We start from the raw sequence: 57671 nt of genomic DNA on the forward strand, positions 1-57671 counted from the left end.
GGGCTGACCCTGTGGGTCCACCATGTGCTGCTGCCCGTCTACGGCAGGGAGGTCACCTCCTCCTCCCCCTGGTGCTCCCGCTGGTGGGCACATCCGGAGGCCGTCGCCCAGCTGCACGGACTCTGGCTCGCCTGGGGCGAGTTGACCGGACCCGGCTCCTCGGTGACGGGGCCGGCCGAGTGGCACCGGGACCATCTCCCGTCGGTCATGGACGCCCTGCGCGATCCGCAGGGCCCCTTCGCGGGGTGCAAGCCCGGCATGCACCGCGCGAAGGAGGCGCCTGTCGTGGACGCCGTCGACCCGTTCGCGCCTCCGCCGCCACCCCCGCCCGTCTGACCGCGTGAGGCGGTCGTTGAACCGGCGGACCCGGACGGGCCGTTGTAGTCGCCGAGCGGAGGAGCTGTCCGGCATACCGGGCCGTATCCGGCGACTCCGCACGTCGCGCGGGGCGTCGGACCACGGCTCCGCGGGACGGCGACCACATGGAAGGAAGCGTGAAATGCCAGGATCGGACATCTCCGACGGGAGCGGCCACTCCAACGCCAGCTCCTACACCTCCGTCAGGCTCTCCGACGGCGGAAGGCAGATCGAGGACGGCCGCCGGGCCGTCCCGGAAGACGCGCCCGCGCTGTTCCCGGACGCCGGGCACGGTGTGTACGACGAGCGGCACAACACCTTCTACGCGGTGGACCCCGAGCGGCAGGCCGTCGCGCAGTACGACGCGAACCAGGGCACCTGGAACTGGGCGAGCGCCCGGCAGGCCGCCAGCAGCCTGATCCAGTGGGTGTCGGACAACAGGAGCCGCCTCATGCGGGCGGGCCGCGACCTCGGACCCAGCGCCCTCCAGGGCGTCTCCGCCTTCGTGCCCGGCACCGCCGGCACCGCCCTGAACGTCGGCGGCATGGTCGGCCAGGGCCTCGTGGCGGCCAACGAGTACCGCACCCAGTACAACCAGTACCGGGCGGGCGGCCATGTGGACCCCGTCGACGTGGCCGCCAGCACCGGACGCGTGCTGTCGGCGGCGGCGAACGCGGCCGGTGCGGCCCTCGGCTCGGACTCCACCGTCGGCACCCGGCTCACCGGGGTGGGCACCGCCCTGTCCACGGCGGCCACCACCGCCGACTTCGTCCACCACGCCCACCTGGAGGCGGCCCAGCGCCAGCCGGACCCGGCGAGCCAGATGTTCGGGCTGCGCCAGAACCCGAACCTCGGCACCGACGTGGGGCAGGTGCCCCCGGGATGGAACCCGCCGTCCTCGGCGCCCTCCTCCACGTCCACCACGTCCGTCACCCCGCAGCCCCCCGTCACCGCGCCCGCCGCGGCCCACCTGCCGTCGGGCGGTGAGTCGAGCCGGCACGGGGCGACCTCGGGCGAGGGCTCGTCGCGCCAATCGACGCACCATGAGCGGCACCGCCGGTCGACCCAGGAGAGCAAGAGCAAGACCAAGGGCAAGGAGGTCCGCAGGAAGTAGCGGAAACGGAGGAGCCCCGCCGTGTCCCGGTCGGGGTACGGCGGGGCCGATCGGCGAAGGGGTGCGATGTCAGGCGGGGTGGACGGGCGGTTCGGACGCGGCGGGTGTCTCCTCGGGCGCGGCCAGGCCGTCCAGGCGCTCGCGCATCCGGTCGGCGTCCGGGTGGCCGAAGTCGACGAAGACCGCGAGGGCCCGGGTCCAGCTGTCCCGGGCCGCCTCGGTCTCGCCCGCGTCGAGCCGCACGTCGCCGAGGTGGCCGAGGGTGGTGCCCTCGCCCCAGCGGTTGGCGATGTCCCGGTGGGCCTCCAGCGCCCGCTCGTAGTACGCGACGGCCTCCTCGTGGCGGTGGAGACGGTGGTGGATCGTGCCCAGGATGTCCAGGGCCACCCCCTCGACCCAGCGGTTGCCCGCCTCGCGCACGATGGTCAGGGCCTTCTCCAGACAGGCGGCGGCCTCGTCGTAGCGGCCCTGCCGCTGGTAGGCGTCGCCCAGGTTGCACAGCGCGATGCCCTCGCCCCACGCGGCGCCGATGGCCCGGTCCAGGACAAGGCCGCGACGGGTGTACTCGACGGCCTTGTCGAGCCGCCCCGCCTGGAGATAGGCGTCACCGAGATTGCCCACCGCCATCAACCGGCCCCGCAGATTGCCGAGTTCACGGTGCCTGCGCATCGCCTGGTGCAGATGCTCGATGGTCTCGTCGTACCGCCCCGCCACCCGCAGCGCGGCGGCCGTGTCGGTGAGGGCCTGTGCCTCGCCCGCGCGGTCGTGCGCGGCGCGGGCGGCGGCGAGGCCGGTGCGCGCGGTGTCGAGCCAGTCGTGCGTGTGACTGCGCAGATAGAAGAAGCCCCACAGCACGGCGGGCAGCCGCCAGGCGATGCCGGTCAGCCCGGCCTCGGCCGCCTGGTGCACCGCCGAGACCAGGTTCGCCCGCTCGGTCTCGCACCAGTCCAGGGCCTCGTCGTGCGAGCCGAACGCGGGCGCGGGGCCCGAGGCGGGCAGCTCGCCCAGGGGGACGCGCGGACGGTTCGGGGTGATGTGCGGATAGGCCGCGTCGGCCGCGCGCAGATACCAGGCGAGCAGCCGCTCGACCGCCCGCTCCCGCTCCAGCGGCGTCTCCTCGGCCTGGACGCGCTCGGCGGCGTACACGCGCAGCAGGTCGTGCAGGGTGTAGTGGCCGGGGAAGCGCTCGGTGAGCAGATGGGCGCGGGTCAGCTCGGCCAGCGGAGCGCGCGCGTCGCACGGGGCGAGCCCGGCGAGCCCGGCCGCGGCGGAGGCCGGGATGTGCGGTCCGGAGTGCAGGCCGAGCAGCCGGAAGAGCCGGGCGGCCGGGGCGGACAGCGCCCGGTAGGACCAGGAGAACACCGCGCGCACGTCGGTCGTGAGGTCGTCGCCCCCGGCGAACGCGTCCAGACCCCGTCCCGCGCGCAGCTCCCCGGCGACGGCACGCAGCGGGAAGCCCGGGTGCTCGGCGGCGTGCGCGGCGACGATGGCGAGCGCCAGCGGCAGCCGGGCGCACCGCTCCACGATCTCGTCCACCGCCTCCGGTTCCGCCGCGAGCCGGTCCGCGCCGAGCCTGCGGGCCAGCAGATCGCGCGACTCGGCGGCCGACAGCTGGTCCAGCGTCAGCGGATAGGCGCCCTCGCCCGCCACCAGCCCGGCCAGGCGGCTGCGGCTGGTGACGATCACCAGACAGCCGGAGGAACCGGGCAGCAGCGGACGCACCTGCTCGGTGTCACGGGCGTTGTCGAGCAGCACCAGCATCCGGCGCCGGGCGAGCAGACTGCGGTAGAGCGCCGTCTGCGCGTCGAGCCCGGCGGGAATGCGCAGCGGATGGACGCCGAGCGCGTCCAGGAAGATCCGGACGGCCTCCTCGGGCGGCACCACCTGGCCGACCGGGTCGAAGCCGCGCAGATTGACGTAGAGCTGCCCGTCCGGGAAGCGGTCGGCGGCCTCGTGGGCCCAGTGCACGGCCAGCGTGGTCTTGCCCATGCCCGCCATGCCGCCGATCGCGCTGATCACCACGGCGGGCGGGGCGCCCCCGTCGTCCGGCAACAGGGCCCGCAATCGGTCGAGTTCGGCACTGCGCCCGGCGAACGTCGCGAGCGCGGCGGGCAGTTGTGCGGGCCGGGGCGCCCGTACGGCGCTCTCGTCGGCGGGTTCGGCAGGCACCGTGGGCTCGGCGGACCGGGGCGCGGGCGGCGGGACCGGGTCCGGCAGTAGGGAGGCGTCGGCGGCGAGGATGCGTTCGTGGAGGTCCTGGAGGGCGGCACCGGGTTCGATGCCCAGCTCCTCCACCAGGGCGGTGCGTATCGCGCGGTAGGCGGCCAGCGCCTCCGCCTGCCGCCCGGACCGGTACAGCGCCAGCATCAGCAGCTCGGACAGCCGCTCCCGCAGCGGATGCGCGCTGGTCAGCGCCCGCAGCTCGGCGGTCACCTCGGTGTGCCGCCCGAGCGCGATGTCCAGGTCGAGCCGTGCCTCCAGGGCGTTCAGCCGCTCCTCGGTCAGCCAGGAACGGCGCGCCTCGGCCAGCGGACCCGGTACGCCGGTCAGCGGGGGACCGGACCAGGCCTCCAGCGCGGAGTGCAGCAGCCGGTGCGCGGCGGCGACCTCACCGGCGGCGCGCAACCGCCGCGCCTCCTCCGCCCGCTGCTGGAACACGGCCAGGTCCAGGGCGTCGTCGGCGACACGGGCGAGGTAGCCGTCCCCGACCGAGACGAGGACGCTCGGGGGCCGGGCGGGGGAGCGGTCCGGCTCCAGGGCCTTGCGGAGGCGGGAGACGTAGGTCCGCACCACGGACACGGCGGCCGGGGGCGGCTCGTCCCCCCAGACGGCACTCAACAGCTCGCCGAGCAGGACGGGGCGCCCCCTGCGTAAGAGGAGAGCGGCGAGGACCGCCCGCTGCTGCGGCGAACCGAGGTCCAGTTCGTCGGCACCGCGCCACGCCCGCACCGGCCCCAGCACGGCGAAACGCAGGGCATTCTCAAAGGCGTTCACGGCACGACCTTACTGAGCCGCGCCCGCCCGTCGGCACCCTGGACGGAACATGCGGTTCCGTCCCTATTGCGGCAGGTCACGCCCCTTCGGCCCGGACGATGTGAACCGTTGCGGCACCGCAGCCGTTGTGGTGCGCGGCAGCCGCCACGAGACAGGCACGAGGGAAGGGGCGCGGATGGGTACGAACGGGAGCGAAGCGGCGGACGCACCGGCGGGCGCATCGGTGGACGCACCGGCCGGGGACGGCGGTTCAGGGCCCCGCTTCACGGTGGTGATCTCCGACGACGGCTCCGCCGCGATCGATGGCGAGGCGGTCCTGCCACGGGAGGGCGAGAGCGTCGACGACGCCGTCCTCGACGCCCTGCACCGCCACGCACGCGAGAGCGGTGCCCCGGTGACGGCGGCCGTCCGCGACCCCTCGGCCGGATACGTGGCGCACGTGGAGGTCGCCCCGGACGGCTCCAGCAGGCTGCTGGGGCAGGAGGAGGAGCGGCTGGAGGGGAAGGGCGCCGAGACGCCGACGGGGGAGGGAAGCGCGGACGGCGCCGGACCAATGGAGGCGGGAGACGCCGGTGCCGCCCCGGCCGACAGCGCCGCCCCGCCCGGCACCGCCCCCGGACCCGGGTCCGCGGTCCGCGCCGAGAAACCCGACCCCGCCCCTGCCCCCGTCCCCGACGCCACCCCCGTCCCCCCACGCCCCCGCGCCCGCCAGTCCGACGACGAGTACGAGCCCCCCGGCTTCCTCGGCAGGCCCCTGGTCGTCGGCCCCGTGGCGCTCGGGGTGGCCGCTCTCGTGGTCGTCCCCCTGGTGATCATCGGCAGCGGCGGTTCGGACGACGGCCACCAGCGGGAGACCGCTCGCGCGAGCAACGTGAAGAGCGCGTCCCCGGGAGCCACCGGGGCACCTCCGACCGTCCCGGCCGCGCCCCGTACCGCCTCACCGTCGCCCGCCCCCACCACCTCAGGACCGAAGAAGCACGGGAAGCCGAAGAAGTCGAAGAAGCCGCAGGAGAAGGGCGGCGCCGGAGGCGGCGTCACGGTCACCGTCACCGCGCGCCCGCCACGGGCCACCGCCACCGTCACGGCGAAGCCCCCGGCGGAGACGGCCGGGACCGCCGTGAACCGGCTCGCCGCGAGCGACCCCGGGGGACGGCACATCTGCTACCGCGCGTACGTCGCGGGACAGGGCTGGCAGAAGCCCGTGTGCGACGGCACGATGGCCGGGACGACCGGACGGAACCGCGCCATCAAGGGCCTGGAGATCGCGGTGCGCGGTACGGGCGGCTCGGCCGCCAACGCCTTTGTCCACAAGCCCGGTTCGACCGACGGCAAGGGCGTCTGGCAGCCGAAGTGGACGGCTGTGACCGGCGACGGCAAGAACTTCCGCGTCGGCGGCACCACGCAGGGCGCCCCGGACATGCTGGGCTTCGCCATCAACGTCGGCAGCGGCCGGGTCTGCCAGGCGACCCGCCGCGTCGGCTCCACCGCCTGGAGCGGGACGGGGTGCGCGAACGCCCGCCCCGCCTACGTCTTCGGCGGCGCCCTGGAGAACGACCGCCGCCTCGAGGCGGTCAGGTTCACCGTGTGACCGACCGTTCGACCGCGCGGGCCCGCCCATCCCGCGCCCGTTGTGGCACGCTTTGGGCGTGAGCAGACGACCCCCCGCCCCCGACCTCCGCGACCTCGCCCGGCTGCGCCGCGTGCGGGACCGGATGGACCGGGAGTACGCGCAGCCGCTCGACGTGGAGGCGCTGGCCCGGGGGGTCGGGGTGTCGGCCGGGCATCTCAGCCGGCAGTTCCGGGCGGCGTACGGGGAGTCGCCGTACGCGTATCTCATGACGCGGCGGATCGAGCGGGCGATGGCCTTGCTGCGGCGCGGGGACCTGAGTGTGACCGAGGTGTGTTTCGCGGTGGGGTGTGCGTCGCTGGGGACGTTCAGCACGCGGTTCACGGAGCTGGTGGGGATGCCGCCGAGCGTGTACCGGAGCGAGGCGGCGCGGGCGACCGTGGGGATGCCGTCGTGCGTGGTGAAGCAGGTCACCCGGCCGGTGCGGAGACCGGTGCGGAGGCCGGTGCCGAAGCCGCTGCCGGAACCGGTGCGGAAAGCGGTCAGGAATCGAGAAGCGCCCGGTGCGGGCCGCGGCTAGCGTGACGGCCATGGACCTCAGCATTCACGCCAGCTTTCTGCCCCAGGACGACCCGGAGGCGGCCCTCGCCTTCTACCGGGATCTGCTCGGTTTCGAGCTGCGCAATGACGTCGGCTACAACGGACTGCGCTGGCTCACCGTGGGCCCCGCCGGGCAGCCGGAGACGTCCGTCGTGCTGACCCCGCCCGCCGTCGACCCCGGCATCACCGAGGACGAGCGCCGTACCATCACCGAGATGATGGCCAAGGGCACCTACGCCACCCTGCTCCTGGCCACGCCCGATCTCGACGCCGTCTTCGAGCGGCTGGCGGCGGCCGACGCCGAGATCGTGCAGGAGCCCACCGAGCAGCCGTACGGGGTGCGCGACTGCGCCGTGCGCGACCCCGCGGGCAACCTGCTCCGCATCCAGGAACGCCGCTGAGGACCGCCCGCCGTACCGGGACCGATGGAGAGACGATGACCCAGGCCAACCGGGCCGACCAGCACGCCGCCGACCGTCACGACATGATCCGTGTGCACGGAGCGCGCGTGAACAACCTCAAGGACGTCGACGTCGAGATCCCCAAGCGCCGGCTGACGGTGTTCACGGGGGTCTCCGGCTCCGGCAAGAGTTCGCTGGTGTTCGGCACCATCGCGGCCGAGTCGCAGCGGCTGATCAACGAGACGTACAGCGCGTTCGTGCAGGGCTTCATGCCCACCCTCGCCCGGCCCGAGGTCGACGTGCTCGACGGTCTGACCACCGCGATCACCGTGGACCAGCAGCGGCTCGGCGCCGACCCGCGCTCCACCGTCGGCACCGTCACCGACACCAACGCGATGCTCCGCATCCTCTTCAGCCGCCTCGCCGAGCCCCACATCGGCCCGCCCGGGGCGTACGCCTTCAACGTCGCCTCGGTCGAGGCCAGTGGCGCGATCACGGTGGACCGCGGGGCGCGCAAGGCCGAGAAGGTGACGTTCAGCCGCTCCGGCGGCATGTGCCCGCGCTGCGAGGGCCGGGGCGCGGTCACCGACATCGACCTCACCCAGCTCTACGACGACTCCAAGTCGCTGCGCGAGGGCGCGCTGACCATCCCGGGCTACAGCGTGGACGGCTGGTACGGCCGCATCTACACCGGCTGCGGCTTCTTCGACCCGGACAAGCCGATCGCCAAGTTCACCCAGCGCGAGCTGCACGACCTGCTCCACAAGGCACCCACCAAGATCAAGGTGGAGGGCATCAACCTCACGTACGAGGGCCTGATCCCGAAGATCCAGAAGTCGTTCCTGTCCAAGGACGTGGACGCGCTCCAGCCGCATGTGCGGGCCTTCGTGGAGCGGGCGGTCACCTTCACCGTGTGTCCCGACTGCGCGGGCACCCGGCTCAACGAGGGCGCGCGGTCCTCGAAGATCGAGGGCAAGTCCATCGCGGACGTGTGCGCGATGCAGATCACCGACCTGGCCGTGTGGGTGCGCGGTCTGGCGGACCCCTCCGTCGCGCCGCTGCTCACCGCCCTTGGCCACACCCTGGACTCCTTCGTGGAGATCGGCCTCGGCTATCTCTCCCTGGACCGGCCCTCGGGCACGCTGTCCGGCGGCGAGGCGCAGCGCGTCAAGATGATCCGCCATCTCGGCTCCTCGCTCACCGACGTGACGTACGTCTTCGACGAACCCACCACCGGACTGCACCCGCACGACATCCAGCGGATGAACAACCTGCTGCTGCGCCTGCGGGACAAGGGCAACACCGTGCTGGTCGTGGAGCACAAGCCGGAGACGATCGCCATCGCCGACCATGTGGTGGACCTCGGGCCTGGCGCCGGTTCGGCGGGCGGCGCGGTCTGTTACGAGGGTGATGTCGCGGGGCTGCGGGCCGGGGACACCGTCACCGGCCGCCACTTCGACGACCGGGCCCGGCTGAAGGACGGCGTGCGCTCGCCCTCCGGCGCCCTGGAGATCCGGGGCGCCGACGCCAACAACCTGCACGACGTGGACGTGGACATCCCGCTCGGGGTGCTGACCGTCGTCACCGGGGTGGCCGGTTCCGGCAAGAGTTCGCTGGTGCACGGGTCGATCCCGGCCGGTGAAGGGGTCGTCTCGGTCGACCAGAGCCCGATCCGGGGCTCACGGCGCAGCAACCCGGCCACCTACACAGGGCTGTTGGACCCGATCCGCAAGGCCTTCGCCAAGGCCAACGGGGTCAAGCCCGCGCTGTTCAGCGCCAATTCGGAGGGCGCCTGCCCGACCTGCAACGGCATCGGCGTCGTCTACACCGACCTGGGGATGATGGCCGGGACCGCCACCACCTGCGAGGAGTGCGAGGGCAGGCGCTTCCAGGCGGCGGTGCTCGAACACCGGCTCGGCGGGCGGGACATCAGCGAGGTGCTGGCGATGTCCGTGTCCGAGGCGCTGGAGTTCTTCGCCGACGGCGAGGCCCGCACCCCGGCCGCGCACCGCGTCCTGACCCGGCTGTCCGACGTGGGCCTCGGCTATCTCACCCTCGGCCAGCCGCTCACCACCCTCTCCGGCGGCGAACGCCAGCGGCTGAAGCTCGCCACGCACATGGCGGAGAAGGGCGGGATCTACGTCCTGGACGAGCCGACCGCCGGTCTCCACCTCGCCGATGTCGAGCAACTGCTCGGCCTGCTCGACCGGTTGGTGGACTCCGGCAAGTCGGTCATCGTCGTGGAACACCACCAGGCGGTCATGGCCCACGCCGACTGGATCATCGACCTCGGCCCCGGCGCGGGCCACGACGGCGGCCGTGTCGTCTTCGAGGGCACCCCGGCCGACCTGGTCGCCGACAGGTCGACGCTGACGGGACAGCACCTGGCGCAGTACGTGGGCGCCTGACCGCTCAAGGCCCGGGAGTCCTGCGGCACTTGGCGGGCAGCGGTCACGACAGCGCGCGCATCCGGCTGATCTCGGCCGTCTGCTGCGCGATCACGTCGTCGGCCATCTCCTCGATCCGGACGCTGTGACCCCGGGCCTTCACGTCCGTGGCCATGGTGATCGCCCCCTGGTGGTGGGCGATCATCAGCGTGAGGAAGAGGGCGTCGAACGCCTTGCCCTGCGCGGACTTCAGCTGCTTGAGCTGCGCCTCGGTCGCCATGCCGGGCATCGGCATGTGGGCGTGGTCGTGGGTGCCGCCCTGGTCGTGCTCGCCGCCCTCGCCCGTGCTTTCGCCGTCCGTGCGCAGCCAGTTCTTCATGGCGGCGATCTCGGGCCCCTGGGAGGCGGAGATCCGCTCGGCCATGCGCTTGACCGCCGCCGACCGGGCGCGCTCCGGGGCGAGTCCGGTCATCTCCAGGGCCTGGGCATGGTGCTCGATCATCATCGTGGCGTACGAACGGTCGGCCGCGTTGGGGGAGTTGTCGTCCGCGCGCTGCCCGGCGGCCTCCTGGGCGGACAGGGTGCGGTTCGCCTCGCCCGGTCTGCCCGGCGCGATGACCGAAGGGCCGCTCGCCGCCGCGGACTTGGTGTCCGCACCGGCATCACAGCCCCCGACCGCGAACACGGCCGCCGTGGCCAACGAGGCCGTGGCGAGGGACGCGAGGGACGCACGGCGGAAGAGCACGGTGATCTCCTGTCGCTGGCGGAGCGGTTGACGGGACGGGGCCGACGGGACGGTGTCGACGGTACGGTCGGCGAGGGTGGTCGGCGGTGCGGTCAGCGAGAGCGACCGACGGGGCGCCGGACGCGGCGGAGGGCCGTCCGGCCGAGAATTTTCAGCGGTGTCACATTGCGCACTGTTGACCTGTGCATGACGCAGACGATACTGCGGAGAAGCGTGAACCGCGTCCCCACGACCGGCACCGGAGGCAGCAGTGACCCTGTCGAGAGAATCCCGAACGCGCCACAGACGGCTGGGAGTCGGCGCAGCGGCGGCCGGGCTCCTGGCCGCGCTGCTCACCGTCGCCCCGGCCTCCGCCACCCCGGACCCCGGCGACGGCCCCGCCGCACCACAGCCCGTCTCCAGGAGCGAGGCCGCCGGGACGAGGAGCGCCGTCGCGGCCGGTGAGATACCCGGCCAGGACGAGATCGTCCACTCCCGCACCATCAAGCACCTCGCCAACGTCCCCAAGGACGCGCTGACCGGCTTCAACTCGGACATCGCCTTCCAGGGCAGGTACGCCTACGCCGGGAACTACGACGGCTTCCGCGTCTTCGACATCAGCGACCCGAAGGCGCCGAAGACGGTCGCCCAGGTGCTGTGCCCCGGCTCGCAGAACGACGTCTCCGTCTCCGGGAACCTGCTCTTCCTGTCCACCGACTCCTCGCGCAGCGACGACTCCTGCGCCAGCACCGCGCAGTCCGCGACCGAGAAGTCGTCGTGGGAGGGCATGAAGATCTTCGACATCAGCGACAAGAGGAACCCCCGGTACGTCGCCGCCGTCGAGACCGCCTGCGGCTCCCACACGCACACGCTGGTGCCGCAGCGGAAGAACGTCTACGTCTACGTCTCGTCGTACTCCCCGAGCGCGTCCTTCCCCGACTGCCAGCCGCCGCACGACGGCATCTCGGTCATCAAGGTGCCGCGCAAGGCGCCCGAGAAGGCCGCGGTGGTGGGCTTCCCGGTGCTCTTCCCCGGTGACGGGCCGGACGGCGGCGGCAACCCCGGCGCCCCCACCAACCCGGGCGTCTCCAAGACCACCGGCTGCCACGACCTGACCGTCCTGCCCTCCAAGGACCTCGCGGCGGGCGCCTGCATGGGTGACGGCATCCTGTTCTCCCTCAAGGACCCCGAGCACCCGAAGGTCATCGACCAGGTCCAGGACAACGTCAACTTCGCGTTCTGGCACTCGGCGACCTTCAACCAGAAGGCCGACAAGGTCGTCTTCACCGACGAGCTGGGCGGTGGCGGCGCGGCCACCTGCAACGCGGCGATCGGGCCGAACCGGGGCGCCGACGGCATCTACGACATCGTGGGCCGGGGCGATCACCGCAAGCTGGTCTTCCGCGGCTACTACAAGATCCCCCGCCACCAGGCCGACACCGAGAACTGCGTCGCCCACAACGGCTCGCTGATCCCGGTCAAGGGCAAGGACCTCATGGTCCAGGCGTGGTACCAGGGCGGCGTCTCCGTCTGGGACTTCACCGACTCCACCCGCCCCAAGGAGATCGCCTACTTCGAGCGCGGCCCGCTGTCCACCGACACCCTCCAGCTCGGCGGCTCGTGGTCGGCGTACTACTACAACGGCTACATCTACTCGAACGACATCATCAAGGGCCTCGACGTCCTGAAACTCGACGACCGCCGCACCGACCCGGCCCGCCGAGTCCACCTGCCCGAACTGAACGTCCAGACCCAGCCGGACTACTTCGACTGACGCACCGGCCGCCCACCTGAGGGTGGGCGGCGGGACGTGGCGTGGCACGTGGGGGCCGCACCCCCACGATCCGGTGTTCCTACGCCGTCCTCTTGCGCAGCCCCACCAGCGTCTCGATCCGGTTGGTGGTGATCGAGTCCACGCCCAGGGACAGCAGTTTCCGCATGGAGCGGCCGGTGTCCGGGGTCCACACCGACAGCAGGTAGCCGTCGTGGTGGACCCGGGCCGCCAGGTCGCGGTCGACCAGGGAGAAGCGGTAGTTGAGCCAGCGGGGCCGGATCGCTTCGAGGACGCCGGGGCGGGGGCGGGCCAGGCTGGTCCAGGTCAGGGCGATCTCCGCGGCGGGGTCGGCGGCGCGGAGGGTGAGCATCGACTCGGCGCCCGCGCAGTAGTACACCCGGTCCTTCGCGCCGCAGTCGCCGACGACACCGAGGACCCGCTCCACCGTACGGCGGTGGACCGGTCCGCACAGGTCCACCAGGACCCGGGCGCCCTCCGTCGCCGCCAGCGCCTCGGCCAGCGTCGGCACCTGACCGTCCGTCAGCTCGCGCAGCCGCTCGGCGGTCAGCGCGGACAGCGGGCGCTCGATCTCCCACAGCCGCTTCAGCGTCTCGTCGTGCAGCAGCACGGGGACGCCGTCGCGGGTGAGCCGTACGTCGATCTCGACCGCGTCCGCGCCCTGATCGAGCGCGGAGCGCAGCGAGGCGACGGTGTTCTCGCGGAAGCGGTAGGGGTCGCCCCGGTGGGCGACGGCGGTCCAGGTCTGCATGGCCGCCATTCTGGCAGCCGGGGGACGGGTCGGGGACGAGCCCCGCCTGGCGGCCGACGCGCCGGTCGGCAGGCCGCCGGGCCCTGGCCGCCGACGGCGGGTCAGCGGGTGAACCGGCCTGGCCCGCAGGGCCGGTCAGCGGCCCGACCGGCCCCGCGACCGCCTCAGCGGGTGAGCCAGGCGTTCGTGTACGTGTCGATCTCCGCCGCGATCCGCGCCTTGCCCGCCGGGTCCAGGAAGGACGCCTCCACGGCGTTCTTCGCCAGCTCGGCCACGCCCCGCTCGTCCAGGTCGAGCAGACGCGCGGCGACCTCGTACTCGTTGTTCAGGTCGGTGCCGAACATGGGCGGGTCGTCGGAGTTGACCGTGACCAGCACGCCCGCGTCCACGAAGTGCCTGATCGGGTGCTCCTCCAGCGTGCGCACCGCGCGGGTGGCGATGTTGGAGGTCGGGCAGACCTCCAGCGCGATGCGGTGCTCGGCGAGATGCGCGAGCAGCTTCGGGTCCTGGGCGGAGCTGGTGCCGTGCCCGATGCGCTCGGCGCGCAGCTCGGTCAGCGCGTCCCACACCGTCTGCGGGCCCGTTGTCTCGCCCGAGTGCGGCACCGAGTGCAGACCGGCAGCGATGGCGCGGTCGAAGTACGGCTTGAACTGCGGCCGGGGCACGCCGATCTCGGGGCCGCCCAGCCCGAAGGACACCAGGCCCTCGGGGCGGATGCCGTCCTCGGTGGCCAGGCGGGCCGTCTCCTCGGCGGCGTCCAGACCCGCCTCGCCCGGGATGTCGAAGCACCAGCGCAGCAGGGTGCCGAAGTCCGCCTCGGCCGACTTGCGGGCGTCCTCGATCGCGTCCATGAAGGGCCGCGCCGGTATGCCGCGCCGGGTGGAGGAGAAGGGGGTGATGGTCAGCTCCGCGTACCGCACCTGCTGGCGGGAGAGGTCGCGGGCGATCTCGTAGGTGAGCAGCCGGACGTCCTCCGGGGTGCGGACCAGGTCCACGACCGACAGATACACCTGGATGAAGTGCGCGAAGTCGGTGAACGTGAAGTACTCCGCGAGCGCCTCGGGGTCGGTGGGCACCTTGGAGTCGGGGTGGCGCGCGGCCAGTTCCGAGACGATGCGCGGGGAGGCGGAGCCGACGTGGTGGACGTGCAGTTCGGCCTTGGGCAGCCCGGCGACGAAGGCGGCGCGGTCGTCGCGCGCGGGGGTGCCTACGGGGGCGCCTGCGGTGCTGCTGTCGGTGCTGCGCTCGGTCAAGGGGTCCTCCCCAGGGGGAACGGCGCTCGCGGACGCACGGTGGTGCGCCGGGCGCGGGCGATCGGCTGATCGATGGTGCCCGGACATCCTAGGCCGGGCCACCGACAACGCCCGAAAACGGCCTCGGGGCCGGGGCGTGCGGCTTCGGTTCCGGCCTGTCACAGGTCGGCCACCGGGCACCGGGAAGGTAAAGGCAAGGCTTTACGATGATCCGACGAGCAGACGGAGGGGGAGGGGTCACGTGACCGAACAGCCACAGCCCGGCGCGGGCGAGGGACCGGACTACGACCCGTGGGCGCCGCCCGCGAGTGGACCGTCCCTGGAGAAGGGCGCCCCGGCCCCCGGCTCCGCTCCGGCCTCCGGCGCACAACCCCCCGTCCAGCAGCCGCCCGTGCCCCCGTCCTCGGTGCACGACCAGGCGACCATGACGTCTTTCCCATCGGCCGGATTCGGCCCGCCGCCCGTGACGGGCCCGCCGCTCGCCGGTCCGCCCGTCGCCGGTCCGCCGTTCGGCGCCCCGCCCGTCGGCGGTCCCGTCCCGCCCCCGGCGCAGGGCTGGGGCGATCCCTCCGTACCGCCCCCGCCGTACGCCCCCACCGGCCCGGGCATGGGCGCCCCGCAGCCGCCGGGCGGTTACGGCTACCCCGACTACCCCGGCCCCGCGCAGGGTTACGGCTGGAACGGCGCCCCGGCGCTGCCGCAGAACGGCATGGGCACCTCCGCGATGGTGCTCGGCATCCTGTCCCTCTGTCTGTTCTGCTTCTACGGCATCCCGTCCATCGTGCTCGGCATCATCGCGGTGGTCCTCGGCGTCAAGGGCAAGCAGCGCGCCGACCGGGGCGAGGCCACCAACCGGGGCTCCGCCCAGGGCGGTTTCGTCATGGGCATCATCGGGATCGTGCTCGGCATCCTGGTGGTCGTCTTCTGGGGCGTGCTGTTCGCGAAGATCGTGCACGACTCGGACACCGGCTCCGACGACGACCCGTACGGCTCGTACAACTCCGCGCCCAGCGTGTCCGCACCGCTGCTGCCCCGCGCCTGACACCGGGCACCGGCAGCCGACAGCACGCATTCGGCGCCGCGCTCACCAACTCGCCTGGCCCGCCCCCGTCACGGAGGGCGGGCCGCGCCCGTTCAGCCGTCCCGCAGCCGCGCCCGCGCCGCCATCAGCGCGAACCCCAGCAGGTTCGGCCCCCGCCAGCGCTCGGGGTCACCGGCCCGCTCGTCGTCCGCCGCGAGGCCGATGCCCCACACCCGGTCCACCGGGCTCGCCTCCACCAGCACCCGCTCCCCGGTGCCCAGCAGGAACGCGCGCAGCTCGTCGTGCGCCGCGAACTTGTGCACGCTGCCCTCGACGACGATCCCGGCCCGCTCGCGCGCCCATATCGCCTCGTCGAAGCCCCGGACCAGCCGCCCGGCCTCCTTCGCCTGCGCGGGATGCGCCGAGGCCAGCACCAGCCGCTCCGCCTCCGCGTCCCCGAACAGCCGCGCCTTGGCGGCCATCATCCAGTGCTCGGCCGTCGCGTACTCCACGCCGTCCACCGTGAACGGCGCGGGCCACCACTGGCTGAGACAGCCCGCGCCCGCCGAGCCGTCCGGACGCGGCCGGTGCCCCCAGAAGTGCAGATACTTCACCCGTGCCCCCGCCCGGACCTCGCTGATCAGTGTGTCCAGGCCCTCGATCTTCCCCATGACCGCGAGTGTGTCACCAGCCACTGACACTCCGTACGCCCCGGCTCATGGCGACTCGACACCTGGTCGACAGATTCCGTCGCGTAACCAAAAGGCAACAACGGAATCCCTTGTTGGCGCGATATCACTCTGTCAGGATCGGCACTCAAATCGAGCTGGAGCCACGCCACCCGGCCCCCACGGGGTGTACGGCGGAGGAGAGCGACATGCACATCCCGGGCACCGCCATCCCGGAACGATTCCCCGCACGCGACCGCTTTTCGGACGGCGCGCAGTACCTCGCGGGCCGCCCCGCGCGGGGCACCTCGGGCCGCACCCACACCGTGACCGACCCGGCCACCGGCCAGGAGATCCTGACGTACGAACTCGCGGGCACGGACGACGTGGACGCGGCCGTCGCCGCCGCCCACGCGGCCTTCCCCGGCTGGGCCGCCACCACGCCCGGCGAGCGCTCCGACACCCTGCACCGCCTGGCCGCCCTGATCGCGGAGCGCGCCGAGGAGTTCGCCCGCGCGGAATCGCTCCAGTGCGGCAAGCCGCTCAAGCTCACCCGCGAGTTCGACGTGCCCGGCACGATCGACAACACCGCCTTCTTCGCGGGCGCCGCCCGGCACCTGCAGGGCCAGTCCGCCGGGGAGTACTCCGGCGACCACACCTCGTACGTGCGGCGCGAGCCCCTCGGTGTCGTCGGCTCGATCGCGCCCTGGAACTACCCGCTCCAGATGGCCGCCTGGAAGATCCTCCCGGCCGTCGCGGCGGGCAACACGATCGTCCTCAAGCCTTCCGAGCTGACCCCGCTGACCGCCCTGCTCTTCGCCCGCGCCGCCACCGACGCGGGCGTGCCGGACGGCGTGATCAACATCGTCACCGGGACCGGACCGGAGGCGGGGGAGCGGCTGATCCAGCACCCCCGGGTCGTCATGACCTCCTTCACCGGCTCCACCGCCGTCGGCCGCCGGGTCGCCACGCTCGCCGCGGGCACCGCCAAGCGGCTCCACCTGGAGCTGGGCGGCAAGGCCCCCTTCGTCGTCTTCGACGACGCCGACCTGGAGGCCGCCGCCAACGGCGCGGTCGCGGGCGCGCTCATCAACACCGGGCAGGACTGCACGGCCGCCACGCGCGCGTATGTGCAGCGCCCGCTGTACGAGGCGTTCGTGGAGCGGACCGCCGCCCTGATGGAGACCGTACGGCTCGGCGATCCGTTCGCCCCCGGCACCGATCTCGGGCCGCTCGTCTCGCACGTCCAGCGCGACCGGGTCGCCGCCTTCGTGGACCGGGCCCGCGGGTACGCGCGCGTGGTGACCGGCGGCGAGGCGCCGGAGGGCGCGCTCAAGGACGGCGCCTACTACCGGCCCACCCTGATCGCCGACGCCGCCCAGGACAGCGAGATCGTCCAGGCCGAGATCTTCGGCCCGGTGCTGGTCGTCCTGCCCTTCGACACCGACGACGAGGGCCTGCGGCTGGCCAACGACACGCCGTACGGCCTGGCCGCCTCCGCGTGGACCCGGGACGTGTACCGCGCGAACCGGGCCACCCGCGAGATCGCGGCGGGCTGTGTGTGGATCAACGACCACATCCCGATCATCAGCGAGATGCCGCACGGCGGCTCCAAGGCGTCCGGCTTCGGCAAGGACATGTCGGCGTACTCCTTCGAGGAGTACACGCAGGTCAAGCATGTGATGTTCGACAACACGGCGGTCGCGCGCAAGGACTGGCACCGCACGGTCTTCGGGGACCGCGCGCACCCGGACACCCCCTGACCGGCCCCGCGCCCCCTCTCCTCTCCGACTCTCCGACGGTTCTTCCGAAAGGGCACCACGCGCATGGAGCAGTACGAGCCCGACTGTCCGAGCCCGGCCGTGACGACCGCGATGCGGCGCAGCCTGAACGGCGGCCGGGCGGCGCTCACCCGCCGGTCCCTGCTGCGCGCCGGTGCGGGCGGCGCCTTCGCGGCCGGCGGACTGGCCGCCCTGAGCGCCTGCGGCATCCCCCCGGCGGGCCGGGCACCCGGCGGCACCCCGGCCGACGACCACTCGGCCCAGGAGAAGACGGTGAACTTCTCCAACTGGACCGAGTACATCGACGTCTCCGACGACAACAAGCGCCACCCCACCCTCGACACCTTCCGGCGGCGCACCGGCATCAAGGTCGCCTACACCGAGGACATCAACGACAACAACGAGTTCTTCGGCAAGATCAAGCCGCAGCTCGCCGCGGGCCAGGCCACCGGGCGCGACCTCATCGTGGTCACCGACTGGCTGGCCGCCCGGATGATCCGCCTCGGCTGGGTGCAGAAGCTCGACCCCGCCCACCTCCCGCACGCCTTCGCCAACCTCTCGGCCCAGTTCCGCACCCCCGACTGGGATCCGGGCCGCGCCTACTCCTACCCCTGGCAGGGCATCTCCACGGTCATCGCCTACAACAAGAAGGCGCTCGACGGCATCGAGGTGAGATCCGTCTCGGACCTGCTCGACAACCCGAAGCTCAAGGGCCGGGTCGGCTTCCTCTCCGAGATGCGCGACAGCGTCGGCATGACCCTGCTCGACATGGGCAAGGACCCGGCGCGCTTCACCGACGACGACTACGACGCGGCGATCGCCCGGCTGCAAAAGGCCGTCGACAAGGGCCAGATCCGCCGCTTCACCGGCAACGACTACACCTCGGACCTCACCAAGGGCGACTTCGCGGCCTGTGTCGCCTGGGCCGGGGACGTCGTCCAGCTCAAGGCGGACAGCCCCGACGTCGACTTCGTCATACCCGACAGCGGATACCTGACGTCGACGGACAATATGCTGATCCCCAACAAGGCACGTCACAAGACGAACGCCGAGCGGCTGATCGACTTCTATTACGAACCCGAGCAGGCCGCCGCGCTGGCCGCCTACATCAACTACGTCACTCCGGTCGACGGGGTAAAGCCCTGGCTTGCCAAGATCGACCGGGACGCGGCGGCCAATCCGCTGATCGTCCCCGACAAGGCCATGCAGGCGAAGTCCCACGCCTTCCGCTCCCTGAGCCAGAAGGAAGAGACGGCCTACGAAGAAAAATTCGCGAAGCTCACAGGGGCGTGACGAGGATGAAGACGACGACAGACGGCAGCGGAGACGTCCGCCTCGACGGGATCGGCAAGACGTACGGCGCGTTCACCGCCGTGCATCCGCTGGACCTGATCGTGCCCCAGGGCTCCTTCTTCGCCCTGCTCGGCGCCTCCGGCTGCGGCAAGACCACCACCCTGCGCATGATCGCCGGGCTGGAGGAACCTTCCTGCGGCACGGTGCGCCTCGGCGACCAGGACGTCACCCAGCTGCCGCCGTACAAGCGGCCGGTCAACACGGTCTTCCAGTCCTACGCCCTCTTCCCGCATCTCGACATCTACGAGAACGTCGCCTTCGGCCTGCGCCGGCGCGGGATCAAGAGCGTCAAGAAGCAGGTCGAGGAGATGCTGGACCTGGTCCAGCTCGGCGAGCAGGCGCGCAAGAAGCCGCACCAGCTCTCCGGCGGCCAGCAGCAGCGCGTCGCGGTGGCCCGCGCCCTGATCAACCACCCCAAGGTGCTCCTGCTCGACGAGCCCCTGGGCGCCCTCGACCTCAAGCTGCGCCGCCAGATGCAGCTGGAGCTGAAGCGCATCCAGACCGAGGTCGGCATCACCTTCATCCACGTCACGCACGACCAGGAAGAGGCCATGACCATGGCCGACACGGTCGCCGTGATGAACGCGGGCCGCGTCGAGCAGCAGGGCTCGCCCACCGAGCTGTACGAGAACCCGCGCACCACCTTCGTCGCCAACTTCCTCGGCACCTCCAACCTGATCGAGGCCGAGGTCGACTCCCGCTCCGGCGACGACATCGTGCTGCGCGCGGGCGACGGCAAGCTGCTGCTGCCCGCGGCCCGCTGCTCCGCCCCCGCGGCGACGGGGGAGAAGGTCCTCGCCGGAATCCGCCCCGAGAAGATCGCGCTCACCCACGCCGACGACGCGGGCTCGGTCCCAGGCGGCCGCAACCGCCTCACCGGCACCATCGCGGACGCCGGTTTCATCGGCGTCTCCACCCAGTACGTGATCGACAGCCCGGTCGCGGGCGCGCTCGCGGTGTACGCGCAGAACGTCGAGCGCGACACCCGGCTCGTCCCCGGCGCCGAGGTCGTCCTGCACTGGAACCCGGCCCACACCTTCGCCCTGGACGCGGCCCAGGACATCGACGCGGGCACCGAGGAAGAGGCGGCCGTCTGATGCCGACGCTCACCGAGGCGCCCCCGCCCCTGACCACGGCCGAGCCCGCGCAGGCGCCCCGCAGACGCGGCCGGTTCACCCCGTACTGGCTGCTGCTGCCCGGCATCCTGTGGCTGGTCGTGTTCTTCGCGCTGCCGATGGTCTACCAGGCGTCGACCTCCGTGCAGACCGGCTCGCTGGAGAAGGGCTACCAGGTCACCTGGCACTTCGCCACGTACTGGGACGCGCTCGCCGAGTACTGGCCGCAGTTCCTGCGCTCGGTGCTCTACGCCGCCGCCGCGACCGTGCTGTGTCTGCTGCTCGGGTATCCGCTGGCGTATCTGATCGCGTTCCGCGCGGGCCGCTGGCGCAATCTGATCATGGTGCTGGTGATCGCGCCGTTCTTCACCAGCTTCCTGATCCGCACCCTGGCCTGGAAGACGATCCTCGCGGACAACGGCCCGGTCGTGCACGCCATGAACAGCCTGCACCTGCTCGACCTCACCGACTGGCTCGGCTGGACGGCGGGCGATCGGGTGCTCGCGACCCCGCTCGCGGTGGTGTGCGGACTGACGTACAACTTCCTGCCGTTCATGATCCTGCCGCTGTACACCTCGCTCGAGCGGATCGACGGGCGGCTGCACGAGGCCGCGGGCGATCTGTACGCCCGGCCCTGGACCACCTTCCGCAAGGTCACCTTCCCGCTGTCCCTGCCCGGCGTGGTCTCCGGCACGCTGCTCACCTTCATCCCGGCGGCCGGTGACTACGTCAACGCCGAACTCCTCGGCTCCACCGACACCCGCATGATCGGCAACGTCATCCAGACCCAGTTCCTGCGCGTCCTGGACTATCCGACGGCCGCCGCGCTCTCCTTCATCCTCATGGCCGCGATCCTGGCCATGGTGACCTTCTACATCCGCCGGGCCGGGACGGAGGACCTCGTCTAAATGCCGCTCGTCACCTGGCTCAAGCGCCGTCTCGTGGTCATCGCGGGGCTGCTCACGCTCGCCTATCTGCTGCTGCCGAACATCGTCGTGACGGTGTTCTCCTTCAACAAGCCCAAGGGCCGCTTCAACTACGCGTGGCAGCGGTTCTCCACCGACGCCTGGAAGGACCCGTGCGGGGTCGCCGACCTGTGCGGCTCGCTCTCGCTCAGCCTCCAGATCGCCCTGTGGGCCACGCTCGGCGCCACCGCGCTCGGCACGATGATCGCCTTCGCGCTGGTGCGCTACCGGTTCCGGGCGCGCGGCGCGATCAACTCGCTGATCTTCCTGCCGATGGCGATGCCCGAGGTCGTCATGGCCGCCTCGCTGCTCACCCTGTTCCTCAACATGGGCGCGCAGCTCGGCTTCTGGACGATCCTGATCGCCCACATCATGTTCTGCCTCAGCTTCGTCGTCACCGCGGTCAAGGCGCGCGTGATGTCGATGGACCCGCGTCTGGAGGAGGCCGCCCGCGATCTCTACGCGGGCCCGGTGCAGACCTTCTGCCGGGTCACCCTGCCCATCGCGGCACCCGGGATCGCCGCGGGCGCGCTGCTGTCCTTCGCGCTGTCCTTCGACGATTTCATCATCACCAATTTCAACGCGGGCTCGACCGTCACGTTCCCCATGTTCGTCTGGGGCTCGGCACAGCGCGGTACGCCCGTCCAGATCAATGTCATCGGCACGGCCATGTTCCTGCTCGCCGTGCTGTTCGTGCTGGTCTCGATGCTCGTCACGGGCCGGCGCGGCCGTCAGAAGGCGTGAGCCGTCCAAGGGTGTAGCAGCCCTGTAGGGAGTTGAAATCATGGCCCCGAGCGCCATGAGCCGTGGAAAAGACAACTGGATCTCCTCTCTCTCCGAAGCCCAGCCGGTGCCGTACTGGCTGGAAGACCCCGGCAGGCCGCAGGCCGAGGCCGCCCTCACCACCACCGAGACCTGCGATCTGCTCGTGGTGGGCGGCGGCTACAGCGGACTGTGGAGCGCGCTCAACGCCAAGGAGCGCGACCCCGGCCGTGACGTGGTGCTCCTCGAAGGCCGCGAGGTGGGCTGGGCCGCCTCCGGGCGCAACGGCGGCTTCTGCGCCGCCTCCCTCACCCACGGCCTGCCCAACGGCATGGCCCGCTGGCCGGGGGAGATCCGCACGCTCCAGGACCTCGGGCGGCGCAACCTCGACGAGATCGAGGCCGCCCTCGCCCGCCACGGCATCGACTGCGACTTCGAGCGCACCGGCGAGATCGACGTCGCCACCGAGACCTACCAGGCGTGGGAACTGCGCGACTGGCACCGCGAACTTGAGGACAAGGGCCTCGCCGACGGCATGGAGTTCCTGGACCGCGACGCTCTGCGCGCCGAGGTGAACTCGCCCACCTTCGAGGCCGGGCTGTGGGACCGCCGGGGCGTGGCCATGGTGCACCCGGCCAAGCTCGCCTGGGGCCTCAAGCGCGCCTGCCTCGCCCTCGGGGTGCGGATCTACGAGCACACCCCCGCGCTCACCCTGAAGCCGTACGGCGCGGGCATGGCCGTCACCACGCCCTACGGCGCCGTCCGCGCCCGCAAGGTCGCGCTCGGCACCAACATCTTCCCGAGCCTGCTGCGCCGGGTGCGCGCATACACCGTGCCGGTCTACGACTACGCGCTGATGACCGAGCCGCTGAGCGCCGCGCAACTGGCGTCCCTCGGCTGGAAGAACCGCCAGGGCCTGGGCGACTCGGCCAACCAGTTCCACTACTTCCGGCTCTCCGCCGACAATCGCGTCCTGTGGGGCGGCTACGACGCGATCTATCCGTACGGCGGCCGGGTGCGCGCGGAGTACGACGACCGGCCGGAGACCTACGCCAAGCTGGCCGGGCACTTCTTCACCTGCTTCCCGCAGCTGGAGGGCGCCCGCTTCACCCACGCCTGGGGCGGCGCCATCGACACCTGCTCGCGCTTCTCGGCGTTCTTCGGCACCGCCCACCGGGGCCGGGTCGCGTACGCGGCGGGCTACACCGGGCTCGGGGTCGGCGCGACCCGGTTCGGCGCCGATGTGATGCTGGACCTCCTGGACGGCGCGGACACCGAGCGCACCCGCCTGGAGATGGTCCGCAAGAAGCCGCTCCCCTTTCCGCCGGAGCCCTTCGCCTGGACCGGGATCGCGCTGACCCGCTGGTCACTGGCGCGGGCCGACGCCCAGGCCGGGCGGCGCAATCTGTGGCTGCGGGCGATGGACCGCATCGGGCTGGGCTTCGACAGCTGAGCGGTGTGACCTGGGTCACCCGAAAGAGTGCCGGAAAGCCGCGTAATGCTCCCCGGTCCACCTCCCTCTCCCTCCCGGGCGCGACGGCGTCCAGGTGAGAGAGGGAGGTCTGCTCATGACAGGGGCGAAGACGGCGGTCGAGTGGCTGGCATCCGTCGCACCGGATCCGGACGCATGCCGCTGGGAGTGGGAGCGCAGCGCCCTCGGGGTGGCCCTGCTGCCCGCGGGCAAGGCGTGGGACGTGCTGATCCTGCCCGGTGACCTCGGCTATCCGACGCTCGACGTGCTCACCCGCGTCCTCGATCAACCCGGCCCGGTGCTGGCCGACTTCGGGGACGACCGGGTGGGTTTCTTCGTGCCGCCGGGCACCGCGGCCCGCTGGCTCGGCACCGGTATCCGTACGGCGGGGTCCGGCACGTGGATCGTGGTGCCGTATCCGGGGCGGCCGACGCACGGGGTGCGCTGGCTGGTCACCCCGGACGGCTCCGGCACGCTCACCGACCCGGCGCTGCTGGAGCTGGCGATGCACGAGGCCGCCGCGGGACTGGCGCGGGACGGAGACGGATAACCTCCGGGCGACTTGACAGGAGGATTGGTCTGGACCAGGTTTGGTGCGCCCCCTGACCTCCAACTCCCCCATGCCTGGAGGCATTTGTGGATCGCTCCAGACCTCTGGTCACCCTCCTCGCGGCAGCGGCCCTGGCCGTGTCCGGCATCACCGCGCTCTCGTCGGCCGCCCGTGCGGCCGACGCGGACGCCGTGGTCAACGGCGGTTTCGAGTCCGGCCTCTCCGGCTGGACCTGCACCGCTGGGACCGTCGTCAACTCACCCGTGCACAGCGGGAGTTCCGCCCTCCAGGCGACTCCCGAGGGCAGCGACAACGCCCAGTGCGCGCAGAGCGTGACCGTGCGCCCCAACTCCGCGTACACGCTCTCCGGTTGGGTGCGCGGTTCCTACGTCTACCTCGGTGCGAACGGCACCGGCACCACCGACGTGTCCACCTGGACCCAGTCCGCGCCCGACTGGCAGAAGCTCACCACCACCTTCACCACCGGACCGAACACCACCAAGGTCACGCTCTACACCCACGGTTGGTACGGCACCGGCGCCTACAACGCCGACGACATCTCCCTCGTCGGCCCCGGCGGCGGCTCCACCACCCAGCCGCCCGCCGCCCCGACCGGCCTGACCACCGGCACGGTCACCGCCACCTCGGTCGCCCTGTCCTGGTCGGCGGTCTCCGGCGCCAGCGGTTACGCGGTCTACCGCGACGGCGCCAAGGTCCAGACGGCGAGCGGCACTTCGGCCACCGTGAGCGGTCTTTCGCCCGCCACCGCGTACAGCTTCCAGGTCGCCGCCGTCAACGACGCGGGCGAGTCCGCCAAGTCGGCCGTCGTGACCGCCACCACCAAGGCCAACAGCGGTGGGGGAGGCGGCGGTTCGGCCGACCTGCCCACCCATGCCCTGGTCGGCTATCTGCACGCCAGCTTCGCCAACGGCTCCGGCTACACCCGCATGGCCGACGTGCCCGACAGCTGGGACGTGATCGACCTCGCCTTCGGCGAACCGACCTCCGTCACCTCCGGCGACATCCGCTTCAACCGCTGCCCGGTCTCCGAGTGCCCGAACGTGGAGAGTGACGCCGACTTCAAGGCCGCGATCAAGGCCAAGCAGGCCGCGGGCAAGAAGGTGCTGATCTCCATCGGCGGCCAGAACGGCCAGGTCCAGCTGACCACCACGGCCGCCCGCGACGCCTTCGTCTCCTCCGTCTCGAAGATCATCGACGACTACGGCCTCGACGGCCTCGACATCGACTTCGAGGGCCACTCGCTCTCCCTGAACACCGGCGACACCGACTTCAAGAACCCGACCACCCCGGTGATCGTCAACCTGATCTCCGCCCTGAAGACCCTCAAGGCCAAGTACGGCGCCAAGTTCGTGCTCACCATGGCGCCCGAGACCTTCTTCGTGCAGAACGGCTACCAGTTCTACGGCAGTGGCCAGTGGGGCGGGCAGGACCCGCGCTGCGGCGCCTACCTCCCGGTGATCTACGCCCTGCGCGACGACCTCACCCTGCTGCACGTCCAGGACTACAACTCGGGCCCGATCATGGGCCTGGACAACCAGTACCACTCCATGGGCGGCGCCGACTTCCACATCGCCATGACCGACATGCTGCTCACCGGCTTCCCGGTCGCGGGCAACGCGAACAACGTCTTCCCGCCGCTGCGCCCCGACCAGGTCGCCATAGGCATGCCCGCCTCGGTCAACGCGGGCAACGGCTATGTCGCCCCCGCCGAGGTCACCAAGACCCTGGACTGCCTCACGAAGCGGACGAACTGCGGCTCGTATCCGACCCACGGAACCTGGCCCGCGCTGCGCGGTCTGATGACGTGGTCGGTGAACTGGGACCGCTTCGCGAACTGGGAGTTCCAGCGGACCTTCGACGGCTACTTCGGCTGAGCACCAGCCCGAGCACCGTCAGCAGCACCGTGCCCAGACACCAGGAGGCCAGCACGTCCAGCGGCCAGTGGAAGCCGCGCCGGACCAGGCCGTACGACACCGCCAGCACCAGGGCGGCGCCGACGGCCGGGACGGTGCGGCGGGCGGCGGGCGTGCGGCACCAGGGGAGGAGGAGCAGGACCGCCGAGCCGTAGGCGACGCAGGCCGTCGCCGTGTGGCCGGAGGGGAAGTAGCCGGTGGCCGGGGGCACCACGGGGGTTCCCGGCCGCGCGGTCCACAGCTTCAGCGGGACGATCAGCGCGGGGAGCAGGGCCATCAGTACGGCCGCCGCGAGCGGGGGCAGCCACCAGCGGGGCGTACCGGCCGACCGTCCGCGTAGCGCGGTGTATCCGGCGGCGAGCAGCAGCAGCGGCAGGGCCACCTGGACGTTGCCCAGGTCGGAGAGCAGTTCCGAGAAGCGGTCCGGGTGGACCAGGTCCCGGCTGAGCCGGGCGTCCGGCCGCAGCAGCGGTCCGTGGACGAGCACCTGCCAGGTGAGCAGCGCGAACAGCAGGCTCGGCAGGGTCAGCAGGACGGCGTACGGGGCGCGGCGGGGGAGGCGGGACACGGACCCAGCTTCGCAGGTCCCTGCGCGGGCGGCCGAGGAGTCCGGGGAGTCCGGGGAGGAGGTCGGCCGCCCCGGAACAGGGGGGGTGGTTCCGAGGCGGCCGACCGGACCGGAAACGCCGCACGCCCCGGGGGGTTTGGGGCGGCGGCCGTCCGATCGGTGAGGAGATCCCGGAGCCGTCGGGCCCCGGCTGTGTGCGCGAGGGCACGACCAGGTCGAAGCTGGGGAGGCCCCGGCCTGAACCCGCCCGCAGTCCCCTGGGGGCGAGGTGTATCTCTCTTCTGGACGAGAACCTACGGCAGACCTCGCCGCTTGGGCAGCCGGAATCCGGTCCCGCCATCCACCCCGCACACGTTCTTCACACGGCCTGCGGGTGCGGCACCCGGAGGCGCCGCACCCGGGTGCCGCACATGGGCCTGTCCGGCTCAGATGCGGGTGAAGGCCTGCTCGATGATGTCCAGACCCTCGTTCAGCAGGTCCTCGCCGATGACCAGCGGGGGCAGGAAGCGCAGCACGTTGCCGTAGGTGCCGCAGGTCAGGACCAGCAGGCCCTCCTGGTGGCACGCCTTGGCCAGCGCGGCGGCGGCCTCGGCGTCCGGCTCCTTGGTGGCGCGGTCCTTGACCAGCTCGATGGCGATCATGGCGCCGCGACCGCGGATGTCGCCGATGATGTCGAACTTCTCGGCCATCGCCGCGAGGCGGCCCTTCATGACCTCCTCGATGCGCTTGGCCTTGCCGTTGAGGTCCTGCTCCTTCATCGTCTCGATGGCGCCGAGCGCGGCGGCGCAGGCCACCGGGTTGCCGCCGTAGGTGCCGCCGAGGCCGCCCGCGTGCGCGGCGTCCATGATCTCGGCGCGGCCCGTGACGGCGGCCAGCGGCAGACCGCCCGCGATGCCCTTGGCGGTGGTGATCAGGTCCGGGACGATGCCCTCGTCCTCGCACGCGAACCACTGGCCGGTGCGGCAGAAGCCGGACTGGATCTCGTCGGCGACGAAGACGATGCCGTTGTCGTTGGCGAACTTCACGATCTCCGGCAGGAAGCCCTTGGCCGGCTCGATGAAGCCGCCCTCGCCGAGCACCGGCTCGATGATGATCGCGGCCACGTTGTCCGCGCCGACCTGCTTGGTGATCTGGTCGATGGCCTGCTTGGCGGCCTCGGGGCCCGCGTTCTCCGGGCCGGTCGGCCAGCGGTAGGCGTAGGCGACCGGGACGCGGTAGACCTCGGGCGCGAACGGGCCGAAGCCGTTCTTGTACGGCATGTTCTTCGCCGTCAGCGCCATCGTGAGGTTGGTGCGGCCGTGGTAGCCGTGGTCGAACACGACGACCGCCTGGCGCTTGGTGTACGCGCGGGCGATCTTGACGGCGTTCTCGACGGCCTCAGCGCCGGAGTTGAACAGCGCCGACTTCTTGGCGTGGTCACCCGGGGTGAGCTCGGCCAGCGCCTCGGCGACGGCGACGTAGCCCTCGTACGGGGTGACCATGAAACAGGTGTGGGTGAAGTCGGCGAGCTGGGCGCCCGCGCGGCGTACGACGGCCTCGGCGGAGGCGCCCACCGAGGTCACGGCGATGCCGGAACCGAAGTCGATCAGGCTGTTGCCGTCCACGTCCTCGATGACGCCGCCGCCCGCGCGCGTCACGAAGACGGGCAGCGTGGAGCCCACGCCCTGGGCGACGACCGCGGTGCGGCGGGCCTGAAGCTCCTGCGACTTCGGGCCGGGAATGGCGGTGACGACGCGGCGCTCCTGCGGAAGTGCGGTCATGCGGGGCTCCTGGGGGTGATTACGGACGCTTGTCTTCTTTTCTCGCAGGTTAGGACCGTCGCCGGGGCCCGGTCATGCTCCATGTGGGCGTTGTCCGGCCAGGCGGTTGTCCGTCGTGGACATAGCAGTGGCCATCGGGTGCCCCGGACACCGGCCGCGTAAGCGGTGAACTCCCCTTGCGGGGGCGTTAGATTGACTCGCTGACGGTGGACGGAGCGGCTGCTCAGGGGGCAACGGCGATGGAGAGCGACGGCACGCGGGACGCCCGCGACACAGAGGCGAACCCGGTGCCGCGCCCGGCGGTACCACCCCAGGGCTCTGCCGTGCCGCCCATGCCGTCGATGCCACCCGGCACTCCGCCGAGGCCGGACGGCAACGCCTTCCTCGCCTGGCTGCGCGCCTCCCGCCCCACCGCCCCGCCCGGCGTCTGGCGCCTGGGCCACCGGACCCGGCCCGAGGAGGAGCCCGAGACGATCCCGGGGCGCCAGCTGCTGAGCGGCGCGCTGATCTCGTTCCTCATCGGCTGGCTGGTGTGGTCCCTGCTGTGGAACGGCTACCTCGGCGGCTGGTGGACCCTGCCCCTGGAACTGCTCGCGCCCGACGCGTGGCTGGAGACCGAGAGCCGGGTCGGCACCGCCGTCCTCTGGTACTCGTACTACACGCTCATCGGCGGCGCCCTGCTTCTCGTCGTCTTCCGGCTCGGCCGCTGGGCCGAGATCTGGCGGCGCTACGGACCTCCCGCCTGGCGCCCCACCGCCCCGCCCGAGCAGCCGCCGCCCACTCCGGGAGAGGACCCCGCGAGCTGGCCCGAGCTGCGGGCCGCGGGCGCGCACGAGGCCGCCGACCGGCTCGCCGCTGACGCCCGGGCCGGACACATGCGGGACGTGGACCACGCCCGGATCGGCCGCGCCTGGGACGGCGTGCGCACCGGGCTGCACACCCTGGCCGCCTTCACCGGGGCGGTGGTCAAGGATGGCGCCGCCGCCTGCCCGCACCCCTCCGGCGACCGTGACCTGCCCGCCCGGCAGGCCCGCCACGACCTGCTCACCGGACAGGTCCGGGTCGGCACCACCGCCGACGACCCGCGCAACCCCTACCGTTACCGGGGCGCCGGGCTCGCCTTCAGCCCCGAGCTGCTCGGCACCTCACTGCTCGCGGTCGGCCCGGCCGGCTCGGGCAAGACCGGCAGCCTGATCCGTCCCCTCGCGGAGTCGCTGTGCCTGCACGCGCTGGCCGGACGGGCCGCCGTGGTCGTCGTCGGCGCGGCGGGCGCCGGTCTCGGTCCGGCCGAGGCGTACGACGTGGTGATCCGGGTCGGTCACCCCGACTCCGTCTACGACCTCGACCTCTACGGCGGCACCACCGACCCCGACGAGGCCGCCGCGATACTCGCCGAGGCCCTGGTCGGCGACCTGGCCGACCCGCACCCCGGCAGCGACAGCCGCCGCTCCGCCACCGTCCTCGCCCAGCTCCTCGGTCCCTTCCGCGCGGTCCACGGCCGCTTCCCCTCGGTACCCGAGCTGCGCGGGCTGCTCGACGGCGCCCCTGGCCCGCTCGCCGCGCTCCGCAAGGCGCTCACCGAGACCGGACACGCCTCGCTCCTGCGCGAACTCGACGCAAGAGAAAGGCAGTTGGCACACCCCGGTGATGTGGGCGCCGTGCTCGCCGACCGGATCGCGCTGCTCGACCGGCCCGCCTTCGCCTCCTTCTTCGACACCTCCGGGCAGTCCCGGCCGTTCTCGCTCAAGGCGCTCGACCACCCGGTCCGGGTCCGCGTCGACCTGCCCCAGCGCGGCCACGCCGACGCCTCCCGCATCCTGGCCCGGCTGGTCCTCGCCCAGTTCACGGCGAGCGTGACCGCGCGCGAGGACCGCTCGCTCTTCGCCTGTCTGCTCCTGGACGACGCGGGCGGGGTCGTCACCCCCGAGGCCGTGCGCGGCATCCAGCGGCTGCGCTCCGCCAACGCGGGCGCGGTGCTCACCCTGCGCACCCTGGACGACGCGCCCCGGCCGCTGCGCGGCCCGCTGCTCGGCGCCACCGGCTGCCGGATGGCCCTGTCCGGCCTCACCCCCTGGGACGGGCAGGACTTCGCCGAGGTGTGGGGCAAGGAGTGGATCGAGACCCGCGACGTCACCGACCGCCAGATCATCGCCGAGACCCCGGCGGGCAAGGCCGTGCACATGCTGCGCCGCGTCATCACCGGCAAGGCGCCCACGGCCCGCGCGGTCACCGTCCGCCAGGTCGAGCGTGAGCGCTGGTCCGCGTCCGAGTTGGCGCACGGGGTGCCGCCCGGGCATGCCGTGTTGTCGTTGACGACCGTGCGGGGGGAGCACGCGCCGCCGTTGCTGGTGGATCTGCGGGGGTGAGGTCCGGGATCGTACGGTGAGGCAGAATCGGGGTGGGCCGTTCATACGCGGCGGCCAATTGATCTCCGGTGGCCCAGCGCCGGACCGCTTCGACCTGAAGGCCCCATGCCCCCGACCCTCGCCTCGCTCGTCCAGCACTCCGCGCTCAAGCTCACCGTCCGCGCGGGTGAGGACCGGCTCGACGTGCCGGTGCGCTGGGCGCATGTCAGCGAGCTGGCCGACCCCGTGCCGTACATGGAGGGCGGGGAACTCCTCCTCGTCACCGCGCTGAAGCTGGACGCGGAGGACCCCGAGGCGATGCGCCGGTACGTCAGGCGGCTTGCCGGGGCCGGGGTCGTCGGGATCGGGTTCGCCGTCGGGGTCAACTACGACGAGATCCCCGAGGCGCTGCTCGACGCCGCCCGCGAGGAGGGCCTGCCGCTCCTGGAGGTCCCCCGCCGCACCCCGTTCCTCGCCATCAGCAAGGCCGTCTCCGCCGCCATCGCCGCCGAGCAGTACCGCGCCGTCACCGCAGGCTTCGCCGCCCAGCGCGAGCTGACCCGGCAGGCCCTGGCCACCGGCCCCGAGGGCCTGCTCGGCGCGCTCGCCGCCCAGCTCGACGGCTGGGCCGCGCTGTACGACGCCTCGGGCGCCGTCGTCGCCGCCGCGCCCGAGTGGGCCCACCGCAGGGCCGCCCGGCTCACCGCCGAGGTCGAGCGGCTGCGCGAGCGCCCCGCCCCCGCCTCCTCCGTCGTCGGCGGCCCCGACAACGAGGACCGGGTCGAGCTGCACTCCCTCGGCACAGGGCGCCGCCCCCGCGCCGCCCTCGCCGTCGGTACCGCCGCCGCCCCCGGCACCGCCGAGCGCTACGCCGTGCACTCCGCCATCGCCCTGCTCACCCTCACCACCGAGCGCTCCCGCTCCCTGCACGCCGCCGAACAGCGCGTCGGCGCCGCCGTGCTGCGCATGCTGCTCGCCGGGGAGCCGGACCACGCCCGCGCCGTCGCCGGTGACCTGTACGACGGGCTGCTCGACGCCCCGTTCCGGGTGTTCGTCGCCGAGGCGGACGGCACCGGCGACGGCGATCCCCTCGGCGCCCTCGCGGAGGCTGTGGAGTCGGCCGCCGCCCGCTCCGGCGAGGCCGTCCTCGCCGTGCCCGACGGGGAGCGCCTGGTGGTGCTGGCCGCCGACGGCGGCGCGGCGGTCGCCGCCTGTCTCGCCCACGCGGGCGCGCTGGAGACGGCGCGTACCGCACCGGAGCCGGGCGGCGCCGAGACCGCGCTGGTCGTCGGCCTGTCCGCCCCCGCCGGACCGAGCGCGGCGGCAGCCGCCCACCGCCAGGCCGAGCAGGCCCTTTCGGTCGCCCGGCGCCGGGGCCGGGCGATCGTGGAGCACGAGCATCTGGCGGCGGGCTCGGTGCTGCCGCTGCTCGCCGACGACGCCGTACGGGCCTTCGCCGACGGCCTGTTGCGCGCACTGCGCGAGCACGACGCCACCGGACGCGGCGACCTCGTCGCCTCGCTGCGCGCCTGGCTGTCCCGGCACGGCCAGTGGGACGCCGCCGCCGCCGACCTCGGCGTCCACCGGCACACCCTGCGCTACCGGATGCGCCGCGTCGAGGAGATCCTGGGCCGCTCCCTGGACGACCCGGACGTCCGCATGGAGCTGTGGCTGGCCCTGAAGACGACGGGCACCGAACAGCCGTAGGGCCAGGTGAGGGGTCGCGACCTGCCTCTTCACGCCAAACCGGAGCATCACCGCCCCGCATCCGTACGACTCGGACAAGCGACGCCCACCCACGCCCGCCCTACCGTGGACCACGCACCGAAGAACAACTCCGACAACGCGGAAGGGCCGGGACTCGTCAATGACTTCCACCCACGCCTTCTGGCTCGCCGGCCGCCAGGTCACCGGCGAGGACAGCTTCGACGTCACCAACCCGTGGGACGGGCGCCTGGTCGGCCGGGCCAGTGTGCCGACCGACGCCCAGGTCGAGGAGGCCGTGGCCGCCGCGTACGCCGTCCGCGACGACTTCGCCGCCGTGCCCGCGCACGTGCGCGCCGCCGCCCTGGACCACGTCGCGCAGGGGCTGACCGAGCGCGCCGAGGAGATCGCCCAGCTGATCTCCGGCGAGAACGGCAAGCCGATCAAGTGGGCCCGCGGTGAGGTCGGCCGTGCCGTCTCCGTCTTCCGGCTCGCCGCCGAGGAGGCCCGCCGGTTCAACGGCGGCGAGGCCCAGCGGCTCGACACCGACGCGGGCGGCCAGGGGCGGATGGCGCTGATCCGCCGCTTCCCCAAGGGTGTCGTCCTCGGCATCGCGCCGTTCAACTTCCCGCTCAACCTGTGCGCGCACAAGGTCGCCCCGGCGATCGCCGCCGGTGTCCCGATCATCCTCAAGCCCGCCCCGGCCACCCCGCTGTCCGGCCTGATCATCGGTGAGTTCCTGGCCGAGACGGACCTGCCCGCCGGTTCCTGGAGCATCCTGCCGGTCGCCAACGACAAGATGCCCGCCCTCGTCCAGGACGAGCGCCTGCCGGTGATCTCCTTCACCGGGTCCGAGAAGGTCGGCTACGCGATCATGGACTCGGTGCCGCGCAAGCACTGCACCCTGGAGCTGGGCGGCAACGGCGCGGCCGTCGTCCTCGGCGACTGGGCGAGCGACGCCGACCTGGACTGGGCCGCGAGCCGCATCGCCACCTTCTCCAACTACCAGGGCGGCCAGTCCTGCATCTCGGTGCAGCGCGTGATCGCCGACGCCGCGATCTACGACCGCCTGCTGCCGCGCATCGTCGCCGCCGTCGAGGCCCAGGTCACCGGCGACCCGGCCGACGAGCGCACCGAGGTCGGCCCGCTGGTCAGCGAGGACGCCGCCCAGCGCGTCGAGTCCTGGGTGAACGAGGCCGTCGAGGCGGGCGCCACCCTGCTCGCGGGCGGCAAGCGCGAGGGCGCCACCTACGCCCCGACCGTCCTCACCGACGTCCCGGCCGGGGTCACCCTCGCCACCGAGGAGGTCTTCGGACCGGTCCTCACCGTGCAGAAGGCGGACGGCGAGGCCGAGGCGTTCGCCGCCGTCAACGAGTCCAAGTACGGCCTCCAGGCAGGCGTGTTCACCCACGACATCCAGGCCGCCTTCCGCGCCCACCGCGCCCTCGAGGTCGGCGGCGTGGTCATCGGCGACGTCCCCTCCTACCGCGCCGACCAGATGCCGTACGGCGGCGCCAAGCAGTCCGGCGTCGGCCGCGAGGGCGTCCGCTCCGCGATGGACGACTACACCTACGAGCGCGTCCTGGTCCTCACCGGACTCGCTCTCTGACCCGACACCGACACGTCGGTCACGACGGCCGGAGCCCACACTGTGCGGGGGCTCCGGCCGTTGGCGTTTCCCGGGGGTCAACCGCCTTGAATCAGGGCGGCCTTCATGTCGGATTCCTGCCAGAAGGCGGGCCGCGTACGGTGCTTGACTGCCGTCATGACGCACACGCACGCGGCCGACGCCCGCCTCTTCCGCTCCCTGCACACCCCCGCCGCCCCGCTCGCGCTCGCCAACGCGTGGGACGTGGCGAGCGCCCTCGTCGTGGAGGCGGCGGGCGCCCGCGCGATCGCCACCACCAGCGCCGGGGTCTCCTGGGCGCTCGGTGCGCCCGACGGCGGCGCCCTCACCCGCGAGCGGGCCCTCGAGGTGATCGCCCGCATCGCCGCCGCCGTCACGGTGCCGGTCACCGCCGACATCGAGGACGGGTACGGCGCGGACGCCGCCGCCGTCGCGGAGACGGTCGCCGGGGTGATCGAGGCGGGCGCCGTCGGCGTCAACATCGAGGACGGCACCCGGCCCCCGGCCGAGCTGGCCGCCCGGCTCGGCGCGGCCCGGCGGAGCGCCGAGCGGGCGGGGGCCGACCTGTTCCTCAACGCCCGTGTCGACACCTACCTGCTGGGTCTGGGCGACCCGGAGACCCGCCTGGAGGAGACCCTGACCCGGGCCCGGCTGTACGTGGAGGCGGGCGCCGACGGCGTCTTCGTCCCCGGCGTCACCGACCCGGCCACCCTCAAGGCGCTGGCCGAGGACATTGCCGTACCGCTCAACGTCATGGCGGGCCCCGGAGCGCCGTCCGTCGACGAGCTCGGCACCCTCGGGGTGGCCCGGGTGAGCCTCGGCCCGGGGGTGGCGCTGGCCGCGTACGGCGCCGCCCGGCGTGCCGCGCGGGAGCTGTTCGAGAGCGGCACCGTCACCTCGGCCGCCGACGCGCTGAGCTTCGCGGAGCTGGACGGGCTGCTGGCCGGGCCGGAGCGGCGATGAGTGGGGCGTCAGTGATAGGTGAGACTTATGACGCGATAGATTTGGCCGATTAAGTCAGGATAAGCACTGCCTATCACGTCATTAATTCGACTTTTGACATTTCCAGATCGGCGGGCGCACACTGCTCCACGCGTGAGAGTCGGACAATCCGACCATGAGTGAGCAGCACTGAGAGGGCCACCGTGCCGATACCACTGGAAGAAGCTCTGGACAGCCAGATCGCGGCAGCGCGCGGCAAGGCGAAGCTGCTCCGCTCGCCCGGGCGTTATCTCGTGCTCGCGGCGCTCGCGGGAGCCTTCATCGGTGTGGGCGTCGTCCTGATGGTCATGGTGTCCGGCCCGCTCACCCTCGCGCACTCGCCCTGGGTCAAGCTGATCCAGGGGCTCGTCTTCGGTGTCGCGCTGACCCTGGTGATCTTCGCCGGTGGCGAGCTGGCCACCAGCAACATGATGACGATGGTCCAGGGCGCGGTCCGCCGTACCGTCGCGCCCCTCGCCGCGCTCGCCGTGATCGTCGGCTCCTTCGTCGGCAACCTGGTCGGCTCGGTCGGCTTCGCCTGGCTGGTCCACGCCGCCGGGGTGCTGGGCGTCGTGCCCGCGCCCGGAGCGCCCGCCCCCGGTCTGACCGGTCTGACCGGCATGCTCAACGCCAAGATGGCCGAGAGCGGCGAGGCGATGTTCTTCCGCGGCGTGCTCTGCAACTTCCTGGTCTGTCTGACCGTGTGGATGGGCATGCGCACCCGCTCCGACACGGCGAAGATCATGATGATCTTCGCGGGCATCCTGGCCTTCGTCGCCTCCGGCTTCGAGCACGTCGTCGCCAACATGACGACCTTCTCGCTCGGCCTCTTCGAGCACGTCCCCGGTGTGACGGTGGGCGCCTTCGCCCACAACCTGCTCTTCGTGGGCCTCGGCAACCTGGTCGGCGGCGGACTGCTGGTGGGCGTGGCGTACGCGTACACCGGGCGCCGCGCCAAGCCGACCGCGACCGCCGCCGCTCCCACGGCCGCGGTGCCCGCGCCGCGCGCCGGTGACGAGCCCGCTGGCGCGGTGCCGGTGGCGGAGACCGCCTGAGCCCGCGCGAGCATCCGAGGCTCACCGCCCCCGCCACACTTCACCCGTTCGCCCCGCCGGACGCGTGAGGGGTGGTGGGGGCGGCCCGTTTCCGGTACCAACGATCCAGTAGCACCCCTTTTCGGGTGACCAAGATCAGGCAGCACCGGTCGGTACCGAACGGACCGCAACCGTCCCTCTTCGCGGTGAGGTGAGCCTCATGTCCGCTCCCACCACTCAACGCACCACCGTCTCCGAGCGCGAGGCCCGCCAGGTGGCGGAGGCCGCCCGGGAGCAGGGCTGGCGCAAACCGAGCTTCGCCAAGGAACTCTTCCTCGGGCGCTTCCGGCTCGACCTCATCCACCCCCACCCGCTCCCCGACCCCGAGAGCGTGCGGCGCGGTGAGGCGTTCCTCGCGGAGCTGCGCGCCTTCTGCGAGAGCGAGATCGACGCGGCCCGCATCGAGCGCGAGGCCCGTATCCCCGACGAGGTCGTGGCCGGGCTCAAGCGGCTCGGCGCGCTCGGCATGAAGATCGACCCCAAGTACGGCGGCCTGGGCCTGTCCCAGCTGTACTACAACAAGGCGCTCGCGCTGGCAGGGTCGGTCAGCCCGGCGGTGGGCGCGCTGCTCTCCGCGCACCAGTCGATCGGCGTGCCCCAGCCGCTGAAGATCTTCGGCACCCAGGAGCAGAAGGACGCGTTCCTGCCGCGCTGCGCGAGCACCGACATCTCGGCGTTCCTGCTGACCGAGCCGGACGTGGGCTCGGACCCGGCGCGCCTGGCGACGACGGCCGTGCCGGACGGGGACGACTACATCCTGGACGGCGTCAAGCTGTGGACCACCAACGGCGTGGTCGCGGACCTGCTGGTCGTCATGGCGCGGGTGCCGAAGTCCGAGGGGCACCCCGGCGGCATCACCGCGTTCGTGGTGGAGGGCACGGCCGAGGGCGTCACCGTCGAGCACCGCAACGCGTTCATGGGGCTGCGCGGCATCGAGAACGGCGTGACCCGCCTCCACCGGGTGCGCGTCCCCGCCGCGAACCGCATCGGACCCGAGGGCGCCGGTCTGAAGATCGCGCTGACCACGCTGAACACCGGGCGGCTCTCGCTGCCCGCGATGTGCGCGGGTGCGGGCAAGTGGTGTCTGAAGATCGCCCGGCAGTGGGCGGCCGAGCGCGAGCAGTGGGGCAAGCCGGTCGCGCTGCACGAGGCCGTCGGCTCCAAGATCAGCTTCATCGCGGCGACCACGTTCGCGCTGGAGGCCGTCGTCGACCTCGCCTCCCAGATGGCCGACGAGGACCGCAACGACATCCGCATCGAGGCCGCGCTCGCCAAGCTCTACGGCTCCGAGATGTCCTGGCTGATGGCCGACGAGCTGGTCCAGATCCGCGGCGGCCGGGGCTACGAGACCGCCGAGTCGCTGGCGGCGCGCGGCGAGCGGGGCGTACCGGCCGAGCAGATGCTGCGCGACCTGCGGATCAACCGCATCTTCGAGGGCTCGACCGAGATCATGCACCTGCTGATCGCACGCGAGGCCGTCGACGCCCACCTCTCGGTCGCCGGTGACCTCATCGACCCGGACACCTCCCTCCAGGACAAGGCGAAGGCGGCTGCCGACGCGGGCGTCTTCTACGCCAAGTGGCTCCCGAAGCTGGTCGCGGGCCCGGGCCAACTCCCGTCCTCGTTCGGCGAGTTCAAGCACGGCATCGACCTGTCGGGCCATCTGCGCTTCGTGGAACGGCACGCCCGCAAGCTCGCCCGCGCCACCTTCTACGGCATGTCCCGCTGGCAGGGCCGCATGGAGACCAAGCAGGGCTTCCTCGGCCGCATCGTGGACATCGGCGCCGAACTCTTCGCCATGAGCGCCGCCTGCGTCCGCGCCGAACGCCTGCGCCGCGAGGGCGACCACGGCCGCGAGGCCTACCAGCTCGCCGACGCCTTCTGCCACCAGTCCCGCCTCCGCGTCGACGACCTCTTCACCCGCCTGTGGTCCAACACCGACGACCTGGACCGCAAGGTCGTCAAGAACGTCCTCAACGGCTCCTACGACTGGCTGGAGGACGGCATCCTCGACCCGTCGACGGACGGCCCGTGGATCGCGGACGCGACGCCCGGCCCGAGCAGGGAGCCGAGCGCCCGTCGTCCCTTCGGCGGGTGACTCGCTAGAGAGTGCCGGGTGGCATCAGCCACTGGGTCGGCTGCCCCGTGACCGACGCGATGGTCTCGAAGTCGTTGTCGTAATGGAGCACGGTGAGCCCCTGGAGCTCGGCGGTCGCGGCGACCAGCAGGTCCACCGTGCCCGCCGAGCGGTGCTGTCCCTTGGCGGTGAGTTGCTCCTGCACCGCCCATGCGCGGGTCACGGCGCGGTCGTCGAGTGGCGTCCAGCCGAACAGAGTGTCGAGATCCGCGACTATCTGTTCACGGTCTTCGGCGCTCCTGGCGCTGTAGAGGAGTTCGATCTCGGTGACCGGGCAGCGTGCGATGAGACCCTCCTTCAGGGGGTTCTCCCACCGTGACCGGGCCTTTTCGCCAAGGATGCGGACCAGGGCGCTTGTGTCGACGAGGTAGCGGGCAGTCGTCATCGACGGTAGTTCCTCTTGTCCAGCAAGATGTCGAAGTCGCCCGCGTCGGCGCGAGCGGCCAGTCGCGCCAGCGCCAGCGCCCGCTTCTTGCGCTCGACGCCCTCCTTCAAGGCGGCCGTCACGGTGTCCTTCTTGGTCTTCGTGCCGAACGCTATGGCCGCGTCCGCCAGCAGCTGCTCGTCGATGTCGATCAGGGTCTTGGCCATGACTGCACTCTCCGTATATCCAGAGGACGGACTCGTATATCCATAGTAGCCCGGCGAAGGACATCACCCACCCGGGAACCGGACGCGCTGTCCATCCCGTCCTCGCGGGCGGACACAATAGGTGGATGACCGACAGTCTTGTCAGCCCCGTGCCTCTCGCCGATCCGCATCTGGTGTACGACCCGCTTCCCGGTGGCGGGCCGAAGGATGTGGTGATTCTCGGGTCCACCGGGTCGATCGGCACGCAGGCGATCGACCTCGTGCTGCGTAATCCCGACCGTTTCCGGGTGACCGCGCTGTCCGCCAACGGCGGGCGGGCGGCGCTGCTCGCCGAGCAGGCGTACCGGCTGCGGGTGCGGACCGTGGCGGTGGCGCGCGAGGACGCCGTACCGGAACTGCGCGAGGCGCTGGCCGGGCACTACGGCACCGAGCCGCTGCCGGAGATCCTGGCCGGGCCCGACGCGGCTGCCCAGCTCGCCGCCTCCGACTGCCACACCGTGCTGAACGGCATCACCGGCTCGATCGGTCTCGCGCCGACCCTGGCCGCCCTGGAGGCGGGCCGCACCCTCGCGCTCGCCAACAAGGAGTCGCTGATCGTCGGCGGCCCGCTGGTCAAGGCGCTGGCCAAGCCGGGGCAGATCATCCCGGTGGACTCCGAGCACGCCGCCCTCTTCCAGGCCCTGGCCGCAGGCACCCGCGCCGACGTCCGCAAGCTGGTCGTCACCGCCTCCGGCGGCCCCTTCCGCGGCCGTACGAAGAGCGAGCTGGCGAACGTCACGGTCGCCGACGCCCTCGCCCACCCCACCTGGGCCATGGGCCCGGTCATCACCGTCAACTCCGCGACCCTCGTCAACAAGGGCCTGGAAGTCATCGAGGCGCACCTCCTCTACGACATTTCCTTCGACCACATTGAGGTGGTCGTGCATCCCCAGTCGTATGTCCACTCGATGATCGAGTTCACCGACGGCTCCACGATCGCCCAGGCGACGCCCCCCGACATGGGCGGGCCCATCGCCATCGGCCTGGGCTGGCCCGAGCGCGTCCCCGACGCCGCCCCGGCCTTCGACTGGAGCAAGGCGTCCACCTGGGAATTCTTCCCGCTGGACAACGACGCCTTCCCCTCGGTGAACCTCGCCCGGCACGTGGGACGGCTCGCGGGGACCGCCCCGGCGGTGTTCAATGCCGCCAACGAGGAGTGCGTCGCCGCCTTCCTGAACGGCGCGCTGCCCTTCAACGGGATCATGGAGACCGTCACCCGGGTCGTCGAGGAACACGGCACCCCGGTACCGGGAACCTCGCTCACGGTGTCGGACGTCCTCGAAGCGGAGACCTGGGCCCGCGCCCGGGCCCGCGAACTGACAGCCACGACGGCGACCGCGGAGGCGCGTGCATGACGACCTTGATGTTCATCCTCGGCATAGCGGTCTTCGCGGTCGGCCTGCTCGTCTCGATCGCCTGGCACGAGCTGGGGCACCTCTCCACCGCCAAGCTCTTCGGCATCCGCGTCCCGCAGTACATGGTCGGCTTCGGCCCCACCATCTGGTCGCGGCACAAGGGCGACACCGAGTACGGCATCAAGGCCGTCCCGCTCGGCGGCTACATCCGCATGATCGGCATGTTCCCGCCGGACGACGCGGGCCGGGTCTCCGCCCGCTCCACCTCCCCGTGGCGCGGCATGATCGAGGACGCCCGCTCGGCGGCCTTCGAGGAGCTCCAGCCCGGTGACGAGACGCGCATGTTCTACACGCGCAAGCCGTGGAAACGCGTCATCGTCATGTTCGCCGGCCCCTTCATGAACCTGATCCTCGCGGTCGGCCTGTTCTTCACCGTGCTCATGGGCTTCGGCATCCAGCAGCAGACCAACACGGTCGCCTCGGTCTCGCCCTGTGTCATCGCGCAGAGCCAGCACCGCGACACCTGCAGGAAGTCCGACCCGGCCTCCCCGGCCGAGGCCGCCGGGCTCAAGGCGCACGACAAGATCCTCTCCTTCGACGGCAAGCCGACCAAGGACTGGAACACGCTGTCCGACCTCATCCGTGACAGCGCGGGCAGGAGCGTCCCGATCCTGGTCGAGCGCGACGGCAAGCAGCTCACCCTGCACGCCACCATCGCCACCAACCAGGTCGCCAAGAAGGACGCGAGCGGCACCTACGTCCAGGGGGAGTACGTCAAGGCGGGCTTCCTCGGCTTCAGCGCCGCCACCGGCGTCGTCCAGCTCGGCTTCGGCGACTCGGTGGTCTGGATGGGCGACCAGGTCGGCAACGCGGTGGACTCCCTCGTCGCGCTGCCCGGCAAGATCCCGGCCCTGTGGAACGCCGCCTTCGGCGACGGCCCGCGCGAGCCGGACTCCCCGATGGGCATCGTCGGCGCCGCCCGCGTCACCGGCGAGATCGCCACGCTGGACATCCCGGCCTCCCAGCAGGTCGCGATGTTCGTGTTCGTGCTCGCCGGGTTCAACCTCTCGCTGTTCCTCTTCAACATGCTCCCGCTGCTCCCGCTCGACGGCGGGCACATCGCGGGCGCGCTGTGGGAGTCGCTGCGGCGCAACCTCGCCCGGGTGCTGCGCCGCCCCGACCCGGGCCCCTTCGACGTGGCCAAGCTGATGCCGGTGGCCTACGTCGTGGCGGGCATCTTCGTCTGCTTCACGCTTCTCGTGCTGATCGCGGACGTGGTGAACCCGGTCAAGATCTCCTAGCGGTACGGCACCCCGAAGGCGGCCCGGAGCGTTCAGCTCCGGGCCGTCTTCCATTGAGTGGGTTTGCCGGGTGGGATGTGCTCGCCCGGCGGCCCGTACCGTAATCTCAGAGCCTGGAGCCCGGCGTTTCATGGGGCCGGATCTTCATCCACGACTTGGGGTTGCACAGCAGATGACTGCGATTTCTCTCGGTATGCCGTCCATCCCGACCAAGATCGCCGAGCGTCGCAAGAGCCGGCAGATCCAGGTCGGCACCGTCGCGGTCGGCGGCGACGCCCCCGTCTCGGTGCAGTCCATGACGACGACGCGTACGTCGGACATCGGGTCGACGTTGCAGCAGATCGCGGAGCTGACGGCGTCGGGCTGCCAGATCGTGCGGGTGGCGTGTCCGACGCAGGACGACGCGGACGCGCTGGCGACGATCGCCCGCAAGTCGCAGATCCCGGTGATCGCGGACATCCACTTCCAGCCGAAGTACGTCTTCGCGGCGATCGAGGCGGGGTGTGCGGCGGTCCGGGTGAACCCGGGCAACATCAAGCAGTTCGACGACAAGGTCAAGGAGATCGCGCGGGCGGCGAAGGACCACGGCACCCCGATCCGCATCGGCGTGAACGCGGGCTCGCTGGACCGCCGCCTCCTCCAGAAGTACGGCAAGGCGACCCCCGAGGCGCTGGTGGAGTCGGCGCTGTGGGAGGCGTCCCTTTTCGAGGAGCACGATTTCCGGGACATCAAGATCTCGGTGAAGCACAACGACCCGGTCGTGATGATCGAGGCGTACCGTCAGCTGGCCGCGCAGTGCGACTACCCGCTCCACCTGGGTGTGACGGAGGCGGGTCCGGCGTTCCAGGGCACGATCAAGTCGGCGGTCGCCTTCGGCGCCCTGCTCTCCCAGGGCATCGGTGACACGATCCGCGTCTCCCTGTCGGCCCCGCCCGCCGAGGAGGTCAAGGTGGGCCTCCAGATCCTGGAGTCCCTGAACCTGAAGCAGCGCGGCCTGGAGATCGTCTCCTGCCCGTCCTGCGGCCGTGCCCAGGTGGACGTGTACAAGCTGGCCGAGGAGGTCACCGCGGGCCTGACCGGCATGGAGGTCCCGTTGCGCGTCGCGGTCATGGGCTGCGTCGTGAACGGCCCCGGGCAGGGAGGCGAGGCCCGCGAGGCCGACCTCGGCGTCGCCTCCGGCAACGGCAAGGGCCAGATCTTCGTCAAGGGCGAGGTAATCAAGACCGTCCCGGAGTCGAAGATCGTAGAAACCCTCATCGAAGAAGCCATGAAGCTCGCCGAACAGATGCAGGACGAGGGCGTCGAGTCAGGCGAACCGACGGTAGCGGTAGCAGGCTGAGAAGCTTCGCAAGCCAACGAGGGGGGGTAGGCCGCAGGCTACCCCCCTCAGTGGCACGGGCACCCCGCACCGATTCGACAGGGCTCAGCCACAGAGGGGGCGCGGGGAACGGCGCGACCAGCCACGCAAGCCCCGCAGCCGCGCACGCACCTGCACCCGCAGGCGGGATGGCGCACCCCGGCACACCGCACCGATTCGACAGGCCTCAGCCCCAGAGGGGGCGCGGGGAACTGCGCGATCAACCACGCACGGCCCGCAGCCGCGCACGCACCCGCCCCCGCAGGTGGGATGGCGCGCCCCGGCACACCGCACCGATTCGACAGGCCTCAGCCCCAGAGGGGGCGCGGGGAACTGCGCGATCAACCACGCAAGGCCCGCAGCCGCGCACGCACCCGCCCCCGCAAGCTGGACCGCGCACCCGACACAGCCCCGCCAGGCACCCGCTCCCGAGCTGACCGACGTACACCCAAGCAGCGCAGCGACACCGCAGTTATAGTTCGGGGACCAGCGAACCTCTCAGGATGAGACCCCGTGCTGACCCAGACCACCTCCCGGGTGCTCGACCCCGGCGACCTCGACGCCGCGCTCGCCGTTCTCGACCGCGAGCCGGTCGCGAACGCCTTCGTGACCGCCCGCGTCCAGATCGCCGGTCTCGACCCCTGGCGGCTGGGCGGCGAGATGTGGGGCTGGTACGAGGACGGCATCCTGACCTCGCTGTGCTACGCGGGCGCCAACCTGGTCCCCATCTGCGCCACCCCCCGCGCCGTCCGCGCCTTCGCCGACCGCGCCCGCCGGGCGGGCCGCCGCTGCTCCTCCATCGTCGGCCCCGCCGGAGCCACCGCCGAGCTGTGGCGCCTGCTGGAGCCCCACTGGGGCCCGGCCCGCGAGATCCGCGCCCACCAGCCGCTGATGGTCACCGACCGGATGCCCGCCGACATCGCACCCGACCCGTACGTCCGCCGCATCCGCAAGGACGAGGTGGACACGGTCATGCCGGCCTGCGTGGCGATGTTCACCGAGGAGGTCGGCGTCTCCCCGCTGGCGGGCGACGGCGGCCTCCTTTACCAGGCCCGGGTCGCCGAACTGGTCGGCGCGGGCCGCTCCTTCGCCCGCCTCGACGAGCACGGCAACGTCGTCTTCAAGGCGGAGATCGGCGCGGCGACCCCCCGCGCCTGCCAGATCCAGGGCGTCTGGGTCGCCCCCGAGTACCGGGGCCAGGGCCTGGCCGCCCCCGGCATGGCCGCCGTCCTGCGGTACGCGCTCGCCGACGTGGCCCCGGTCGTCAGCCTCTACGTGAACGACTTCAACACCGCCGCCCGCCGCACCTACCGCCGCGTCGGCTTCCAGGAGGTCGGCGCGTTCATGAGCGTGCTGTTCTGAGCGGACACCCGTGAGCCCGCCACCGTCCCGCCCCCGGGGCTCCGGGCGCAGGCCCCGCTCGCCCCACCCGCCGTACACGCCCCTGTACGCTCCCCGCATGGACCTCGTGATCGGCCCCCTGGACCTCGGCGCCCGTGTCGACGAGGCGCTGGCGGTCCAAGCCGTCGCCTTCGGCCTCGGCCCCGACGAGGTGGCCGTACGCCGCCAGATCGTCCAGCGCCACATGCAGTTCCCCGGCGCCCGCGCCCTCGGCGCCCTCGCGGCCGGACGGCTGGTCGGCTTCGTCTACGGGATGCCCAACTCCCGTACGCACTGGTGGTCCACGGTCGTCGAGCCCTATCTGCGCGCGCAGGGCACCGACTTCTGGCTGGACGACGCCTTCGTCATCACCGAGCTGCACGTCCACCCCGAGCACCAGAACCGGGGCATCGGCCGCCACCTGATCACCGCGATCACCGACAGCGCCGCCGAACCCCGCTCGATCCTCTCCGCGATCGACACCGACAGCCCCGCCCGCGGCCTGTACCACTCCCTCGGCTACACCGACCTCGCCCGCCGCGTCCACTTCCCGAGCGCGCCCCGCCCCTACGCCGTGATGGGCGCCCCGCTGCCCCTGCTGCGCCCATAACCGATTTCCACCGGCACCCGCCGCCCGGCTAACCTCCTGTGCCATCACCTCATTTTTCCGGCAGGAGTACGAGAACCATGGCGAACGCACCGGTCCAGCGCATGTCCCAGTTGTTGGCGAAGACGCTGCGCGACGACCCGGCCGACGCCGAGGTGCTCAGCCACAAGCTCCTCGTCCGCGCGGGATACGTCCGCCGTACCGCCGCGGGCATCTGGTCCTGGCTGCCCCTCGGCAAGAAGGTCCTGGCCAACGTCGAGCGCATCGTCCGCGAGGAGATGGACGCCATCGGCGCCCAGGAGGTCATGCTCCCGGCCCTGCTGCCCCGTGAGCCCTACGAGGCCACCGGCCGCTGGGACGAGTACGGCGCCGAGCTGTTCCGCCTCCAGGACCGCAAGGGCGGCGACTACCTCCTCGGCCCCACCCACGAGGAGATCTTCACCCTGCTGGTGAAGGACCAGGCGTCCTCCTACAAGGACCTGCCGGTCATCCTGTACCAGATCCAGAGCAAGTACCGCGACGAGGCCCGCCCCCGCGCCGGCATCCTGCGCGGCCGCGAGTTCCTGATGAAGGACTCGTACTCCTTCGACACCGAGGACGAGGGCCTGGCCCAGTCGTACGCGCTGCACCGCGACGCCTACCGCCGGATCTTCGAGCGCCTCGGCCTCGACTACCGCATCTGCGCCGCCACCGCGGGCGCCATGGGCGGCTCCAAGTCCGAGGAGTTCCTGGCTCCGGCCGAGGCGGGCGAGGACACCTTCGCCGACTGCCCGAACTGCGACTTCGCCGCCAACACCGAGGCCGTGTACTACACGCTCGCCGAGGTCGACGCCACCGACGTGCCCGCGCTGGAGGAGATCCCCACCCCGGACACCCCGACCATCGAGACCCTGGCCGCCTCCCTCGGCGTGCCCGCCTCCGCCACCCTGAAGAACCTGCTGGTCAAGGTGGACGGCGAGATCGTGGCCGTCGGCGTCCCCGGCGACCGCGAGGTCGACATGGACAAGGTGGAGGCCCACTTCGCCCCGGCCGCCGTCGAGCTGGTCACCGAGGCCGACTTCGCCACCCGCCCCGACCTGGTGCGCGGCTACGTCGGCCCGCAGGGCCTGGGCGAGAAGGTCACCTACATCGCCGACCCGCGCGTGGCCCCCGGCACCTCCTGGATCACCGGCGCCAACAAGGAGCACACGCACGCGAAGAACGTCGTCGCGGGCCGTGACTTCGAGGTCGACGCGTACGTGGACGTGGTCGTGGTGCAGGAGGGCGACCCCTGCCCCAACTGCGGCACCGGCCTGAAGCTGGACCGCGCCATCGAGATCGGCCACATCTTCCAGCTCGGCCGCAAGTACGCCGACGCCCTCAAGCTCGACGTTCTCGGCCAGAACGGCAAGCCCGTCCGCGTCACCATGGGCTCCTACGGCATCGGCGTCTCCCGCGCCGTCGCCGCCCTGGCCGAGCAGACCGCCGACGAGCACGGCCTGGTCTGGCCCAAGGAGGTCGCCCCGGCCGACGTGCACGTCGTCGCCGCGGGCAAGGCCCTGCAGACCGAGGTCGCCCTGGACGTCGCCGCGAAGCTGGGCGCCGCGGGCGTGCGCGTCCTGGTGGACGACCGCGCGGGCGTCTCCCCGGGCGTGAAGTTCACCGACGCCGAGCTGATCGGTGTGCCCCAGATCCTGGTGGCCGGCCGCCGTGCCGGCGAGGGCGTCCTGGAGCTGAAGGACCGCAAGACCGGCGAGCGCGAGGAGCTGACGGTCGAGGAGGCCATCGCCCGCCTCACCGCCTGAGCCCCCGTACACCCGGACCCGGTCGCCCTCGGGGGGCGGCCGGGTCCGGCGTCGTGCTGTCCTCCAGGTGTCCTACAGCCAGGTCGCGAACTCCAGCAGCAGTTCCGCGTCCTGCTCCCGGCCCACCCGGCGGGCCCGTACCCCGGACTCCACCGCGCGGAAGAGCGTCCAGCCGCGCAGCCGCTCCTGGTCCACCTCGAGTGACTCCGCGAGCCGCTGGATCCGGCGCCGGGTGACGGCCGCGCCCGACGGGGTGGCGATCAGGTCCTCCACCCGGTCCCGGACCAGCCGCGCGAGGTCGAAGGCGCAGTCGCCGACCACCGGGTCAGGACCCACCGCCAGCCAGGGCAGCCGGTCCGCGCCGAGCACCTTGCTCTGCCGGAACGTGCCGTGCAGCAGCCGGTCCTCGGGCGGCCCGGCCAGCAGCTCGTCCCGTACCGCGAGCGCCGCGTCCACCAGGGGCGCCGCCGCCGTGTCCATGCGGGCGCTCGCGGCCATCGCCTCCGCCTGCCGTCCGGTGCGCTCGGCCACCGTCTCGAAGCGGTGCGCGCCTTCACCGGTGGGCGGCGGCACCCACAGCCGCCGCAGCGTGCCCGCCGCCTCCAGGAGCGCCTTGGCCTCCGGCAGCGACCGCACCGACATCTCCGGGTGCAGCCGCTCCAGGAGCAGCGCGCCCTCGGCGGTGTCCTCGGGCCCGCTCTCCAGCAGCTGTACGGCACCCAGGCCGCCCCAGTGCGCGAGGGCGGCCCGCTCGCTCTCCGGGCGGGCCCGGGGCGGCGCCAGCTTCAGCACCGCCGGGGTGCCGTCCGCGCGCCGGACCAGCAGCACCAGGCTGCTGCGCCCGCCGGGCACCTGGACCCGCTCCACGGTCAGCCCCCGCCGGGCCACGGCCCGTTCGGCGGCCCGGGGCAGCTCCGCCAGCCAGTCGTCGCCGGGCGGTGCCGTCTCCCCGGTCGCCCGCACCAGGCGCTGCGGCGGTTCGAAAGCCATGCGCGAGTGGTTCCCTTCCTCCTGGGTCTGCTCTGCAGGCGCCGCCGTACGGGCCCGCGCGCGGGTCACGCCGACGGGGACGCCGAGCCCGTCGCAGCCGTGCGGCCGGTCGTACCGGCCCGTCCGGCCGCGTCACCGGCCCGCTCCGCGAGCCCAGGGAAGGCTACGCTCTCCCCGCTCCAGCGCACCGCCCGGACCGCCGCCTCCCGCAGCGCACCGGCCGCCGAGGCACGCCGCTCGCCCGTCGCCGAGCGCACCAGGTCCGAGTAGACCCCGGCGACCCGCTGCTCCAGATCGGCGGCCAGCTTCACCGCCGAGGGAGAGTCGGCCACCGTGAACGGCAGCGCGTACGCGGCGCTCGCGGCCACCGGCTCGCCGCCCAGGTCGCGCACCGAGCGCGCGAGCGCGTCCCGGCGGGCCCGGTGGGCGTCCCAGGCCGCCTTGGCCTCCGCGCGGCGGTCCGCGCCGACCCGGCCGCCGACGACGCCGTAGCCGTACACCGCCGCGTGCTCGGCGGCCAACGCGGCCTGGAGCGCGGTCAGTTCGGCCTTCGTGGTGGTGTTGTCGCTCACTTGTCCCCCTCGGTCAGCACGAACGCGTGGGCCGCACCCGCGGCGGCCACCGACGCCATCAGCCGGGCCAGCTCGCCGGGCACGTCCAGGAGCGCCTTGGTCCGCCGGTCGGCGAGGGTGCGCTCGGCGGTGGCGAGCCAGGCCAGCGCGTCCTTCTCGGTCGTGGGCACCGGGCCGGGGCTCACGCCGGGCCCGGCGGAGGCCGCCTTCTCGCCGTGCTTGGCCTCGCCGTGCTTGGCGTCGTCCGTGCCGTCCGTGTCGCCCGTGGCGGACGGCGAGGTGGACGCGGAGGCGGCGGGGGAGGCGGACGCGCTGGGCGCCGCCTTGCCGCCGAAGGCCGCCACATGCGCGGCCACCGCCGCCCGCAGCGGGGAGATCCGCTCGTCCAGGCCCGGATGCGCGGCCAGTACGGCGTCGTAGCGGGCGAGCAGCGTCCCGCTGTCGGCGGCAGCCCGCTTCCGCGCCCGCGCCGACGGCGACGAGGTGCCACCGTCGGAGCCGGTGCCGGAGGTGCAGCCCGCGAGCAGGACGGCGGCCCCGGCGGCGGAGGCGAGCAGGGTTCTTCTGCGCGGCCCCGAACGGGCGCGCGACGGGGGAGGGTAGGACACGGCAGACGTCCTCGGGGGAGCGGGTACGGGGGGAAGACCACAGGCGGGCGCGACGCCCGTGATCACCGTACCCGCGCACCCCGCGCGCCCCCCTCACCGGCACCGCGCTCGGGCACCGTACGGCCCAGGGGCGGGCCCCGGACGGCCGGGGCTGCCGAGGGTGGACGGCAACACCCGTCGCGACCGGATACCCTTTGACCAGACACGCGACCCATCCCACAACAGCACACGCGGCCGAGGAGTCACCCGGATGAGCACCACCCAGAGCGAGAGGCTGCGCGAGCTCCTCGAACCGCTCGTCACCTCCCAGGGGCTGGATCTCGAAGAGATCGCTGTGGACTCCGTCGGACGCAAGCGGGTGCTGCGCGTGGTCGTCGACTCGGACACCGGTGCCGACCTGGACCAGATCGCCGATGTGAGCCGTGCGCTCTCGGCGAAGCTCGACGAGACCGACGCGATGGGTGACGCGGCCTACGACCTGGAGGTCGGAACCCCCGGCGCCGAGCGCCTCCTCACCGAACGGCGCCACTACGCGCGCGCCGTGGACCGGCTGGTCAGGTTCCAGCTGACCGAGGGCGGCGAGCTGGTCGCGCGCATCCTGGGCGTGGACGACGAGGGTCTGGACCTGGAGGTCCCCGGCGTGAAGGGCCGCAAGGCCACCACCCGCCGGCTCGGCTTCCCGGAGATCGAGAAGGCACGCGTCCAGGTCGAGTTCAACCGCAAGGACAAGAAGGACATGAAGGAAGAGGAGGAGGCGTAGCCGTGGACATCGACATGAGCGCCCTGCGGGGCTTGGTCAGGGAGAAGGAGATCTCCTTCGACCTGCTGGTCGAGGCGATCGAGTCGGCCCTCCTCATCGCGTACCACCGCACCGAGGGCAGCCGCCGCCACGCGCGCGTGGAGCTGAACCGGCAGACCGGTCATGTGACCGTGTGGGCCAAGGAGGACCCGGAGGACCTGGAGGAGGGGCAGGAGCGCCGCGAGTTCGACGACACCCCCTCGGGCTTCGGCCGGATCGCCGCCACCACCGCCAAGCAGGTCATCCTCCAGCGGCTGCGCGACGCCGAGGACGACGCCACGCTCGGCGAGTACGCCGGGCGCGAGGGCGACATCGTCACGGGCGTGGTCCAGCAGGGCCGCGACCCGAAGAACGTGCTCGTGGACATCGGCAAGCTGGAGGCCATCCTGCCCGTGCAGGAGCAGGTCCCCGGCGAGACCTACAACCACGGCATGCGCCTGCGGTCGTACGTCGTCCGGGTGGCCAAGGGTGTGCGCGGTCCCTCCGTGACGCTCTCGCGCACGCACCCCAACCTGGTGAAGAAGCTCTTCGCTCTCGAGGTGCCGGAGATCGCGGACGGCTCGGTGGAGATCGCCGCCATCGCCCGCGAGGCCGGTCACCGCACCAAGATCGCGGTCCGGTCCACCCGTTCGGGCCTGAACGCCAAGGGCGCCTGCATCGGCCCGATGGGCGGCCGGGTGCGCAACGTGATGGGCGAGCTGAACGGCGAGAAGATCGACATCGTCGACTGGTCGGACGACCCAGCCGAGATGGTGGCGAACGCCCTGTCACCCGCCCGGGTGAGCAAGGTCGAGGTCGTCGACCTCGCCTCGCGCTCCGCCCGGGTGACCGTGCCGGACTACCAGCTCTCGCTGGCGATCGGCAAGGAAGGGCAGAACGCCCGGCTCGCGGCCCGGCTCACCGGCTGGCGGATCGACATCCGCCCGGACACCGAGCAGCCCGCCGAGTAGGGCCGACAGCAGATCCGGGCGGAGACTCGCCCGGATCGCTCATTTTCGTGCGCGGAAACTGTTCGATCCTTGCCCCAAAGGGGTGAGGTCGGTACGGGGAGGTAGACTTAATCGTGTCTGGCCGGACGCATGCCCGAGCATGCCCTGAACGCACCTGTGTGGGGTGCCGGGAGCGGGCGGCCAAGAACGATCTACTGCGGATCGTGATGATCGAGGACGCCTGCGTCCCCGATCCTCGCGGTACGCTGCCCGGCCGGGGTGCATATGTACACCCGGCCCTGGTCTGTCTCGACCAGGCGGTACGCCGCCGGGCGTTCACGCGGGCACTGCGCGCCCCGGGACCGCTCGACACAAACGCGTTGCGCCGATACGTCGAGCAGACGACAGTTGCCGAGCAGGCAACACCGTAAGTGTGCCGCGTGGAACCCCGCGCGGACTGGTACCTCGCGAGTCGAAAGCAGGTCGAGATTGCGATGAGCACTCGATGAGTACGCGATGAGTACGCCCATGAACTAGCGACGGTCCGGCTTCACCCGGACCTCAAAGGAGCGAAGTGGCTAAGGTCCGGGTATACGAACTCGCCAAGGAGTTCGGTGTAGAGAGCAAGGTCGTCATGGCCAAGCTCCAAGAACTCGGTGAATTCGTCCGTTCGGCGTCTTCGACGATCGAAGCGCCTGTGGTACGTAAGCTGACCGACGCCTTCCAGGGTGGTGGCAACGGCAAGTCCGCCGGCAAGCCCGCCCCGCGCAAGGCATCCCCCAAGCCCGCCGCGCCCTCTCCGGTGCAGGCGGCGCGTCCGGCTGCTCCGAAGCCGGGCGCCCCCAAGCCGGCCGCGGCCCAGCCCGCCGCACCGGCAGCCCCCTCGGCCCCGGCGGCGTCCGCGCCCGCTCCGGGCCCGCGTCCGGTTCCGGGCCCCAAGCCCGCGCCGCGTCCGGCCCCGGCCGCCCCGGAGTTCACCGCTCCGGCCGCCCAGGCTCCGCAGGCCCCGGCCGCCCAGGCCCCGCAGGCTCCGGCCGAGCGTGGTCCGCGTCCCGGTGGTGCCCGTCCCGGCGCGCCCAAGCCCGGTGGCCGTCCGGCCCCCGGTCAGGGTGGTCAGGGCCAGGCGTCCCGTCCCGGCCAGGGTGCCCCGCGCCCCGGTGGCCAGGCCCCGCGCCCCGGCGCCCGTCCGGCCGGTCCCCGTCCGGGCAACAACCCCTTCACCTCCGGTGGTTCCACCGGCATGGCCCGCCCGCAGGCTCCGCGCCCGCAGGGTGGTCCGCGTCCCGGTGGCGCTCCCGGCGCCGGTCCCCGTCCGCAGGGCCCCGGTGGCCAGGGCGGCGGTCCGCGTCCGCAGGCTCCGGGCGGTTCCCGTCCGTCGCCCGCCGGTATGCCCCGTCCGCAGGGCGGCCCGCGTCCCGGTGGCGCTCCCGGCGCCGGTCCGCGTCCGAACCCCGGCATGATGCCGCAGCGTCCCGCTGCCGGTCCGCGTCCCGGCCCCGGCGGCCGTGGTCCGGCCGGTGCCGGTCGTCCCGGCGGCGGCGGTCGCCCGGGTGGCGGCGGCTTCGCCGGTCGTCCCGGCGGTCCGGGCGGCGGCGGTGCCGGTCGTCCCGGCGGTGGCGGCGGCGGTTTCGCCGGTCGTCCCGGTGGTGGCGGCGGCTTCGGTGGCGGCGGTGGCCGTCCCGGCTTCGGTGGCCGTCCCGGTGGTCCCGGTGGCCGTGGTGGCACGCAGGGCGCCTTCGGCCGTCCCGGTGGTCCCGCGCGTCGTGGCCGCAAGTCGAAGCGGCAGAGGCGCCAGGAGTACGAGGCCATGCAGGCCCCGAGCGTCGGCGGCGTGATGCTGCCGCGCGGCAACGGCCAGGCCATCCGCCTGTCCCGCGGCGCGTCGCTCACCGACTTCGCCGAGAAGATCAACGCCAACCCGGCGTCGCTCGTCGCGGTCATGATGAACCTCGGCGAGATGGTCACGGCCACGCAGTCCGTCTCCGACGAGACGCTGCAGCTCCTCGCCGACGAGATGAACTACACGATTCAGATCGTCAGCCCCGAGGAGGAGGACCGCGAGCTGCTCGAGTCCTTCGACCTGGAGTTCGGCGAGGACGAGGGCACCGAGGAAGACCTGGTCGTCCGTCCGCCGGTCGTGACCGTCATGGGTCACGTCGACCACGGTAAGACCCGCCTGCTCGACGCCATCCGCAAGACGAACGTCATCGCGGGCGAGGCCGGTGGCATCACCCAGCACATCGGTGCCTACCAGGTCGCGACCGAGGTCAACGACGAAGAGCGCAAGATCACCTTCATCGACACCCCGGGTCACGAGGCGTTCACCGCCATGCGTGCCCGTGGTGCGAAGTCGACCGACATCGCGATCCTCGTGGTGGCGGCCAACGACGGTGTCATGCCGCAGACGGTCGAGGCCCTGAACCACGCCAAGGCGGCCGGTGTGCCGATCGTGGTCGCGGTCAACAAGATCGACGTCGAGGGCGCCGACCCGACCAAGGTGCGCGGTCAGCTGACCGAGTACGGCCTGGTGGCCGAGGAGTACGGCGGCGACACCATGTTCGTCGACATCTCCGCCAAGCAGGGTCTGCACATCGACAGCCTGCTGGAAGCGGTCATCCTGACCGCCGACGCCTCGCTCGACCTGCGGGCCAACCCGCACCAGGACGCGCAGGGCATCTCGATCGAGTCCCGTCTCGACCGCGGCCGTGGTGCCGTGGCGACGGTCCTCGTCCAGCGAGGCACGCTGCGGGTCGGCGACACGATGGTCGTGGGCGACGCCTACGGCCGCGTGCGCGCCATGCTCGACGACAACGGCAACAACGTCGCCGAGGCCGGTCCGTCGACGCCGGTCCAGGTCCTGGGCCTGACCAACGTCCCGGGCGCCGGTGACAACTTCATCGTGGTGGACGAGGACCGTACGGCCCGTCAGATCGCGGAGAAGCGTGCCGCCCGTGAGCGCAACGCGGCCTTCGCCAAGCGCACGCGCCGTGTCTCGCTCGAGGACCTGGACAAGGTGCTCAAGGCCGGCGAGGTCCAGCAGCTGAACCTGATCATCAAGGGTGACGCGTCTGGTTCGGTCGAGGCTCTCGAGTCCTCGCTGCTCCAGCTGGACGTCGGCGAAGAGGTCGACATCCGCGTCCTGCACCGCGGTGTCGGTGCGGTCACGGAGTCCGACATCGACCTGGCCATGGGCTCCGACGCCATCGTCATCGGCTTCAACGTCCGCGCGGCCGGCCGCGCGGCGCAGATGGCCGAGCGCGAGGGTGTGGACGTCCGGTACTACTCGGTCATCTACCAGGCGATCGAGGAGATCGAGGCGGCCCTCAAGGGCATGCTCAAGCCGGAGTACGAAGAGGTCGAGCTGGGTACGGCGGAGATCCGCGAGGTCTTCAAGTCGTCCAAGCTGGGCAACATCGCCGGTGTCCTCATCCGCTCGGGCGAGGTCAAGCGCAACACCAAGGCCCGCCTGGTCCGCGACGGCAAGGTCATCGCGGAGAACCTCAACATCGAGGGCCTGCGTCGCTTCAAGGACGACGTCACCGAGATCCGTGAGGGTTACGAGGGTGGTATCAACCTCGGCAACTTCAACGACATCAAGGTGGACGACGTCATCGCGACGTACGAGATGCGCGAGAAGCCGCGGGTGTAATCGCGGTTAGGCTGCCGCTGGCCGACGGGACTTCCGGGTTCCGTCGGCCAGCGCGCCGTTCCTGGGGGCTCCGCCCCCAGACCCCCCTCGCCCACCCAACCCCGCCCGTCTCGGTAGGTGGAAAGGGCACCCTGTCCGACTCGCTCGGCTGAACAGGGTGCGTTCTCATCCAACCGAGACGGGCGGGGTTGGGTGGGCAAACGGGGGTCCGGGGGCGGAGCCCCCGGGACAGGACCGCAGCCCACAGGGCCGTAAACCCTGTCGAGCGACCGGCACGTACGCGGTACGGTTCTTGAAGCCCCCGTCCACACGGACCCGGGCCACCGATCCCGTACCGGCGGGTGAACCGGCTGCACATGTACGTGGGGACTCTGTCCTTCGACCTCCTCCTCGGCGACGTCCACTCGCTGAAGGAGAAGCGCTCCGTCGTCCGCCCGATCGTCGCCGAACTCCAGCGGAAGTACGCCGTGAGCGCGGCCGAGGTGGACCACACGGACCTCCACCGCCGGGCCCTGATCGGCCTCGCGGCGGTGTCCGGCGACGCGGCGCACCTCACCGACGTACTGGACCGGTGCGAGCGCCTGGTCGCCGCCCGCCCCGAAGTGGAGCTGCTGTCCGTACGACGCAAGTTCCACGGCGACGACGACTGACCACAGAACGTTAGAAGAAGAAAGAACGGGAGACGGACCAGTGGCCGACAACGCTCGGGCGAAAAGGCTGGCGGACCTCATCCGCGAGGTGGTGGCCCAGAAGCTGCAGCGCGGGATCAAGGACCCCCGGCTCGGCTCGCACGTCACCATCACGGACACCCGGGTCACGGGTGACCTGCGGGAGGCGACCGTCTTCTACACGGTCTACGGCGACGACGAGGAGCGGGCGGCAGCCGCCGCCGGTCTGGAGAGCGCCAAGGGCGTCCTGCGCTCCGAGGTCGGCCGCGCGGCCGGCATCAAGTTCACGCCGACGCTGACCTTCGTCGCGGACGCCCTGCCGGACACGGCCCGCAACATCGAGGATCTCCTCGACCGGGCCCGGCAGTCCGACGCCCAGGTGCGCGAGGCGTCCGCGGGCGCCGCGTACGCCGGTGGCGCGGACCCGTACCGCAAGCCGGAGTCCGACGACGAGACGGACGACACCGCCGAATGAGCAGCAAGCCCACCCCGCCCGACGGCCTTGTCATCGTGGACAAGCCGTCGGGCTTCACCTCGCACGACGTGGTCGCCAAGATGCGCGGGATCGCCCGGACCCGCCGCGTCGGCCACGCCGGCACCCTCGACCCGATGGCCACCGGTGTCCTCGTCCTCGGTGTGGAGCGCGCGACCAAGCTCCTCGGGCATCTCGCCCTCACCGAGAAGGAGTACCTGGGCACCATCCGCCTGGGCCAGAACACCGTCACCGACGACGCCGAGGGGGAGATCACCTCTTCCGCCGACGCCTCCAAGGTGACCCGGGACGCCATCGACGCGGGCATCGCCAAGCTGACCGGCGAGATCATGCAGGTCCCGTCCAAGGTCAGCGCCATCAAGATCGACGGCGTCCGGTCTTACAAGCGCGCCCGTGAGGGCGAGGAGTTCGAGATCCCGGCTCGCCCGGTGACCGTCTCGTCCTTCGCGGTCTACGACGTGCGCGACGCGGTCGCCGAGGACGGCACCCCGGTGCTCGACCTGGTCGTCTCCGTGGTCTGCTCCTCCGGCACCTACATCCGCGCGCTCGCCCGCGACCTGGGCGCCGACCTGGGCGTCGGCGGCCACCTGACCGCGCTGCGCCGTACGCGCGTCGGGCCGTACAAGATCGACTCCGCTAAGACGCTCGACCAGCTCCAGACCGAGCTGACCGTGATGCCGATCGCCGAGGCCGCCACGGCCGCCTTCCCGCGCTGGAAGGTCGACACCAAGCGCGCCCGGCTGCTGCGCAACGGCGTCCGCCTGGAGATGCCCGACGAGTACGCGGGCGCCGGTCCCGTCGCCGTGTTCGACCCCGAGGGCACCTTCCTCGCCCTGGTCGAGGCGCACAAGGGCAAGGCGAAGAGCCTCGCCGTCTTCGGCTGAGCCGAGGACCGCTCACGGACTCCCGGGTGTGTGCCCGTGGAGCGGCGGCCACGGGGTACGTGCCACACCCGCCGCTCCACGGTCCCCCCTGGGTTCCCCCACCCCTAGGGTCTGTCCAGTCGGACCCGTTCATTCACCCGTCCGGGCAGGCGCTCGGAGTGAATCGGGGGAGCTTTAGGGGGCGCTTTCGTCTCGCGGCCTTCTCCGGTGATCATCACGCCCCTACCGTCTAGGGAAAGGGCGCGGGCACACGGGCGGGAGGTACGGCGATGGACCAGCTCGTCCGGATCGACGACCCCGACGGCCGCCCCCGGGGCGTCGGCTTCCTCGCCGACCACCACGGCACCCTCCTCACCAGTCACGAGGCCGTCGACGGCCTCACCCGGCTCGCCCTGTGCGCCCCCGACGGCCGCACCACCACGGCCGGGCCCGACGCCGTCATCCCGCTGCCCGAGCTGGGCCTCGCCCTCGTCCGCACCGAGGGCCTGGACGTACGGCCGCTGCCGCTGACCGTGCGGGACCGCACCGACGCGGGCACCTATGTCCGGCTCGCCGCGGGCTGCTGGCGCGAGGCCCGGGTGCTCACCACCACCCCGGTCACCTACGCCGCCCGCGACGGCGACCGCCGCCTGGACGCCCTGGAACTGGCGATCGGCACCGCGGGCCGCGACGCCCTGCGCCCCGGCGGCGGCGCGACCGGCGGCCCCGTGCTCGACGCCCGCACCGGCGCGGTCCTCGGCGTCCTCGGCACCACCCTGCGCTCCGAGCGCGCCGAGCGGGGCTTCGCCGTCCCGGTGCGCCCCGCCCCCGCCGACCGCGCCCTCGCCGCCCTCCTCGCCCGCAACGCGGCCACCGTGCCCGCCTACGGCGCCGACCTCAACCCCGCCGCCGTCCTCGAACTCACCGGCACCGTCCTGACCGTCGACGGTCCGCCCCTCGCCGAGGACGTGGAACCGGTGGAACGGGCCGCCGTGGCACGGGAGTTGGCGGACTCCATCGAAGGCCCCCACCCGGTGCTCGCGCTCACCGGGGCGCCCGGCAGCGGCCGTACGACCCAGCTCGCCGCCCTCGCCGTACGCCGCCACCGGGACGCGACCCCCGCGCCCGCCCTCTGGCTGCGCGGCGCCGATCTGCGCGGCGGCGACGACTGCCTGGCCGACGCCGCCCACCGGGCGCTGCGGCGCGTCGGCGTGCCCGTCTGCGGGGGCGAGCCCGGCGATCTCGACCCCGGCCGGGTGGCCCGCATCGCCGCCGGGTCCGGACACCCGCTGCTGCTCCTGCTCGACGACCCCGAGGAGATGCCGCCCGCGCTGGCCCGGCGGCTGCCCGAGTGGACCCGGTCCACGCTGGCCTGGCTGCGCGAGAGCGGGACGCGGCTGGTGATCGGCTGCCGGGAGGAGTTCTGGGAGGAGTACGCGGAGCACTGGGAGCCGGACACCCCGGAGAGCGCCGCGCCGCCGCGCGTACGGCTCGCCGGATTCACCCCCGGGGAGGCCCGCCTCGCCCGCTCCCGGCACGGTGTCCCGGAGGGCGCCCTCGCCGGGCGCGACGCCCGGCACCCGCTCGCCCTGCGCCTGCTCGCCGACGTGCGGGCCGCCCTGCCCGGCGTACAAGGCCACGGACCCGTGGACCGGCACGAGGTGTTCGCCGCCCACCTGGACCTGATGTGCCTGCGCGTCGCCGTCCACCTCACCGCCGGGCAGGGAGTGGGCGGCACGGCCGTACGACGGCTCGCCACCCGGGTGGCCGGGCAGGTGCACGAGGCCGCGCGGCGTGCGCTCGGGAGCGGGACGGGCGCGCTCGACCGGAAGACGTTCGAGGCGCTGTTCCCGCCCGGACCCGCGCCCGCCCGGCTCGGCGGTGGCTCCGGCTGGGCCTCCGCCGTCCTG

46 protein-coding genes and 2 pseudogenes (2 of these 48 cut by a window edge) are annotated in these 57671 nt (G+C 72.4%); 36 read left to right on the top strand and 12 right to left on the bottom strand.

Translation table 11 applies throughout. The features are described from left to right. Positions 1-336: the 3' portion of a DUF4913 domain-containing protein gene (locus B079_RS0105670; RefSeq protein ID WP_018544809.1), read on the top strand. Its footprint begins 126 nt before the window's first position; the window shows 336 of its 462 coding nt (coding positions 127-462); the start codon falls outside the window, past its left edge; the stop codon is at positions 334-336. A gap of 163 nt (positions 337-499) precedes the next feature. Next, a complete protein-coding gene (locus B079_RS0105675) occupies positions 500-1471 on the top strand; it encodes a hypothetical protein (protein ID WP_018544810.1) in 972 nt (323 codons plus the stop codon). 69 nt (positions 1472-1540) lie between these two features. Here the strand turns inward: B079_RS0105675 and B079_RS0105680 are convergent, their stop codons facing one another. Beyond that, complete coding sequence (locus B079_RS0105680) at positions 1541-4465, bottom strand: AfsR/SARP family transcriptional regulator (RefSeq protein WP_018544811.1); 2925 nt, start codon at positions 4463-4465, stop codon at positions 1541-1543. Positions 4466-4640: 175 nt separating this feature from the next. On the opposite strand from B079_RS0105680, the gene B079_RS33190 reads away from it, so the two are divergent. The 4 genes from B079_RS33190 (at position 4641) to B079_RS0105700 (ending at position 9441) form a co-directional block, all read left to right on the top strand. After that, a complete protein-coding gene (locus tag B079_RS33190; RefSeq protein ID WP_018544812.1) occupies positions 4641-6053 on the top strand; it encodes a hypothetical protein in 1413 nt (470 codons plus the stop codon). A gap of 124 nt (positions 6054-6177) precedes the next feature. Beyond that, positions 6178-6612: a helix-turn-helix transcriptional regulator gene (locus B079_RS31390; protein ID WP_018544813.1), complete on the top strand. Its 435-nt coding sequence runs from the start codon at positions 6178-6180 to the stop codon at positions 6610-6612. Between the two features lie 10 nt (positions 6613-6622). Next, entirely contained in the window at positions 6623-7033 is a 411-nt protein-coding gene (locus tag B079_RS0105695; protein WP_037801282.1) for a VOC family protein, read from the top strand. Between the two features lie 35 nt (positions 7034-7068). Next, entirely contained in the window at positions 7069-9441 is a 2373-nt protein-coding gene (locus tag B079_RS0105700) for an ATP-binding cassette domain-containing protein (RefSeq protein WP_018544815.1), read from the top strand. 43 nt (positions 9442-9484) lie between these two features. On the opposite strand, the gene B079_RS0105705 is transcribed toward B079_RS0105700, so the two are convergent. Then, complete coding sequence (locus tag B079_RS0105705) at positions 9485-10165, bottom strand: DUF305 domain-containing protein (protein WP_018544816.1); 681 nt, start codon at positions 10163-10165, stop codon at positions 9485-9487. A 250-nt stretch (positions 10166-10415) separates the two neighbouring features. On the opposite strand from B079_RS0105705, the gene B079_RS0105710 reads away from it, so the two are divergent. Then, a complete protein-coding gene (locus B079_RS0105710) occupies positions 10416-11918 on the top strand; it encodes an LVIVD repeat-containing protein (RefSeq protein ID WP_018544817.1) in 1503 nt (500 codons plus the stop codon). Between the two features lie 79 nt (positions 11919-11997). Here B079_RS0105710 and B079_RS0105715 read toward each other — a convergent pair whose 3' ends face one another. Both B079_RS0105715 and B079_RS0105720 read right to left on the bottom strand, forming a co-directional pair. Continuing rightward, complete coding sequence (locus tag B079_RS0105715) at positions 11998-12687, bottom strand: glycerophosphodiester phosphodiesterase (RefSeq protein WP_018544818.1); 690 nt, start codon at positions 12685-12687, stop codon at positions 11998-12000. A gap of 164 nt (positions 12688-12851) precedes the next feature. Further along, positions 12852-14014, bottom strand: a pseudogene (locus B079_RS0105720) (adenosine deaminase). A 167-nt stretch (positions 14015-14181) separates the two neighbouring features. Here B079_RS0105720 and B079_RS31395 point away from each other — a divergent pair. Continuing rightward, positions 14182-14982 (top strand): DUF4190 domain-containing protein, encoded by an 801-nt coding sequence (locus tag B079_RS31395; RefSeq protein ID WP_018544820.1) that lies wholly within the window; start codon positions 14182-14184, stop codon positions 14980-14982. A 92-nt stretch (positions 14983-15074) separates the two neighbouring features. On the opposite strand, the gene B079_RS0105730 is transcribed toward B079_RS31395, so the two are convergent. Continuing rightward, the gene (locus B079_RS0105730; RefSeq protein WP_018544821.1) at positions 15075-15632 is read right to left on the bottom strand and encodes an NADAR family protein; all 558 of its coding nucleotides are present in this window, start codon (positions 15630-15632) and stop codon (positions 15075-15077) included. Positions 15633-15838: 206 nt separating this feature from the next. Between B079_RS0105730 and B079_RS0105735 the strand changes: the two genes are divergently transcribed. The 8 genes from B079_RS0105735 (at position 15839) to B079_RS0105770 (ending at position 25521) form a co-directional block, all read left to right on the top strand. After that, positions 15839-17392, top strand: coding sequence for a gamma-aminobutyraldehyde dehydrogenase (locus tag B079_RS0105735; RefSeq protein WP_018544822.1), 1554 nt, complete (start codon positions 15839-15841; stop codon positions 17390-17392). 63 nt (positions 17393-17455) lie between these two features. Next, complete coding sequence (locus tag B079_RS0105740; protein WP_018544823.1) at positions 17456-18703, top strand: polyamine ABC transporter substrate-binding protein; 1248 nt, start codon at positions 17456-17458, stop codon at positions 18701-18703. Next, entirely contained in the window at positions 18700-19860 is a 1161-nt protein-coding gene (locus B079_RS0105745; RefSeq protein WP_026248393.1) for an ABC transporter ATP-binding protein, read from the top strand. Before B079_RS0105740 ends, B079_RS0105745 begins: the two co-directional genes overlap by 4 nt. Then, a complete protein-coding gene (locus B079_RS0105750; RefSeq protein ID WP_018544825.1) occupies positions 19860-20786 on the top strand; it encodes an ABC transporter permease in 927 nt (308 codons plus the stop codon). Before B079_RS0105745 ends, B079_RS0105750 begins: the two co-directional genes overlap by 1 nt. Continuing rightward, complete coding sequence (locus B079_RS0105755; protein WP_018544826.1) at positions 20787-21587, top strand: ABC transporter permease; 801 nt, start codon at positions 20787-20789, stop codon at positions 21585-21587. 40 nt (positions 21588-21627) lie between these two features. Next, positions 21628-23058, top strand: a complete 1431-nt coding sequence (locus B079_RS0105760; RefSeq protein ID WP_018544827.1) for an NAD(P)/FAD-dependent oxidoreductase — start codon at positions 21628-21630, stop codon at positions 23056-23058. Positions 23059-23173: 115 nt separating this feature from the next. Next, positions 23174-23626, top strand: coding sequence for a hypothetical protein (locus tag B079_RS0105765; protein ID WP_018544828.1), 453 nt, complete (start codon positions 23174-23176; stop codon positions 23624-23626). A gap of 86 nt (positions 23627-23712) precedes the next feature. Beyond that, the gene (locus tag B079_RS0105770) at positions 23713-25521 is read left to right on the top strand and encodes a chitinase (protein ID WP_018544829.1); all 1809 of its coding nucleotides are present in this window, start codon (positions 23713-23715) and stop codon (positions 25519-25521) included. Here the strand turns inward: B079_RS0105770 and B079_RS33650 are convergent. Both B079_RS33650 and gabT read right to left on the bottom strand, forming a co-directional pair. Further along, positions 25463-26128, bottom strand: a pseudogene (locus B079_RS33650) (phosphatase PAP2 family protein); the annotation flags it as partial. The gene B079_RS0105770 and the pseudogene B079_RS33650 sit on opposite strands and share 59 nt — an antisense overlap. Before the next feature lie 425 nt (positions 26129-26553). Continuing rightward, positions 26554-27888 (bottom strand): 4-aminobutyrate--2-oxoglutarate transaminase, encoded by a 1335-nt coding sequence (gabT, locus tag B079_RS0105780; RefSeq protein ID WP_018544831.1) that lies wholly within the window; start codon positions 27886-27888, stop codon positions 26554-26556. 239 nt (positions 27889-28127) lie between these two features. Here gabT and B079_RS0105785 point away from each other — a divergent pair, with 239 nt between their 5' ends. The 6 genes from B079_RS0105785 (at position 28128) to B079_RS0105810 (ending at position 37737) form a co-directional block, all read left to right on the top strand. Beyond that, entirely contained in the window at positions 28128-30254 is a 2127-nt protein-coding gene (locus tag B079_RS0105785; protein ID WP_018544832.1) for an ATP-binding protein, read from the top strand. A 105-nt stretch (positions 30255-30359) separates the two neighbouring features. Beyond that, entirely contained in the window at positions 30360-31940 is a 1581-nt protein-coding gene (locus tag B079_RS0105790; RefSeq protein ID WP_018544833.1) for a PucR family transcriptional regulator, read from the top strand. Positions 31941-32100: 160 nt separating this feature from the next. After that, entirely contained in the window at positions 32101-33546 is a 1446-nt protein-coding gene (locus B079_RS0105795) for an aldehyde dehydrogenase family protein (protein ID WP_018544834.1), read from the top strand. A 156-nt stretch (positions 33547-33702) separates the two neighbouring features. Continuing rightward, positions 33703-34527: an isocitrate lyase/PEP mutase family protein gene (locus B079_RS0105800; RefSeq protein ID WP_018544835.1), complete on the top strand. Its 825-nt coding sequence runs from the start codon at positions 33703-33705 to the stop codon at positions 34525-34527. 158 nt (positions 34528-34685) lie between these two features. After that, positions 34686-35600 carry a formate/nitrite transporter family protein gene (locus B079_RS31400; RefSeq protein WP_234016744.1) on the top strand — a complete coding sequence of 305 codons (915 nt, stop codon included), beginning with the start codon at positions 34686-34688 and terminating at the stop codon, positions 35598-35600. A gap of 199 nt (positions 35601-35799) precedes the next feature. Continuing rightward, positions 35800-37737 carry an acyl-CoA dehydrogenase family protein gene (locus B079_RS0105810; RefSeq protein ID WP_018544837.1) on the top strand — a complete coding sequence of 646 codons (1938 nt, stop codon included), beginning with the start codon at positions 35800-35802 and terminating at the stop codon, positions 37735-37737. A 4-nt stretch (positions 37738-37741) separates the two neighbouring features. On the opposite strand, the gene B079_RS0105815 is transcribed toward B079_RS0105810, so the two are convergent. Continuing rightward, the gene (locus B079_RS0105815) at positions 37742-38161 is read right to left on the bottom strand and encodes a PIN domain nuclease (RefSeq protein WP_018544838.1); all 420 of its coding nucleotides are present in this window, start codon (positions 38159-38161) and stop codon (positions 37742-37744) included. Next, positions 38158-38367 carry a type II toxin-antitoxin system VapB family antitoxin gene (locus B079_RS0105820; protein WP_018544839.1) on the bottom strand — a complete coding sequence of 70 codons (210 nt, stop codon included), beginning with the start codon at positions 38365-38367 and terminating at the stop codon, positions 38158-38160. Before B079_RS0105820 ends, B079_RS0105815 begins: the two co-directional genes overlap by 4 nt. A 125-nt stretch (positions 38368-38492) precedes the next feature. Here B079_RS0105820 and dxr point away from each other — a divergent pair, with 125 nt between their 5' ends. The 6 genes from dxr (at position 38493) to B079_RS0105850 (ending at position 46190) form a co-directional block, all read left to right on the top strand. Next, positions 38493-39761: a 1-deoxy-D-xylulose-5-phosphate reductoisomerase gene (gene dxr / locus B079_RS0105825; protein WP_018544840.1), complete on the top strand. Its 1269-nt coding sequence runs from the start codon at positions 38493-38495 to the stop codon at positions 39759-39761. Next, the gene (locus B079_RS0105830) at positions 39758-41062 is read left to right on the top strand and encodes a M50 family metallopeptidase (RefSeq protein WP_018544841.1); all 1305 of its coding nucleotides are present in this window, start codon (positions 39758-39760) and stop codon (positions 41060-41062) included. Before dxr ends, B079_RS0105830 begins: the two co-directional genes overlap by 4 nt. A gap of 172 nt (positions 41063-41234) precedes the next feature. After that, on the top strand, positions 41235-42401 hold the full coding sequence (gene ispG, locus B079_RS0105835) for a flavodoxin-dependent (E)-4-hydroxy-3-methylbut-2-enyl-diphosphate synthase (protein WP_026248394.1): 1167 nt from the start codon (positions 41235-41237) through the stop codon (positions 42399-42401). 531 nt (positions 42402-42932) lie between these two features. Next, complete coding sequence (locus tag B079_RS0105840) at positions 42933-43781, top strand: GNAT family N-acetyltransferase (RefSeq protein ID WP_018544843.1); 849 nt, start codon at positions 42933-42935, stop codon at positions 43779-43781. A gap of 97 nt (positions 43782-43878) precedes the next feature. Next, positions 43879-44409, top strand: coding sequence for a GNAT family N-acetyltransferase (locus B079_RS0105845; protein ID WP_018544844.1), 531 nt, complete (start codon positions 43879-43881; stop codon positions 44407-44409). A gap of 77 nt (positions 44410-44486) precedes the next feature. Further along, positions 44487-46190 carry a proline--tRNA ligase gene (locus tag B079_RS0105850; protein WP_018544845.1) on the top strand — a complete coding sequence of 568 codons (1704 nt, stop codon included), beginning with the start codon at positions 44487-44489 and terminating at the stop codon, positions 46188-46190. A 72-nt stretch (positions 46191-46262) separates the two neighbouring features. Here the strand turns inward: B079_RS0105850 and B079_RS0105855 are convergent, their stop codons facing one another. The 3 genes from B079_RS0105855 to B079_RS0105865 all read right to left on the bottom strand — a co-directional run bounded on the left by B079_RS0105855 (position 46263) and on the right by B079_RS0105865 (position 48360). Continuing rightward, the gene (locus B079_RS0105855) at positions 46263-47180 is read right to left on the bottom strand and encodes an aminoglycoside phosphotransferase family protein (protein WP_018544846.1); all 918 of its coding nucleotides are present in this window, start codon (positions 47178-47180) and stop codon (positions 46263-46265) included. Between the two features lie 65 nt (positions 47181-47245). Continuing rightward, positions 47246-47752, bottom strand: a complete 507-nt coding sequence (locus B079_RS0105860) for a ferritin-like domain-containing protein (protein WP_018544847.1) — start codon at positions 47750-47752, stop codon at positions 47246-47248. Next, a complete protein-coding gene (locus tag B079_RS0105865) occupies positions 47749-48360 on the bottom strand; it encodes a hypothetical protein (protein ID WP_018544848.1) in 612 nt (203 codons plus the stop codon). The genes B079_RS0105860 and B079_RS0105865 overlap by 4 nt, the downstream gene beginning before the upstream one ends. A 250-nt stretch (positions 48361-48610) precedes the next feature. Here B079_RS0105865 and rimP point away from each other — a divergent pair, with 250 nt between their 5' ends. The 8 genes from rimP to B079_RS0105900 form a co-directional block, all read left to right on the top strand. After that, positions 48611-49120, top strand: coding sequence for a ribosome maturation factor RimP (gene rimP, locus B079_RS0105870; protein WP_018544849.1), 510 nt, complete (start codon positions 48611-48613; stop codon positions 49118-49120). A gap of 2 nt (positions 49121-49122) precedes the next feature. After that, positions 49123-50109, top strand: coding sequence for a transcription termination factor NusA (nusA, locus tag B079_RS0105875; RefSeq protein ID WP_018544850.1), 987 nt, complete (start codon positions 49123-49125; stop codon positions 50107-50109). A gap of 113 nt (positions 50110-50222) precedes the next feature. Further along, positions 50223-50519, top strand: a complete 297-nt coding sequence (locus B079_RS33655; RefSeq protein WP_078495839.1) for a YlxR family protein — start codon at positions 50223-50225, stop codon at positions 50517-50519. Positions 50520-50662: 143 nt separating this feature from the next. Further along, positions 50663-53737 (top strand): translation initiation factor IF-2, encoded by a 3075-nt coding sequence (infB, locus tag B079_RS33660; RefSeq protein ID WP_078495840.1) that lies wholly within the window; start codon positions 50663-50665, stop codon positions 53735-53737. Between the two features lie 356 nt (positions 53738-54093). Next, complete coding sequence (locus B079_RS0105885; RefSeq protein ID WP_026248395.1) at positions 54094-54387, top strand: DUF503 domain-containing protein; 294 nt, start codon at positions 54094-54096, stop codon at positions 54385-54387. A gap of 40 nt (positions 54388-54427) precedes the next feature. After that, positions 54428-54880: a 30S ribosome-binding factor RbfA gene (gene rbfA, locus B079_RS0105890; RefSeq protein ID WP_018544853.1), complete on the top strand. Its 453-nt coding sequence runs from the start codon at positions 54428-54430 to the stop codon at positions 54878-54880. Beyond that, complete coding sequence (truB, locus tag B079_RS0105895; protein ID WP_018544854.1) at positions 54877-55782, top strand: tRNA pseudouridine(55) synthase TruB; 906 nt, start codon at positions 54877-54879, stop codon at positions 55780-55782. Before rbfA ends, truB begins: the two co-directional genes overlap by 4 nt. A 269-nt stretch (positions 55783-56051) precedes the next feature. Continuing rightward, positions 56052-57671, top strand: the 5' portion of a protein-coding gene (locus B079_RS0105900) for a S1 family peptidase (protein WP_018544855.1). It continues 1734 nt past the right edge of the window; only the first 1620 of its 3354 coding nucleotides appear in the window; it begins with the start codon at positions 56052-56054; its stop codon lies off the right edge, out of view.

The organism is Streptomyces sp. LaPpAH-108, assembly GCF_000373625.1.
In the GTDB taxonomy this organism is placed as follows: Bacteria; Actinomycetota; Actinomycetes; order Streptomycetales; family Streptomycetaceae; genus Streptomyces.

Bases quoted from the DNA above. Each gene is read 5' to 3' on its own strand.
- B079_RS0105815 (WP_018544838.1), bottom strand. From the start codon at position 38,161: ATGACGACTGCCCGCTACCTCGTCGACACAAGCGCCCTGGTCCGCATC.
- B079_RS0105820 (WP_018544839.1), bottom strand. From the start codon at position 38,367: ATGGCCAAGACCCTGATCGACATCGACGAGCAGCTGCTGGCGGACGCG.
- B079_RS31390 (WP_018544813.1), top strand. From the start codon at position 6,178: ATGGACCGGGAGTACGCGCAGCCGCTCGACGTGGAGGCGCTGGCCCGG.
- dxr (WP_018544840.1), top strand. From the start codon at position 38,493: ATGACCGACAGTCTTGTCAGCCCCGTGCCTCTCGCCGATCCGCATCTG.
- B079_RS0105750 (WP_018544825.1), top strand. From the start codon at position 19,860: ATGCCGACGCTCACCGAGGCGCCCCCGCCCCTGACCACGGCCGAGCCC.
- B079_RS0105800 (WP_018544835.1), top strand. From the start codon at position 33,703: ATGACGCACACGCACGCGGCCGACGCCCGCCTCTTCCGCTCCCTGCAC.
- B079_RS0105760 (WP_018544827.1), top strand. From the start codon at position 21,628: ATGGCCCCGAGCGCCATGAGCCGTGGAAAAGACAACTGGATCTCCTCT.
- B079_RS0105785 (WP_018544832.1), top strand. From the start codon at position 28,128: ATGGAGAGCGACGGCACGCGGGACGCCCGCGACACAGAGGCGAACCCG.
- ispG (WP_026248394.1), top strand. From the start codon at position 41,235: ATGACTGCGATTTCTCTCGGTATGCCGTCCATCCCGACCAAGATCGCC.
- B079_RS0105715 (WP_018544818.1), bottom strand. From the start codon at position 12,687: ATGCAGACCTGGACCGCCGTCGCCCACCGGGGCGACCCCTACCGCTTC.
- B079_RS0105730 (WP_018544821.1), bottom strand. From the start codon at position 15,632: ATGGGGAAGATCGAGGGCCTGGACACACTGATCAGCGAGGTCCGGGCG.
- B079_RS33190 (WP_018544812.1), top strand. From the start codon at position 4,641: ATGGGTACGAACGGGAGCGAAGCGGCGGACGCACCGGCGGGCGCATCG.
- B079_RS0105830 (WP_018544841.1), top strand. From the start codon at position 39,758: ATGACGACCTTGATGTTCATCCTCGGCATAGCGGTCTTCGCGGTCGGC.
- B079_RS0105755 (WP_018544826.1), top strand. From the start codon at position 20,787: ATGCCGCTCGTCACCTGGCTCAAGCGCCGTCTCGTGGTCATCGCGGGG.
- rimP (WP_018544849.1), top strand. From the start codon at position 48,611: ATGAGCACCACCCAGAGCGAGAGGCTGCGCGAGCTCCTCGAACCGCTC.
- B079_RS0105790 (WP_018544833.1), top strand. From the start codon at position 30,360: ATGCCCCCGACCCTCGCCTCGCTCGTCCAGCACTCCGCGCTCAAGCTC.
- B079_RS0105810 (WP_018544837.1), top strand. From the start codon at position 35,800: ATGTCCGCTCCCACCACTCAACGCACCACCGTCTCCGAGCGCGAGGCC.
- B079_RS0105795 (WP_018544834.1), top strand. From the start codon at position 32,101: ATGACTTCCACCCACGCCTTCTGGCTCGCCGGCCGCCAGGTCACCGGC.
- B079_RS0105700 (WP_018544815.1), top strand. From the start codon at position 7,069: ATGACCCAGGCCAACCGGGCCGACCAGCACGCCGCCGACCGTCACGAC.
- B079_RS0105735 (WP_018544822.1), top strand. From the start codon at position 15,839: ATGCACATCCCGGGCACCGCCATCCCGGAACGATTCCCCGCACGCGAC.
- B079_RS0105765 (WP_018544828.1), top strand. From the start codon at position 23,174: ATGACAGGGGCGAAGACGGCGGTCGAGTGGCTGGCATCCGTCGCACCG.
- gabT (WP_018544831.1), bottom strand. From the start codon at position 27,888: ATGACCGCACTTCCGCAGGAGCGCCGCGTCGTCACCGCCATTCCCGGC.
- B079_RS0105850 (WP_018544845.1), top strand. From the start codon at position 44,487: ATGGCGAACGCACCGGTCCAGCGCATGTCCCAGTTGTTGGCGAAGACG.
- B079_RS0105845 (WP_018544844.1), top strand. From the start codon at position 43,879: ATGGACCTCGTGATCGGCCCCCTGGACCTCGGCGCCCGTGTCGACGAG.
- B079_RS0105675 (WP_018544810.1), top strand. From the start codon at position 500: ATGCCAGGATCGGACATCTCCGACGGGAGCGGCCACTCCAACGCCAGC.
- B079_RS0105885 (WP_026248395.1), top strand. From the start codon at position 54,094: ATGTACGTGGGGACTCTGTCCTTCGACCTCCTCCTCGGCGACGTCCAC.
- truB (WP_018544854.1), top strand. From the start codon at position 54,877: ATGAGCAGCAAGCCCACCCCGCCCGACGGCCTTGTCATCGTGGACAAG.
- B079_RS0105740 (WP_018544823.1), top strand. From the start codon at position 17,456: ATGGAGCAGTACGAGCCCGACTGTCCGAGCCCGGCCGTGACGACCGCG.
- B079_RS0105855 (WP_018544846.1), bottom strand. From the start codon at position 47,180: ATGGCTTTCGAACCGCCGCAGCGCCTGGTGCGGGCGACCGGGGAGACG.
- B079_RS0105695 (WP_037801282.1), top strand. From the start codon at position 6,623: ATGGACCTCAGCATTCACGCCAGCTTTCTGCCCCAGGACGACCCGGAG.